The organism is Sporosarcina sp. SAFN-015 (assembly GCF_059415085.1).
On record NZ_JBPFDR010000010.1, the window covers coordinates 1 to 57,671 of the forward strand.

A 57,671-nucleotide genomic window follows, 5' to 3' on the forward strand; every position below is an offset into this window, starting at 1 on the left:
CAATCGCCGGTACAATACCGACAACTGGCTGCATAATAAGGTGTTTTTTAATTGTCTCAAAAAAGGTAGTCAGTGCCAAATTAAAAGGGTTCGAATCAATTGCGATCGATTGGCTCGGTATTGAAAATCCTGATGTCAGACATATTGTTCTACAGAACCCTGAAGCTTAAATTAGGCTTCAGGGTTTTGCTATCGTGAAAATGAATATGGTAAGATGGATGACGAATTTGATTTGTGGAGGGTATCCAATATGAGGCATGATGGAAGAACTGCAGATATGGGAAGGCCAGTATCAATTGAGACGGATTATTTAATCCATCCGGAAGGCTCGGTTTTAATTTCTGTAGGGAATACGAAGGTGATTTGCACGGCATCCATTGAGGAAAGAGTTCCACCGTTTTTAAGAGGAAGTGGACAAGGTTGGGTGACCGCGGAGTACTCGATGCTCCCTCGTGCTACCGGCCAGCGGACTCAACGGGAATCCTCACGCGGAAAAGTAGGCGGAAGGACAATGGAAATTCAGCGCTTGATTGGACGTGCTATGCGTGCAGTGATCGATCTGGGAGCGCTAGGAGAACGGACGATATGGATTGACTGTGATGTGATCCAAGCAGATGGCGGGACAAGGACAGCATCCATTACGGGTGCGTTTGTTGCCATGGGCATTGCTGTCTCTAAATTAACGAAAGAAAAGGGGCTAAGCCAATTTCCTATCAAAGACTATTTAGCCGCGATCAGTGTAGGGAAGACGGAAGAAGGCGTCTTGATTTTAGATCTTGATTATCCTGAGGACTCGGCAGCTGCTGTCGATATGAACGTCGTTATGACAGGCGCTGGAGAATTTGTTGAATTACAAGGGACTGGTGAAGAAGCGACATTCACACGGCAGGAAATGAATGATCTAGTCGAGCTCGCAGAAACAGGTATCCAACGATTGATCTGTGTTCAGAAGGAGGCACTTGGAGAAATCGGTACGCTTATTGGCGGAAAGGATGGCGAAGAACAATGAAGAAAATATTGATTGCAACGAACAATAAAGGGAAAGCAAAAGATTTTGAAACACTTTTTGGTCCTTTCGGTTTCGAAGTGCAAACATTGAATGATCTTGATCAAGACATTGATGTAGAAGAGACTGGCGTTACATTTGAGGAAAATGCGATTTTAAAGGCTGAAACGGTTTCGAAGCTGTTAGGTATTATGGTCATTGCTGATGATAGTGGGTTGGAAATCGATAGTCTTCATGGAGCTCCGGGCGTCTATTCTGCGCGTTACGCGGGCGAGCCAAAGAATGATGAGGCTAATATCGATAAAGTGCTGTCCGAGCTTCTGGGAGTGCCAGAGGAAGAGCGTACGGCTCGTTTCCGTTGTGTCCTTGCCGTTGCAGGACCTAGTGTGGAAACTGTAACATTTTCGGGTAGCTGTGAAGGAATGATTCTTGAGGAGAGAAGAGGAACGAACGGTTTCGGCTATGACCCGATATTTTATTCTCCTGAGAAGGGACAGGCGATGGCAGAATTGTCTCCGGAGGAAAAAGGCCAAATTTCACATCGTGGTGCAGCCCTTAGACAGTTGAAGGAGCGTTTGCCGGAGCTGCTAGATTCGTTAGGGGAAAACCAATGAAAATCGTCGTCTTGAGCGATTCGCATGGCGATAAGGAAACGGTGAAGGCCGTTTCCGCGTTGCGTGCGGATGCTATTTTTCATTGTGGAGACAGTGAACTATCATGGGATGATCCGATTTTGCAAAACCTGCATATCGTAAAAGGAAACTGTGACAGAGATCATCGTTTTCCGGATTCAATTGTAGTTGAAGTCGGTGACAAGAAAATTTGGATGGTCCATGGGCATAAGCATGATTGCAAACGGACAATGCTGCCTTTGTATTATGAAGCTCAGGAGCTAGGGGTAGATATTGTTCTTTTTGGCCATTCACATTCGTATGGCGCCGAGTTAAGTGAAGGAATATTATTTGTTAATCCAGGAAGCACATTGCTCCCAAGAGCGGGTAAACAACCAACTTTTGCAGAGATTGAATGGAACAATGGCTTCTGGATTTCCTTCAAAAACATGGATATGGAAACAGTAATTACAGTTGAAATGAAAAATATCGCAAATTAGCGTTGACTTTTCCAGCGAGCCTGCCTATAATAAAACTTGTCGTTAGGCAATCAACAGTTGCCAAACAACATGTCTCAGTAGCTCAGTTGGATAGAGCAACAGCCTTCTAAGCTGTGGGTCGGGGGTTCGAATCCCTCCTGGGACGTATTAAGTTAAATCGAACGCAATTAGAAATAAGAAACGTCCGCAAACTCTGTTTTAACAGTGTTTGCGGACGTTTCTTATTTTTTATAGAAACACTTTAAAGCGATACAAATGTGGAATATGTAGTGAACCCTAATTGGGGTCACTCTTTTAAAAGTGTCTGCCATTTGGATTCAGTTCACAATACAGGCGTTCGTTGTTCAACGATGAATTTAGTTTGAAATCAAGGTATTTTTCTTGTGCTGTTATCATTTGAGATGTAAAGTGAAGAAACGCACACAGGTAATTTATTTCCCAAACAACTTGACTAATCAAACGACAATATAGGAGGAGAAAACTTATGTATACAATTCCAGGACATCATCATATTTCGATGATTACGAAAAACGCTAGCCAAAACAATCACTTTTATAAAGACATTCTTGGTTTACGTCGTGTGAAAATGACCGTCAATCAAGATGAGCCGTCAATGTATCACTTATTTTACGGAGATAAAACAGGGAGCCCAGGCACAGAATTATCATTTTTTGAAATCCCGGTCGTCGGGCGCACCCATCGAGGGACAAATGCCATTACGCGAATTGGGTTGCTTGTCCCTTCGGAGGATAGCTTAACTTATTGGAAATCCCGTTTTGAGAAGTTCGGCGTTTCGCATGATGAAATTACAACATACGCAAACCGTCCTGCTTTGCCTTTTGAGGATTCCGAAGGCTTGCGTATGGTACTTCTCGTATCCAAAGGGGGAAAAGTCGAGCACTGGAAAACTTGGGAAAAGTCGATTGTACCAGTAGAGCATCAAATTCAAGGAATGGGTTCAGTAGAAATAACCGTCCGTAAGCTCGATAAATTAGCTCGAACGCTAACTGAAGTATTTGGTTATACTGAAGTGTCACGTACGGAAGAAGAGATGATATTCCAATCGGTGAAAGGTGAAGTGTTCGGCGAAATCGTTGTGAAATATTTAGATGGTCCAGCCGAAAAGCCGGGACGTGGAAGCATTCATCATTTAGCGATCCGAGTTAAAGACGAAGAAGAACTCGCACACTGGGATGAGCAAGTCCGCGCTCGAGGCTTCCATTCATCCGGCGTCGTGGATCGTTTCTATTTTAAAAGCTTATATTTCCGCGAGTCGAACGGCATTTTATTTGAAATTGCAACAGATGGACCGGGATTTACAATTGACGGAGATATCGAAACGTTAGGTGAGAAATTAGATCTACCGCCGTTTTTAGAATCGCGTCGTAGAGAAATAGAAGAGAAACTACAACCTATTGAGGAAAACTAATTATGGAACAATCTCGTATTGAGGTGTTATAGACCATCTTTAGTTTGTTGAGTGCTGATTAATAAATATCTATAAAATAAAGGTTGATTGAAGACGAAAGATGGGTAGAAATATAAGGAATTACTAAATTACCGTAAAGTAACATGTTAATTTGTCGAAAATAAAGGCAGGGAGGTGGTGTATAACCCGTCCCTGCCTGTTATTTGTAATCAAACATAGCCTATTTACGAGCCATTGTACGTAGTCATTAATAGAAGGAGTAATACAAATGGAAAGTTTTATAAGAGGAATTCCGAATGATATGTATGAATTCATGTTAAATCATAGTCCAGATCCTATATTTCTAATAGGTGAAAAAGGAAAAATGTTTTATGTGAATGCTGCAGCTACGGACTTGTTTGGCTATTCATCTTCTGAATGGAAGAACATCAACTTACGAAATATTATTGACCCGGAATTCTTGGGTGAAGCAGCTCTCTTTTTTTCGAAAACATTGAATGGAGAATATTGCTCTTATACTGTAAATGCTCACGACAAAAAGGGGAAGCAACTTCATTTGCAAGTTAAAAATATACCTTTGTTTACGAATGCGCGGCAACCGAAAAATGTAATGATTTTAGTTAATGATTTTACCGAACTCGTGGAAACGAAAGATGCATTGCAAAAAACAACACAGCAATTAGGTTTCTTTTATGAGTCTTCCGCAGAAGCAATGGATATTATCGACCTTGATGGCAATGTCTTGCAGGTTAACAAAGCCTTTGAGGAAATGTATGGATGGAAAGAGGAAGAAATAGTAGGGAAACCGATGCCGACAATCCCACCCGAACGGATGGGACAAGTAAAAAGAGATCGTGCCCTTGTCTTGAAAGGTTTAAGCATTAAAGGGTTGGAAGTGGATTGTTATAAAAAGGATGGCACATTAATACCCGTCAGTATTACACTTTCTCCCCTTCATGATGACCAAGGAAGAGTTATCGCATTTTCTGGCATTTCACGTGATATTTCGGAAAGAAAAAGATACGAAGAAGCATTAATACGCAGTGAAGAAAAATATCGCTTAATTGCCGAAAACATGACGGATCTAGTTACAATTTTAGATGCAAACGGAGTCATCATCTATGCATCGCCTTCCACTACCCGGGTTTTAGGATTTCCATTGGAATACTATGAGCGGAAAAATGCCTTCAATATTATCCATCCAGAAGATTTACCAGAGGTCAAAAAGTTGTTCTTATCTATATTCCGTTCAAAGGGCTCTGCTGATATGGAGTTTAGGTATGAACATAAAACGAAAGAATGGATATGGCTTGAGGCGAAAGGATCTTATTTTGTAGATGAAGAAAAGGGTGAGGGATTTGTACTGGTAGTCTCCCGCGTCATCGAAGAAAAAAGGATAATGCGTGAGAAGTTAATGCAAATGGCATTCCACGACGAATTGACGGGATTGCCAAATCGGAGACTATTCCAAGAAATCATGCGCCAAACATTGAAAGAAGCTAAACGGAATAAAGAAACATGCGCCTTGTTATATATGGATATTGATGAATTTAAATGGGTGAATGATCATCTTGGCCATTCAATAGGTGACAAGTTGTTGAAACAGTTTTCTAAAAAAGTTAAGCTATCACTTCGTGAAAGTGATGTATTTGCCCGTCAAGGCGGAGATGAATTTCTAATCCTTCTTCCTAATACCGATGAAAATGAAGCGATAACGATTGGAGCACGTATTTTAGATAGTTTGCAGGAACTATGGCAAATCGGAGAACACTCATTTACGACGACTTCAAGTATCGGCATCGCTGCATACCCAAAAGACGGCGTTTCAATCGATGAATTAATTCGAAATGCAGACAGGGCATTGTATAAAGCAAAAGAAAACGGTCGGAACACATATAGAACGTACTCTAATTAAAAATGAGTTGACAAAAAAGTTGTATGAACGACTTTGTTGTCAACTTTTTAATACATACTTATATAAACTGAAGTGAATAATTCATTTCCGGTTGGAAAATGCTATATGTTATAGTGAATGGATGAAAGAAGGTGAATCCAGTGAGACATAGATATGGAAGGCTCATTAAAAAGGATAACATCGTCGTGTTTCCTGGTGCCTTGGAACGGCTGATCGAAAAAGGGTTGGATGCAGTTGAAGATACCGACTACGCGGAAGCTGTTGAAGCGTTCGGACAGGCGTACCATTTTGACCCGGACAATACCCGATTATTAGCGCCATACGCAGTTTCATTGTACGAAACAAAAAACTTCCCATTGGCGAAAGAAGTGGCAACAAAACTACTACATAGCGGAACTACGGATTATCTTGATGCCATGGAGTTATATTTGGCGATCAGCATTCAACTTCAAGATTATGAAGAAGTCGAAATGACAATCGAAACTCTTCTAGATGAAGGAATCGTCCCACCAGACACGTTGAAGAAGTTCAACTATTTACGGGATCTAAATAAAAGACTTTCTTATAGATATATTCGTGAGGTAAGTGAACCCCAGAAACATGACTTGTTCACCTTGGATGAATTCGTGCAAGAAACAACTGAAACACAGCAGAAAATGCTTGCTGTTTTTGAAAATAGCGAGTTAGATCAGACTATCAAAAAACTCCTCGCACAAATTGTCGAAACGGAAAGCTTGCATCCGATCGTCAAAACATATGCACTCGTTCTTCTACGTGATTCAGGATATGAAAAAGAAGTGACCGTCCAGAAATTTGGATATTCAAAAAATGTCATCCCTGCAGATCTCGAACTTCCGAGTCAAGATGAACGTTCCATTAATGTAGTGAATCAGATAGGAGAGCTATTTGAAAAGGACCCATCTCGGATGCAAATGGCGATTGACGCTAGTCTGCGTTATGGAATTATTGCCTATCCTTTTTGTTGGGATGGATTTACGACTTTTGAAGTTGCTGATGCATATACAGAATACATAGAAAGCATGTTCACTGGTGAGCCGGTTACTAACACGGAATTGAATTCATTGATCAAATCTGTCGATGAACAGACAGATAGGTGATATGCATTAAATCTGTTGAAAGATCGAAAGTCTATGATATACTGTAAGGGTTGTAAATAGCGTATAAACGTGAGAAAATATATTGGTCATTATGATTCGGAGGTATTAACATGTCTGTTAAATGGGAAAAAGAAGAAGGAAATAAAGGGACGCTTACAGTTGAAGTTCCTGCTGAAACAGTAGACGCAGCACTTGACGAAGCATTCAAGAAAGTTGTAAAGAAAGTTCAAGCGCCTGGCTTCCGTAAAGGGAAAATGCCACGCAAAATGTTCGAAAGAATGTATGGCGTAGAAGCACTTTATAACGATGCTCTAGATATCATCCTTCCAGAAGCGTATTCCAACGCTCTTGACGAAGCTGACGTAGAGCCGATCGCTCAACCTGAAATCGAAATCGATGAAATGGAAAAAGGCAAAGCTTTAGTCTTCAAAGCGCATGTTACATTGAAGCCAGAAGTGAAACTTGGCGACTATAAAGGTCTTGAAGTGACACGTCAGGAAACTGAAGTGACAGACGAAGAAATCGAACAGCAATTAAAAGATCGCCAAACAGCATTAGCTGAAATGGTTGTAAAGGAAGACGGCGCTGTTGAAAACGGCGATACTGTTAACCTCGACTTCGAAGGATTCGTTGATGGCGAAGCGTTCGAAGGCGGTAAAGCTGAAGGATACGATCTTGAAATCGGTTCTGGTTCATTCATTCCAGGTTTCGAAGAGCAAGTCGTCGGTATGAAACAAGGCGAAGAAAAAGACGTTGAAGTCAATTTCCCTGAAGAGTACCATGCAACAGAATTGGCTGGAAAACCTGCAGTATTTAAAGTGAAAGTACATGAAATCAAATCGAAGGAAGTTCCAGAGCTTGATGATGAGCTTGCAAAGGAAATCGATGAAAGCGTCGAAAGCCTTGAAGAACTTCGCACAAAAATGAAAGAACAGACTGAACAAGATAAAAAAGGCGCATCTGAAACAGCAATGCGTGACGATCTTGTAGAAGCTGCAGCAAGAAATGCTGAAATTGATATCCCAGAAGTAATGATCGATTCCGAAGTGGACCGTATGATGGATGAGTTTGGACAACGTCTACAAATGCAAGGCATGAACCTTGACTTGTACTTCCAGTTCTCAGGTCAAGATGAAGCTGCATTGCGCGCACAAATGAGAGACGATGCTCTAAGCCGTGTCCGCGTTTCCTTGACGCTTGAAGCAATCGGCGCTGCTGAAGGTATTGAAGTGACTGAAGAGGAAATCAATGCTGAGCTTGAAAAAATGTCTGAACAATTTGGTATGGAAGTTGACCAAATTAAACAAACACTAGGCGGAACAAGAGTACTTGAAAACGACTTGCGTTTCAACAAGACAGTTGAATTCCTAGTTGAAAATGCAAAAGTCACTGAATAATGGGTAACGAAAAATACAAGGTGCGGTTTTCCGTGCCTTGTTTTTCATAGGCGAGGATTTTTTGGGAAGCCTAGTAAGGCAGTTCTAAATAGTTGATAAAAACGGGGGAATCTTGTAAGATTGTCACTTGAATAGGGGTGAGCTTGATGTTCAAATTTAATGATGAAAAAGATAATTTAAGTTGTTCTTTTTGTGGTAAAACCCAAGACCAAGTACGAAAACTCGTTGCCGGTCAGGGTGTTTATATTTGTGATGAGTGTGTTGAACTTTGTGCGGAAATCGTCGAGGAGGAAGTGGGCCTTGATGAACACTTCGAGCTGAAAGATGTTCCGAAACCACGTGAAATCCAAGGCATTTTAGATGAATATATTATCGGTCAAGATCGAGCTAAGAAATCATTGGCTGTTGCAGTTTACAACCACTACAAACGTATTAATACAAATAGCAAGGTTGACGATGTGGAAATCGCAAAATCAAATATCGTCTTAATTGGGCCTACTGGTAGCGGTAAAACGTTGTTGGCGCAAACATTGGCGCGTATTCTCGATGTTCCTTTCGCTATCGCAGACGCAACTTCATTGACAGAAGCAGGTTATGTCGGTGAAGACGTTGAAAATATTTTATTGAAATTGATCCAAGCGGCAGATTTTGATATTGAACGTGCTGAAAAAGGAATCATCTATATTGACGAAATCGATAAAGTTGCCCGTAAGTCGGAAAACGCATCGATTACTCGTGATGTATCGGGTGAAGGTGTACAGCAAGCCCTCTTGAAAATACTAGAAGGCACGGTTGCAAGCGTTCCACCACAAGGCGGTCGTAAGCATCCGCACCAAGAATTCTTGCAAATCGATACGACCAATATCCTGTTCATCGTTGGTGGAGCGTTCGATGGTATGGAAGAAATTATAAAACGCCGTACTGGGCAAAAAGTGATTGGTTTTGGCACGAATGCAGATGAGGAATCCAAAGAGGAAGCATCCTTGCTTTCAAAACTGATTCCAGAAGATCTACAGCGTTTTGGACTGATTCCAGAGTTCATCGGCCGTCTACCAGTGATTGCAACATTAGAGCAGTTGGACGAAGCAACTCTTTATCAAATCCTGACGGTTCCGAAAAATGCAATCGTTAAACAGTACCAGAAGATGGTTGAATTGGATGGCGTTGCATTGCGCTTTGACGAGGATGCTCTTATGGAGATTGCCAAGGAAGCGATTGAACGGAAGACGGGCGCTCGTGGATTGCGTTCCATTATCGAAAACATCATGTTGGATATTATGTATGAACTTCCTTCACTTGATGAAGTGACAGAATGTATCATTACGAAAGATTCCGTCCTGAAAAAGTCAAGTCCGATCCTTTATCGAGAAGATGGAACACAGTTAGATCTCGATCAAGAGAAGAATACGGCCTGAAAATTGGAGGAATAAAGCTGACTCCGACGGAGCGATACATTCGCTCATCGGTTGTCGGCTTTTTCCACCTTATATGATTTGTACATAATGGATATACATAACTTATGGAGGTGACTTCCGCATGCCAAATCAAAAAAAGCTGAACGTGCCTTTATTGCCTTTACGCGGGATGTTGGTTTACCCGACGATGGTTTTACATATTGACGTCGGGAGAGAGCGCTCCGTATTCGCGGTAGAACATGCAATTGCAAACGGTAATTACATCATGCTCGCTTCACAGAAAGATACGGGCGTGGAAAATCCGGAAGCTGATGACTTATACAAAATTGGTCTTTTGGCTTATGTTAAGTCATTGACTGAATTGAACAATGGAACATACCGTCTCTATATTGAAGGCATTGAAAGGGCGGAATGGTCCAATTATGAAGAGGCGGATCTCTACCCCGTCGTTGATGTGAATAGTATTCCTGATGATACAGAAGTGGATGCGGAATGTATCGCCCTAATGCGAATCTTATTACCTTATTTTGAGAACTACACCAATTATTCAGCAAAGGTGTCACAAGAGACATTCGATTCCATTGCTACAATTGAAGAGCCGGGCAGATTTGCAGATATGATCGCTTCTCATCTGCCACTAAAATTATCTGCAAAACAAGAAATCCTTGAAATTACCGACGTTAAAAAACGATTGGAATTTCTAATCAATAAATTGCATGATGAACAAGCTATCCTTGCGTTGGAACGTAAAATTAACACACGCGTGAAAGAAGCGATGGAGCGGACGCAGAAGGAATTTTATCTCCGTGAGCAGATGAAAGCTATACAGAAAGAACTTGGCGACAAAGATGGAAAAAGTATTGAAGTCGTGGAGCTCACAAAAAAAATTGAAGAAGCGGGCATGCCCGAAAATGTGAAACAAATAGCATTCAGGGAGTTGGATCGCTATGAAAAGGCTCATTCCGCCTCTGCTGAAAGTGGAGTGATCCGGAATTATATCGATTGGCTTATCGCTTTACCGTGGTCTGATGCATCGAAGGATCAATTGGATATTAAAAGATCTGAGGAAATATTGAACCGCGACCATGAAGGACTTGATTCAGTCAAGGAACGTATTTTGGAGTACCTTGCCGTCCGTCAAATGACGAAATCATTGCGTGGGCCGATTCTATGTCTTGATGGTCCGCCAGGAGTAGGGAAAACTTCGCTCGCCCGTTCAATTGCGGAATCATTAGGCCGTAAATTTGTACGGATTTCACTTGGCGGCGTACGTGATGAATCTGAAATAAGAGGGCATCGTCGTACATATGTCGGTGCTATGCCGGGACGAATTATTCAAGGTATGAAAAAAGCTGGAAAGATTAATCCTGTTTTCCTGCTCGATGAAATTGATAAGATGTCCAATGACTTCAGAGGAGACCCGTCATCGGCCATGCTGGAAGTTTTGGATCCTGAACAAAATTCGACGTTCAGCGATCATTATATTGAAGAACCCTATGATCTGTCGAATGTATTATTCATCGCAACTTCCAACGATTTAAGTTCCATTCCTGGACCTTTGCGGGACCGCATGGAAATCATTTCGATTCCTGGATATACTGAACTCGAAAAGCGGTCTATTGCGAAAAACCATCTTATTCCGAAACAGTTGAAAGAGCACGGATTAACAAAATCACAGGTTCGTTTTAGTGACGATGCAATCCGTAATATCGTCCGTTATTATACACGTGAAGCCGGCGTCCGAGGGTTGGAGAGGGAGATAGCGAGGATTTGCAGACGAGCAGCAAAGCAGATCGTTACCGGAGAAAAGAAAAGTATTACAGTCAGCGTAAAAACTCTTGATGCATTGTTAGGCAAGAAGAGACATACTTATGGACAAGCAGAAAAGAAAAATCAGGTCGGTGTTGCAACTGGTTTGGCATATACGACAGTCGGTGGGGATACACTTCAAATCGAGGTTTCATTATCTCCCGGCAAAGGTAAACTCATATTGACGGGTAAGTTGGGCGATGTCATGAAAGAGTCCGCGCAAACAGCGTTGTCATATGTCAGATCAAAAGCTGTGAATTTTCATATTAATCCTAATTTCCACGAATCAAATGATATCCATATTCACGTTCCGGAAGGCGCTGTCCCGAAAGATGGGCCATCTGCAGGCGTGACTATTGCGACCGCCCTCGTTTCGGCGTTAACAAAACGTCCGATTAAGAGGGAAGTTGGTATGACAGGTGAAATAACGCTTCGTGGCAGAGTATTACCGATCGGTGGCGTGAAGGAAAAGTCATTAAGTGCACATCGTGCAGGCTTGACCACAATTATCTTGCCTATTGCAAATGAAAGAGACATTGAAGATATACCGGAAAGTGTGCGTAATGAACTTACATTTAAGCTTGTCTCAGATGCTGAGGAAGTATTGGCGTACGCATTGGAGGAGGCTTCCGAATGAAAGTCAATCAAGTTGAAATGATTATGAGTGCAGTAAAACCTGAGCAGTACCCGGATGATGGATTCCCCGAATTTGCATTGGCAGGCCGTTCGAATGTAGGGAAATCTTCGTTCATCAATAAAATGATTGGACGGAAAAGCTTGGCCCGTACATCATCGAAGCCCGGGAAGACCCAAACCTTGAATTTTTATAAGATTGAAGAAAAATTATTTTTCGTCGACGTTCCCGGTTATGGGTATGCAAAAGTGTCCAAATCGGAACGGGAAGCTTGGGGTAAGATGATTGAAAGATATTTAACGGGACGTGAACAACTTCGCGCTGTTGTCCTTATCGTTGATCTTCGTCATCCGCCAAGCGTAGATGATTGTATTATGTATGACTTCTTAGGTCATTACGATATTCCTACAATCGTCATTGCGACGAAAGCCGATAAAATTCCGAGAGGCAAATGGGAAAAACATAAAAAAATCGTTAGAAATGAATTGAATATGCGTGCTGGAGATCCTTTGGTCCTTTTTTCTTCAGAAAAAGGGATCGGAATGGATGAGGCGTGGCGTGAAATAGAAAATAGAATGTAATGGTAATCCGGATGAATTCTACGTTCATCCGGATTTTTCTTCAAAAGCGGAGGCGGCCAGCTTAGATGCGACAGGCATAAGGCGGACCTGCGAAACGGCGCTTTATGCCGTACAGCAGGGCTGACTTATGACCCCGAGCATCTGGCCGGCGGAGCTAGATGTTAAAGCGGAACCTTATTACATTAGAATTATTACAAAAATAGGGAACGAGCCGTTGTTATTTCAAGAGTTAGTCACAAAATTGTCCGTTATAAAAAGTATGATATGTTATAATCGTATATGGTAAATAGAACGGGAGAGGTGTGAACACCTTATGTATACTATCGTGGTCGGTGTCAACCACCGAACAGCTCCAGTGGAAATCAGGGAGAAATTATCTTTTGTAGAAGCTGATCTGCCGAAGGCTATGGAAGCATTGCAAAAAGAGAAGAGTATTTTGGAAAACGTCATCATATCTACGTGCAATCGTACTGAAATATATGCAGTGGCGGATCAAATTCATACTGGCCGTTATTATGTAAAACGGTTTTTAGCGGATTGGTTTGACATGGAGCTTGAGGAATTATCCCCCCATTTGCTCATTTATGAAAATGATGCAGCGATTGAACATTTAATGCGTGTATCTGCAGGCATCGATTCAATGGTGCTTGGAGAAACGCAAATTTTAGGACAAGTACGCAACAGCTTCCTGGAAGGGCAGAATATTGGAACGACAGGAACAGTGTTCAATGAATTGTTCAAAAAGTCGATAACGCTTGCGAAAAAGGCCCATTCAGAAACTGCTATCGCGGATAATGCTGTTTCTGTATCTTATGCAGCAGTCGAGCTTGGTAAAAAAATCTTTGGTTCATTGAACGATAAACATATTGCCATCCTCGGTGCAGGGAAGATGGGTGAATTGGCCATTAAGAACTTGCACGGCAGTGGAGCAGGAAAAGTGACAGTCATCAATCGTACTTTGTCGAAAGCGGAAGAAATGGCGAAGCAATTCGGAGGCGTGGCAAAGCCGATGCAGGAATTGCAATGCACTCTATTGGAAGCGGATGTATTAATTAGTTCTACGGGCGCAACCGATTTTGTCATTGATTTCGAACTGATGCAATATGTCGAGAAGCTTCGTAAAGGAAAGCCGATCTTCATGGTCGATATCGCGGTTCCTCGCGACTTGGACCCTAGAATTGGCGACTTGCCGAATGTTTTCCTTTACGACATTGATGACTTGCAAGGAATCGTCGAAGCGAACTTGGCGGAGCGTAAACGCGCAGCGGAAGAAATCGGTTTGATGATTGAAGCAGAAGTTGTCGACTTCAAGGAATGGATTGCGACGCTTGGTGTTGTGCCGCTCATTTCTGCATTACGTGAAAAAGCACTCACTATCCAAGCGGAAACAATGGCAAGTATTGAAAATAAAATGCCGAATTTGACGGAACGCGAAAAGAAATTATTGAACAAACATACGAAATCAATCGTCAATCAAATGCTGAAGGACCCGATCTTGCAAGCTAAAGAGCTGGCGCTGGATGAAAAAGCGTCGGAAAAATTGACCTTGTTCAAGCAAATATTTGGATTGGCCGATGACGTGGAAGAGGAAGTCGTCCATGCAAAAACTCAATCCATTATCAAATCGCCTAACTTAGCCGAGGCGTAATTTATTTGATTAGATACATGCGAAAGGCAGAGGTTGCGTCATGACCGAAATGACTATGGCGAGATTTCATGAAGTAATCGTCGTCCTGTATGCGGTGAGCCTCGTATTTTACTTCATTGATTATTTGAACAGTAATAAAATCGCCCATCGCAGTGCATTATGGATTTTATCGGTCGTCTATGTGATGCAAAGCGGATACCTCATTGCGCGGGTGATCGATACACAGCGATTCCCCGTCCTTTCCCTGTATGAAGGGATCTATTTCTACGCTTGGCTGCTTATATCGTTATCGATAATCCTCCAAGTGTTTTCAAAGGTCGGGTTCGCTGTTTTCTTTTTAAATGTTATTGGATTTATATTTATGACAATTCATACATTCACGCCGACACAGATTGATAAATCGCCGGTCGGGGAATCGCTCATATCTGAATTGCTTTTCATTCATATCACTTTTGCGATTCTTTCGTATGCGGCATTCGCGATGTCTTTTGTTTTCGCAATCCTTTATTTGCTCGTCTATAAAGTGTTGAAAAAGAAAAAGTGGACAAAGCAATTTGGACGGCTCCCATCACTTCAGCAATCGCTATCAGGGATGAAAGCTTCTATTTACACGGGAATCCCGGTATTGTTCATTAGTCTTGTGTTGGGGATTCAGTGGGCAACAGTCGCGTTGGATGACTGGATGATCACCGACATGAAGATTATCGGGTCTTTCCTCGTTATTATCCTTTATAGTTTAGTATTGTTTTTACAAAGAAGAGGTAGACTGACAGCGAACGATTTTGCTTGGGCGAACGTCTTCGCTTTTCTTTTTGTTATCGTCAACTTTTTTCTTGGAAGCAGATTATCGCAATTCCATTTTTGGATTTGACGTTTTAAGAGTACTTCAATAGGAGGAAGATCATATTGAGAAAAATCATCGTAGGATCGAGAAGGAGCAAGCTCGCTCTAACACAAACAAATTGGTTTATCGACCAAATGAAAGCAGCGGGTGCTCCTTTTGAATTTGAAGTGAAGGAAATTGTGACAAAAGGGGATAAGATCCTCGATGTAATGCTCTCAAAGGTGGGAGGCAAAGGCTTATTCGTCAAGGAGATCGAGCAAGCGCTATTCGATAAAGAAATTGACTTCGCTGTTCATAGCATGAAAGATATGCCAGCTATTTTGCCTGAAGGGCTGACAATCGGATGTATTCCTCCGCGGGTTGATGCTCGTGATGCATTCATCTCAAAAGGTCATGTGAAATTCATGGACTTGCCGGTAGGGGCAGTCGTAGGAACTTCAAGCTTACGCCGTAGCTCACAGCTGCTCATGCTTCGTCCCGATCTTGAAATAAAATGGATACGTGGCAATATCGATACACGATTGAAGAAAATGCAAGATGGAGAATATGATGCGATTTTGTTAGCTGCCGCAGGCTTAAAGCGGATGGGGTGGAGCGACGACGTCGTTACTGAATATATGTCGATCGAAGACTGTATTCCGGCTGTCGGCCAAGGAGCGCTTGCAATTGAATGTAGAAGTGATGATGAAGAACTGCTTGCCGAACTGAAAAAAGTTTCCGACGATAAAACATGGCTTGAAGTCGATGCAGAACGAACTTTCCTATCCGAAATGGACGGCTCTTGCCAAGTTCCGATTGCAGGATTTGCGGTTTACGATGGTGATGAAGTGGAACTAACAGGGTTTATCGCTTCGCCGGACGCAAAGCAAGTCTTCAAAAAGACAGTTCGCGGTTCAAATCCGATCGAGGTAGGCAAATCTGTCGCATCCACTCTACGTGCTGAAGGTGCTGCAGAAGTGATTGAGAAAGTGAAGGCGGAAATGGATGCCTGAATTGCCTTTGAAAGGTGAATCTGTAATTTTCACAGGAACACCGAAATCACTTGAGATTTTCGATCTTGTTAAGGAATACGGAGGCATTCCATACTCCTTGCCGCTTATTCAAGTGAATGAAATTGAAGATAGAACAGATGAATATGAACTGAAAAGATGTGCAGAGTTTGATTGGTTAATATTCACCAGCCAAAGTGCTGTGACAGCATTCCATTCAAAAATGAAACGATTCCATGTGACATCTCAACATATTCCATCCAAAATTGCTGCTGTTGGTACACAGACTGCTGCGGCATTAGAAAAGATTGGCTTTACGGTGGAATTTATCCCGTCCATTTTTAGTGCCGACGTCTTCGTAAAGCAATTCAAGCCTACGGTAAACAGAAAGCTGCGAGTGCTGTTTTTAAAAGGAAACTTAGCGGGCAGCATCATCCGTGAAGAACTGCCTTTTCAAGTTGAAGAATGGACAGTCTATGAAACAATTGCCAAATTGGATTCGGTAGATTCAATTATTGAGATATTGGAAACCGGGGACAACAACACTGTCTTATTCGCCAGCCCGTCAGCGGTGCATGTCTATCATGAACGCATCGTTCCTGTTGTCGGTTGGAAAGGGTATGCAATAGGAGCGATCGGACATGTCACAGAAAAAGCTTTGCTTGACGCAGGGGCAGTAGTGGATGTAAAGCCTGAAATTTATACTCTAAAGGAACTCGTCAAGGTTTTGGCGAAACGAAAGGAAGATATCCAATGACTCAACTACAATTTCGACGTAATCGTCGACTGCGCACTTCAGCTGCAATGCGTTCGATGGTAAGGGAAACAATTTTGCATAAAGAGGATTTTATTTATCCGATATTCGTCATAGAAGGCGAACATGTGAAAAACGAAATTAGCTCGATGCCGGGTATTTACCAATTGTCACTTGATCGTTTAATGGAGGAAGTGGATGAAGTCGTTTCATTAGGCATCCCTTCTGTCATCCTGTTCGGTATTCCTGCAGAGAAAGATGCGACGGGCACGGGGGCGTTTGATGATGAAGGCATTGTACAGCGTGCGACGCGCCTCATCAAAGAGAAGCATCCATCGCTCGTTGTAATTGCCGACACTTGCCTTTGTGAGTATACGGATCATGGGCATTGTGGAGTCGTTCATGGATCCGACGTATTGAATGATCCATCGCTTGAACTGCTGGCTAAAACTGCGGTCAGCCAAGCAAAAGCGGGAGCTGACATTATTGCCCCTTCCAATATGATGGATGGATTTGTCATCGCCATTAGGGAAGCGCTTGACAAAGCTGGCTTCGAAAATGTGCCGATCATGTCATATGCTGTCAAATATTCTTCAGCTTACTACGGACCGTTTCGTGATGCTGCTGACTCAGCTCCGCAATTCGGCGATCGCAAAACGTATCAAATGGACCCTGCCAACCGGATGGAAGCACTTCGCGAGGCGGAGTCTGATGTTATGGAAGGCGCGGATTTCTTAATTGTCAAACCTGCTTTGTCCTATTTAGATATTATGCGTGATGTGAAAAACAACGTCCTTCTTCCTGTCGTCGCTTACAATGTGAGCGGTGAGTATTCGATGGTGAAGGCAGCTGCACAAAATGGCTGGATCAATGAAAAAGAGATTGTATTGGAAACATTGACAAGTATGAAACGCGCAGGTGCGGATCTTATTATGACATACCATGCAAAAGACGCAGCGCGTTGGCTGGAGGGAAAATAAATGGGGAAAAGTTATGAAAAGTCTAAGAAAGCGTTCGCAGAAGCAGTAAAGTTAATGCCAGGTGGCGTGAACTCTCCTGTCCGGGCTTTCAAATCAGTCAATATGGATCCGATATTCATGGAAAGCGGAAAAGGACCGATCATTAAAGATATCGATGGCAATGAGTATATCGACTATGTCCTTTCTTGGGGTCCGTTGATTTTGGGACATGCTGATCCAGATGTCGTTGAAAGCATCAAGAAAGTGGCTGAGACAGGTACAAGCTTCGGAGCACCGACATTACTGGAAAATGAACTTGCGAAAATTGTTATTGACCGTGTCCCTTCCATTGAGGTTGTCCGTATGGTTTCTTCAGGAACGGAAGCGACAATGAGCGCATTGCGTTTAGCTCGCGGATATACAGGTCGTAATAAGATTTTGAAATTTGAAGGCTGTTACCATGGCCATGGCGATTCACTTCTCATTAAAGCTGGTTCCGGCGTCGCTACACTAGGTTTGCCGGATAGCCCGGGAGTACCTGAGGGGATTGCAAAGAACACGATTACAGTGGCGTACAATGATATGGATGGCGTTCGTGCCGCATTCGACCAATTTGGGGACGATTTAGCGGGCGTCATCGTTGAGCCGGTTGCAGGGAACATGGGAGTTGTCCCACCGGAGCCGGGCTTCCTTGAAGGATTGCGTGAAATCACCGAGCAGAATGGCACATTGCTTATCTTCGACGAAGTGATGACTGGTTTCCGTGTCGATTACAATTGTGCGCAAGGCTATTTCGGAATCACTCCTGACCTAACTTGCCTTGGCAAAGTGATCGGCGGTGGACTTCCTGTCGGAGCATATGGTGGGAAGCGTGAAATCATGGAAAATATCGCACCTGCAGGAACTGTGTATCAAGCAGGGACATTATCTGGAAATCCGATGGCGATGACAGCTGGCATCGAAACATTGAAAAAATTGACGCCTGCTTCATATGACCATTTCAAGAAGCTAGGCGATCAGTTGGAGGCTGGCTTCCGTGAAGCGGCGACGAAATACAATATCCCACATACTGTGAACCGTGCCGGCTCTATGATCGGCTTCTTCTTTACGAATGAAAAAGTATACAACTATGACCAAGCGAAAACGTCCGACTTGGAGTTGTTTGCAGAATACTTCCGTCTAATGGCAGAAGAAGGCATTTTCCTTCCGCCATCCCAGTTTGAAGGTATGTTCTTATCTGCAACCCACACGGAAGAGCATATCGAACAAACTGTTCAAGCATTCCATAAAGTGTTCGCCCAATTGGCGCGATAATCCTACACCACCTATTGTCGATCGACAATAGGTGGTTTTTTATTCTACCTACCCCTCTTGATGCATATAATGGCAAGTGAATGAAACCGGGGAGGGAAATGGAATGAAAAAGCTGCAATGGAATATGGAAGAAGTCTTTTATTTTCCTGAAAGCGTCGGAGTGCCAAAGGATGCACGTTTAGTTAAAGTGAAAGCAGGATTTACAGAAAAACGATCTGAAGATGCGGTCCGCCTTTCTGGAATTTATCATATCGCCGCCAAGGTCGATTTTGGCGAGGGAGAGCGGAGTGAGACACTTCCAGCAGACGCGGTCTTTGTGGATGATGTAGAGCTCGATGGGGAAACGGGTTATTTTGAATACGCTGTGCCTTTATATATCGATTTGCCTCCTGAAGTTGAACATCCATTGCATATTGAAGCGACAAATGTCAAAACAACATTTGACGGACAAGGTGCCTTCACAGTCGCTTGGAATGTAAACTGTACGTATGGAGAGGATTCGACCGCAAAAGCTGCAAGCGATGAGCCAGCGGCAAAAACTAGTAATGAAACTGCCTCCAACGAGACTTCCAATGTACAGACTGCCAACAACAAGTCTTCATCGGAAGCGAATAATGAAGCAGAATCCGTAGAAGAGAAGACGGATGCTGTAGCAGTTAAAGAAACGCCAAAGGAAAAAGTCGCAGCAGGAATGTCGGAGCAGGAACAAGCTGTTCAAGTTTCCGAACCTCGACCAGCCGCAGCTGTACAAAGTCGAACAAAAGCTGTGCCTGTACAAGAGCGGCAGACAGCTGCAATGCATGACAGCAGCTCGTGGAATGACCTTGATGATATGCTGTCATACATCGCAACGTTGCCGGATGAATGGACGACGACAAGATTCCGCTCAAATGATATCTTTGTAAAGGAGGAAAGTTAAACCTATAAGCGCGCATAATAGGAGGAAATCACCCGTCGTAGGGACGATTAAAACCCTAATGAGCTGAAAAACGGCAATAGGGATGATGATGCCTTTGCAATAAAATCTTGTCTTCCGTAGCCACGGGGGCAATAAATAAGGATTGTATCCCTTTCTCATAAATACCTTCCTTTCATATTTACTTGACGAAATCTCCTCTAATCGAATATAATACTCATAACTATATAATGATGCTTTGATCGGGAAAGTACGTGAGTTTCATTTATCCAAGAGAGGGCGCCGTCGGTGGGAGGGCCTATAAATGAATTTACAGAAAGTCACCCAGGAGCAGTTTCCGTGAATTTTGAGTAGCGGAAGCCGGTTTGAAACCGTTATTTATTATTGAGGCGCAAACATTTTTTTAGTTTGCGTGAATAAAGGTGGTACCACGGATAACTCCTTCGTCCTTTTTGACGAACGGAGTTTTTTTGTATTCACTTTTACAAGCAGCACGTGCAAGTAAAGAGGAGGAGTTCATATGTCAACAGAAAACTTGTCAATGCCAACGAAATATGAGCCGCAGTCAATTGAAGCGGGCCGTTACGAATGGTGGCTGAAAGGTAAATACTTTGAAGCACAGCCTGAAAGCGGGAAAGAACCGTACACAATCGTCATTCCACCGCCGAATGTTACAGGTAAGCTCCATTTAGGGCATGCTTGGGATACTACGCTGCAAGATATTCTTATCCGCATGAAGCGGATGCAAGGCTATGATGCTTTATGGCTTCCAGGAATGGACCATGCGGGTATTGCGACACAAGCGAAGGTAGAAGAAAAACTTCGTGAAGAAGGAAAATTCCGTTACGACCTTGGACGTGAAAAGTTCCTAGAGGAAACGTGGAAATGGAAAGATGAATATGCTGGTCATATACGTGCGCAATGGTCGAAATTAGGTCTCGCGCTTGATTTTTCAAGGGAACGCTTCACGTTAGATGAAGGATTGTCAAAAGCTGTCCGCGAAGTCTTCGTAAAACTTTACGAAAAAGGTTTTATTTATCGCGGTGAGTATATTATCAACTGGGACCCGGCAACGAAAACTGCACTTTCGGATATTGAAGTTATCCATAAGGATGTTCAGGGTGCATTCTATCATATGCGCTATCCACTCGCTGACGGAACGGGCAGTATCGAAATTGCAACGACGCGTCCTGAAACAATGCTTGGAGATACTGCGGTAGCAGTTCATCCGGAAGACGACCGTTATAAGCATTTAATCGGCAAAACGGTTACATTACCGATTGTCGGACGGGAGATTCCGATTGTTGCTGATGATTATGTCGACATGGAATTTGGAAGCGGCGCAGTAAAAATTACGCCGGCACATGACCCGAATGACTTTGAAATCGGAAATCGCCATAACTTGCCTCGCGTTCTTGTCATGAATGAAGACGGCAGCATGAACCAACTTGCAGGCAAATATGAAGGGATGGATCGCTTCGAATGCCGAAAAGCAATCGTCAAAGATTTACAGGATATCGACGTTTTATTCAAAATCGAAGATCACTTGCATTCTGTCGGGCATTCTGAACGTAGCGGAGCTGTCGTTGAACCATATTTGTCAACACAATGGTTCGTTAAAATGGCGCCGCTAGCAGAAGAAGCGATTAAACTTCAGCAATCCGAAGGAAAAGTCAACTTCGTTCCGGAACGTTTTGAAAAGACATATTTGAGCTGGATGGAAAATATCCATGATTGGTGTATTTCCCGTCAACTTTGGTGGGGACATCGTATTCCTGCTTGGTACCACAAAGAAACCGGCGAAGTGTATGTCGGTCATGAAGCTCCTCAAGATATCGAGAATTGGAACCAAGAAGAAGATGTACTCGATACATGGTTCTCATCCGCATTATGGCCATTTTCGACAATGGGCTGGCCAGATTTGGATAATGAAGAGTTCAAACGCTATTATCCGACTGATGCACTCGTAACGGGTTATGATATCATTTTCTTCTGGGTATCCCGGATGATTTTCCAAGGTATCGAATTCACTGGTCAACGTCCATTCAAAGATGTATTGATCCACGGTCTCGTCCGTGCAGAAGATGGACGGAAGATGTCGAAATCACTTGGCAATGGAATCGATCCGATGGAAGTGATCGATAAATACGGAGCGGACGCATTGCGCTATTTCCTAGCGACAGGTTCGTCACCAGGCCAAGATTTACGCTACTCAACTGAAAAAGTTGAAGCAATCTGGAACTTTGCAAATAAAATTTGGAATGCTTCACGTTTCGCTTTGATGAATATGGACGGCATGAAGTATGAAGAAATCGATCTTACAGGTGAAAAATCCGTTGCAGATGCATGGATTCTGACACGATTGAATGAAACGATTGAACAAGTAACGAAGCTTGCGGAGAAATACGAATTCGGCGAAGTCGGCCGTGCGCTTTACAATTTCATCTGGGATGACTTCTGTGACTGGTATATCGAAATGGCGAAATTGCCGTTGTACGGTGAAGACGAAACTGCAAAGAAAACAACTCGTTCCGTTCTTGCATACGTCCTCGATAACACGATGCGTCTCTTACATCCGTTAATGCCGTTCATTACGGAGGAAATCTGGCAGAACCTTCCTCACGAAGGGGAGTCGATTACGGTAGCTGCTTGGCCAGTAGCTGATCCTGCGTTGACGGATACGGCAAAAGCATCCGATATGAAGCTGCTCGTTGACCTTATTCACGCAGTACGTAATATTCGTGCTGAAGTGAATACGCCAATGAGCAAAAAAGTACCTCTTTATATCGCTGCGAAAGACGAAACGACTGTATCCGTTTTGGAAGCGAACCGTAGCTATATCGAACGTTTCTGCAATCCGGAAACACTGGAGATTGGAGTCGGTATTTCAGCGCCGGGCAAATCGATGTCAGCTGTCATTACGGGAGCAGAATTGTTCTTGCCACTTGAAGGGTTGCTGAATCTTGATGAAGAGATTGAGCGATTGAAGAAAGAACTGGCGAAGTGGGAAAGCGAAGTGAAACGTGTTCAAGGCAAACTTTCCAATGAGCGATTCATTTCAAAAGCGCCTGAAGCGGTTGTAGCAGAAGAGCGCGCAAAAGAGCAGGATTATTTAGAGAAGAAAGCTGCAGTCGAACGCCGTATTGAAGAATTAAAAGAGATTTAAAAAGGAAAAAGAGTTGGTCCTCCAGTAGTGGAGTTGACCATCTCTTTTTTAGTTTGTTCAAAAAAGCGACTAGTAAAGTACGGCGAGTGATCATAAACGTGCGTGAGTGATTATAAATGTGCGTGAGTGATCATAAATCCATGCGGGTGATCATAAACGCGCGTGAGTGATCAAAAATCCGTGCAAGTGATCAAAAATCCGTGCGAGTGATCATAAATGTGCGTGAGTGATCAAAAATCCGTGCGAGTGATCATAAATGTGCGTGAGTGATCATATATCCGTGCGAGTGATCATAAACGCGCGTGAGTGATCAAAAATCCGTGCGAGTGATCATAAATGTGCGTGAGTGATCATAAATCCGTGCGAGTGATCATAAACGCGCGTGAGTGATCAAAATCCGTGCGAGTGATCATAAATCCGCGTGAGTGATCATAAATGTGCGTGAGTGATCATAAATCCGCGTGAGTGATCATAAACTCTCCAATTTCCTCTTCACATACTCCAGCAATTTCTCCGCAACTGAAAAATCATGGGTGATATACAGCGATCTCGCGCCGACTGGGTCTTCAATTTCATTCAACATCCAACCACCGTCCGGCAATAACAGGAAATCGATGCCGATATAATCGCTTTTTAATGCCTTGGCAATTCTCCGGACTTCATTTTCTTGCCAGGACGAAAGTGTGTATTTCTCCACAGTCCCGCCAAGGGTAAAATTCGACTTGAAAGAGTCATTTCCAATTCGTTTGACAGCTCCTAACACTTCCTTACCGAGCATGAAAACACGGACGTCCGTGGAATCCGATTCGATATATGGCTGCACAATTGTCCGTCTTCCTTCGAATTGAGCGAAAAACTCTATTGCCTCATTCTGTGTATGACAAAGAAAAACTTCGCGGCCCCCATGTCCATCAATTGTTTTCAACACAAAAGGGGCAGGGGGTATGTCTAATAAGGAATTTGCCCTTTTTGTTGGAACTGCAGGAACCCCTAACAACGAAGCTAGTTCATAAGTCTTCAGCTTATCGTTTGCAATTTTGTTCACTTCCCCCCGGTTGATCACTCGGAATCCCGCAGACTCCCATTTTCTCGAAAGCTCTGGATCTCGGTCGCGGAATAAAATAAAATCCGCATCATCGTCCGGTTCTTCCTCATCTACTAACAACGTCAATGCAATATCCATCCTTGAAGCATGAATCATCAAATCATCAATGAACCCGCGATTCCGTTCCGCTTCCTTTAACGAGTAATAAACATACCCTTTCATGCAAGTTTACCTAAAATGTATTCGATCATCTTGTCTGCTACGTTGATGCCCGTCACGTTATAAATATTGCGGATATGCGCTGCGGCATTCACTTCGCAGACAAGTGGTGCTTCATTTTCTCCAAACAATAGATCGACACCTGCAAATTCGGCACCGACCGCATCTGCCGCGCATATCGCCAGTGCCTCCTGTTCTGGAGTCAGGTCAATCATACTAGCCACTCCGCCGTTTGTAATATTTGCTCGGAAATCCGTCTCGGATAAACGATACATCGCCGCGACAATTTCACCGCCAACAATATTTACTCGGATATCCCTTCCTCTACTCGTCGCAATGAACTGCTGAAATACATAATCGACTCCACGCAATTCATCTACTTTCGAAAAGAACTGCTCTTCTGTTTCAATCAAATACACTTTCATGCCGAATGATCCGTGGCCTTCTTTGATAATCATAGGCAAGCCTAGTTTTTCAAGAACCATTTCATAATAGCCCGATCCTTCAATCGTAAAATTCGGATATACTTTCGGTGCGATAATCGTTTCGGGCATTGGAATATCATTCTTTGCCAGTTGTATGTATTGCTTCGCTTTATTATCACATGTCTCAATTACTTCAGGGTCATTAAAGACAGGGATACCAGCATTTTTCAAAAATGTGGCCAGCAGGATATCTTTGTCCAGAAAGACGACAAAATCAGGTCGGACTTTCAACTTTTCATTAAGGGCCATAAGCACTTCATAGTTCTTTTTCAGGGTAGCATTGACGCCTGCCCGTTCAGCAGCGTCTCGTAAAAGGTCCGCCTGATCGCGAAATTTATCACTCGTTAAACTCCCGTTATAGATTACCCAACAATTTTTCATTTCGTTCCCTCCGGCCGTGATATACTATTTCTAAGCTGATTTTACCATAAGGGGCGAGTGAATTGATTCCAAAATTTGATGAATATAAAGAGCGATTTGACATCATTAGTGATGATGAAATAAAACCGGGGCTTGATAGCATTCGTAAAGCACTTCAAAAGGTTGGGAATCCAGAAAAGTGTCTACCTGTCATTCATGTGGCGGGAACAAACGGAAAAGGCTCCACTATTGCTTTCATGGAATCCATCTTAAAAGAGCATGGATTTTCGACAGGGGTCTTCTCGTCACCTGCGTTGGTAGATGTGCATGACCAAATTCGTATAAATGGGCTCCCGATCAGTTCGGAAGAGATGGATAAGACGTTTCTCAAAATGAAAGAGTCGGATCTAAGCGGAACGTTGACTGATTTTGAATTGTTGACAGTTGCGGCTTTCCTTACTTTTGAACGGTTAGCTCCTGATTATGTCTTGCTCGAATGCGGGATGGGGGGCAGTTTCGACAGCACGAATGTCGTTTCGCCGCTCGTATCAGTTATTACATCAATCGCCCTTGACCATATCGGTTTTCTTGGAGGAACGATTGAGGAGATAACTGAGCATAAGGCAGGGATTATTAAAGAGAATACGTCAGTAGTCGTTGGTCCGCTTCCAAAAGAGGCTATGATCGTCGTTCGAATGAAAGCGAAGGAGACGAACAGTAAAGTTATCGCATACGGAGAAGATTTCATAACGAAAGATGAGGAGTTTATCGGGGAATCAATTCGGGTACCTATTCGTGAACGTAGGATGAAAGGACCGCATCAAGCTGTCAATGCTGGAGTAGCAATAGAGGCGCTGCTGCAAGTAGGACTAAAAGTGGATGTTGAACTTCTTGCAAAAGGCGTGTCGCTGGCTACTCTGCCATACCGATTCCAAGAAATTGCCGAAGGGGTTTTTATCGATGGAGCGCACAACCCTGCTGCTGCCAAAATGCTTGTCGAGACGATAAAATCCGAATTTCCTGGAGAGAAAGTCGACTTTGTCATCGGCATGTTGAAAACAAAAGATATTAAGAAAACGATAGATGAGTTGATTCCTGTTGCGGCTTCCTTCACTTTCGTCACGTTTCCTCATCCGCAAGCTGCCACTGTAGAGGAATTACTATCCAGTTGTCAGTATAATAGAAAAAGGGTGACAAAACATTTGGATGATACTATAATACTAAGAAAGGGAAATGATAGGAAGAGAATAGTCGCAGGGTCACTTTATTTGGTTAGTAGTCTTTTGAACTAGTTTCTTCAATAAGACATGATTACTTCAATTTGGACAACACCATATCATTTCGCATGTTTTCATATATTTTATAAGGGGTGCATGAACGGTGTCTGAAAAAAAGTGGTCTACAATCTTACTTTTAATTACATGGTTGCTCATCGTTCCACCCGGAATTGGTTATTTCCTTCTAACTCGGATGCCTGAAAGCATCAATGTTGCCCACTTGATGCTTTTTATTATTTTTGGTTTATTAACTGCGCTATTCCCCATCAAAAGGAATGGACAACCTGTCACTTTAGTCATGTGGGTTACATTACCTGCTTTCCTCATGTATGGAATTGCAATTGAAATGGTCGTTATGCAGTTATCAATTCTCGCAAGCCTTTTTGTTACAAAAAGGTACCAAAAGCAATCACATCGATTTTTTCTGAATTCCATCATGATGTTCATTTTATCAATTGTCGCTGCGGGCGCATTTTACGTAGTAGGTGGCACAATTGGTTCAATGGACTTTTGGCCACTTCTAATTGGTGTGTCAATATATAGGCTTGTCCATACAACTACAAATATTGGCTTATTGAATACATATTTTATGATAAAGGGAGCGAAAAGTCCTTATACGAAAAAAGATATGCTTTTTGAGTATTCGACGCTCATTCTCATTTTGCCATTGGCTTTAACATTTTATTTAATGTTGAACATGGTCGGCAACGCTTCTTTTTTACTACTAGGTTTTCCTTTTTTTATGACAATCATGATTATCCGCTTGTATGGACGTTCTGAAAAGATAAATGAATATATTAAAATAGCTGGCAAAATCGGAAGTGAACTTTCTGTCATGACGGCCGAAGAAGCGGTGACAACACAGTTCATTACGAAGACGAGTGAATTATTCAAAGCAGATTATGTATTACTTTTCACGAATCATGATCAATGGCTCGAACTGGAGAAATGGTATGAAAGAAGGCATTTTGTCGATCGGCCAAACCAAACTGTCCAAATCGGGGAAGGAATTGCAGGGATGGTGTTGGAGAAAAAGGAACCGGTCATCTATTCGAAGAGAAAAGACTGGGAGCAATATGCGACAACTTCGGTTCTGGAGGATTTGGAGAGTGTTCTTTGCATACCATTGGCGCATAACGACAAAACGAACGGCGTTCTTCTATTAGGATCTACTAGGAAAGGTGCTTTTGGCGATTACCAACTGAAGATTTTAGATTTGCTCGGTTCTTATTATATTGTTTCTCTAGAGAAGGCTAGATATGTACAAGAAGCATTGCAACGAAGTGAAAGATGCGCATTGACGAAGCTGTACAATTATCGGTATTTGGAAGAAAAGCTTCACTTTGAAATGGAACGGATGCGTATGGGAGATATCGATGACTTATCGGTCGTCATGCTTGATATTGATCATTTCAAAAAAGTGAACGACACATACGGCCATCAAAGCGGCAACGATATTTTGTATGGATTTGCAAGATTATTGGAAAAGAATTTACCGGAACGAGGAACGATTGGTCGGTATGGCGGAGAAGAGTTTGTCTATATTTTACCCGGCTTTTCAAAAGCCGAAGCAGCCGATTTTGCAGAACAACTTAGATTGCTTATTAGAAAACATGCATTTACTATCATCCCCGATTTGGGCGATGATAAATATCCGGTAAAAGTATCGATTACATCTAGTGTCGGTGTTGCAAATGCGCCAACGGATACGGACGAAGCGATGAATTTATTGCGCAACGCCGATCGTGCATTATACATTGGTGCGAAGCAAGCTGGTAGAGACCGAGTGGCCGAATATGTAAAATGACGAAGGGAGAGGGATGAGAATTGATAGTTACGGCTAGACAAAAAAAGGCTGTATATATTATGTGGCTCCTTGTTGTTCCTTTAATGTTTTACATTGCCCTCAACTACTTTCCGGCGAAATCACTTAATTACGTAGAAATTGTCATTTATTCGGCTATCCTTATTGCGACATTAATGACTTCGATTTCATTGGATAAAGTAAGTATGACGTTGGAGAGATGGGTTATCTTCTCTTTGTTTTTCCAATATGGCATTGTCGCCGAAATGATGTTTATGCAAATTACAAGTTTTATATTGCTATACACAATGAAGTCTTCGACACCGAAAGCGTTCAGGTTTGGATTTAATTCTATTAATTTTGCAATTGTTTCTGTAATAAGTAGCGCGATATTTTATGCTATTGGAGGTTCACTTCAAGAAATGTCATTAGGGACATTTCTACTGGCAGGCTTCATTTATGCTTCTGCCTATTCATTGGTTAATAGTCTTGTCATTTATACGTTTTTCAGATGGATGAAGATAACTACAGCAGGAATGAAGAAAGTTGTATTGTGGGATTATGTTTCTTCGATTCTGCTTTTACCTTTCGCCATTACGTTTTGTCTACTTTTACAACAATTTGGCAGTGAAGCATTTTTACTCATAGGTGTACCGTTTATTATTGTTTTACTTGTTTCAAGCAAGTATATGAAATCAGATAAATTGAATGAAGTACTATCATCATCAACGGTTATCGGTCATCAGCTGGCTGATAGCTTGCGATTCGATGATGTTATGGTTACATTCATTGACAAAATTAATGACGTAATACCTTATGATAACGCATACATCGTCGATTTAAGGATGGGTGAAAATCTTGTCATGCTTTCCCATAAAGAAGGGAAGCTTCAAAGTGAAGTGCCAAATAAGTTTTCTTTTCCTCAAAAGATTTCTGAGGGGGATGGAATGGACTTAAATGTGACAAGGATATTTTTGAATAAAAAAAACATCGGCTCACTGAAAGGATATTCATTTGACGAATCAGTGGAAAGTGTTATGACTGCACCCATTAAGAGAAATCAAAAGACAGAAGCTTTCCTGATCTTAACATCGCAACAAAGGTACGCATTCGAAGATGTACATGTAAAGATGGCGGATCTGTTAACAGGCTATTTTGCAACCGCAGTGGATAAGGCAAGATATTATGAAAAAACAGTGGAAAAAAGTGTGAGATGCGGTTTGACAGGTCTTTATAATTTCCGTTACTTGGAGTCCAAGCTGGATGAGGAGATGATACGCTATCATATTGGGGAGATTTCTACGTTGTCTACGATCATTTTAGATATCGATCATTTCAAATCAATCAATGATACATATGGACACCAAAGTGGAAATGATCTGCTCTGCGCATTCGCAGCACTATTGAGGAGTTGCCAAACACCCGAAATGACCTTAGCTAGGTATGGCGGCGAAGAATTTGTAATCGTCATGCCAAATTATAAAAAAGAAGACGCAGTGGAATTTGCAGAGATGATTCGAAAAAAGATGGAAGAGTCTAGCTTTGAAATTATCCCGGACCTCTTGGAAGACAGGAAACCTGCAATCGTTCAAATGACAATCAGTGTTGGTGTAGCAACATTGCCGATGGATGCAAAAGATGGTAAGGAATTGCTGCGGAACGCCGACCGGGCGCTTTATATTGGCGGGAAACAAGCAGGACGCAATCGGGTAGGGGTGTATGAAGAAGAATATGTTGGCATATTGAATTGAGACTGGCAGATGCCGGTCTTTTTCTATGATATTTTTACTATTGAAAGAGACTAGTTGATTAGTTTAAAAGGATTTTGTATGCTGTAAGTAATGGATACATAATAAGGGAGGCGATGTTTCAGATGAAAAGCCATAAAAGAAACGAAAAAGGGATGACCCTCGTTGAAATCTTGGCTGCTCTAGTCATCTTAGGCATCGTCTTTATTGGGTTTATGACGATATTTCCGCAGATGACGAATTTTAATCAGAAGACTGGGACCAAGCTGAGTGCAATGAACGAGGCAAGGGTGCTTCTAGATAACTATAGAAACTCATCATATTCTCTAAGTGATTTCACTTCGGAAAATGGTTATATCGATAAAAATGAGACCTGGATTCGAACTGAAAAAAGTGAATTTGGAGAAGTAGAGTATAGAGTTAAAAAACAAGCTGCATTGCCAGCTGGGGATGCTGAAGGCGAGTTGAGTCTGCATGAAGTCAATATATCGATTCAAAAAGATGGCAAAGTTATCAGTGAGACTTTCGGCTATGTTGAAGTCAGTAAATGAAAAACATAACAATAGTTCACGACAATCAGGAATGACGCTAGTAGAGGTATTGGCCGTACTTCTATTGACCGCACTTGTCATAATGTTAATTTGGACAACAGTACTTACAAGCATGAAATACAATATAACGGAAACTAAAAAGTTAAGAATGCAACAGGAGGCTAATTATATAATTACGAATCTTCAACAGATTCACCGGAAATGTGATACATATAAGTTGGAGGAGAGAGATGGGGAAATTTGGATGACAGATTGTATGGGAGCTGTCAATCAATCAGATAAGAAAATCGTTTCGGAATTTGAATTTAAAATTAGTGGATTGCCAACGGAACAAGAAATTGAAGCGAAAACAACAGATTCCTCTTTGAATGTGGATCTAGTAGTTGCTGATCCGGTTAATAACAAATTAGAAGTAAGTGTCTCAACCGTCATCTCTAGATATAAAGTGGAGAAGGAGGAGTGAAAAAATGCGAAGAAGTCACAACGAACAGGGATACGCATTATTAATAGTCCTCTTTTTAGTCGTCTTCATTATGGCTGTTTCAGCTGTCTTTATTAGAGGTTCACTTGGAAATGCAAAACAAGAATTCAAAGTGGATGATAGCCAACTTACAGTAATGGCTGCAGAAGCGGGTGTAGACTATTATAAGACTTATGTTTCAAATTTATACTTTTCCATTATACCTGACTTGGAAACATTTGTTCAAAATGATATTAAAAAACAACTTGAGAATCCCAATAATAAAGCTAAGGTAGTTGATTATAATTTAACTAGAAAAAATACCACTAGCGAGCTGGAACGAATATTTAAAGAGAAAGAGAAAATTCTTGAATTAACCTTAGAGAAGAATATTACGCTATATAATTTCAAATTAAAAACCACTTCTGTGAAAAGGTATCCCGAAAGGCACACAGTAACGGTATCTGGAACTTCAGTGGGAATGGGAAAAGGTACTGAGAAGAAGATTTCATTTGAACAATCATTTACTATACCTGATTTCAGTGGAGCATCGAATTCAAGTGGAGATGGGATGTCGTCCCCTCCCAATATGCATAAACTTTATCCTGATAATGTAAATGCCGCGGGTTGTAAAAGCAGCAAGGGCGGAGAGTTGAAAGATACCAAGTGTTTAGGATCAAAGAATGGCGACTATAAAGAAATATCCAATTCAACTGTTTACTTTGAAGACGGATTCGTAAACAATAGCGGAAATTTGGCAGTGCAAAATTCAATAATTTTTAGTAAAGATGGTTTTGACGTCAAAAACTTTAATCAACTAACTGGATCAGATCTATATATTGATTACTCTTTCAAGGCGAAAAATATGAATGGAATCAAGAATACTACAATGAGAGTAAACGGAGCTGTAAATATAACAAGTAATATGGACATGGAAGGTTCAACTATAATAATTAGGGGATCGGGACGTTTCAATGGGCACTTGAATATTTCTAAAAACTCATTAGTGTGTGTGGCTGGTTCACTAACAGTCGATAAACACTTAGATATTGATGCAGGAAGTAAGTTAGTTCACTATGCTAGCGTAGCATATGGTAAAAAAGTAGGCACAGGAGAAATAATTCAGTTAAATAGTGAACAAGAAGTTTGGGAAAAGTGTAAATCGGAAAATGGTAAATCGATATCTTGGCATAAACCCACTATTGAAGATGTGATATATGAGTAAAGGGGGTTCGGAGAAGTGTTCCAATTAAACAAAAAAACATTAACTATTGGTATTTCTTCTATAGTGGTTTTGATTTTTATGTCAAGTGTCGCCTTAGCTTCTGATTTTCGATTTGGTAAGCAATTTGAAAATCACACATACGTAGGGCCATTCAACATATCTGACAAAAAAAACGAGCAAGCCAAATCCAAATTAGTATCCGACTTTTCAGAGCTTCAATCCAAGCTAGAAGTGAACTTAATTTACCAAGACATCCAATTTTCACTTCCACCTGAAACAATCTCATTCAATATCGACATGTCCTTAGCTAATGCAAATTCAGGAGAAGACAATCCGATTATCGCAAGTGTCTCCCATGATGGATTGAAAACAGTTCTCAGTCAAGAGCTACCAAGCATCCAGTTCTCGGAAGATGCAGTCAAGTCGGTTGCTGCAGGAGTTGAAAAGGAGCTCCAAACAGGGATCATGCCTAGAAATGTTCATATTACTGACTATCTAGCGAATGAAATTCCAAATGAAGTAGTCGCATCAGCAGAATATAACATTGACATGATATCTCCGGCTTTATCTAAAGCAATCAATGCCCTCAATGGAGTGATCATTCAGCCATATGCATCGTTTTCAATGATGGAGCTGTTAACAAGTGAAGAAGTTGGACCACTTACGGATGAGGAAATGACATTACTTTCTTCTATACTTTACACTGCCGTTTTACAGACGAATTTTGAGATTGATGAACGTAATATTAGTGCGTCCTTATCTTCAAACATCCAACAAGGTTTTGAAGCCGCTATGAACCAGACATTAGGACTTGATTTTCAATTTACAAACCCTAACAAGACGGAATTCACTATGCACACAGCTTGGTCTGCTGGGGCAATCCGTCTATCGATCGAAGGCATGCCGCTCTATTACAAATATGAACCTAGTACGACTAATATTGAAACGTATAAACCAAGAATTGTTCGGCAATATAGTTCATTCGTTGATGATGGACAAGTTACTGTTTCTCAGGATGGAAAAGAGGGCATTGAAGCAATCGTTAAACGGACACTTTCTATCGACGGTCAAATTGTTGACACTGAAGACATTTCCGAAGATTTTTATGCACCAATTAATCGAATCGAAATCCATCCATTATCAAAAGGGAATACTTCGGTGACTGATAGTACAGATAGCGAAAATACCACTCTTCCGCAAAACGGTGAAGCTGCTGCTGCGGACGTGGAACCTGGAAATATCAACAGTGAAGAAATAGAATCAAGTGACTCAAATAACTCCAACAATATTAACGGCTCTCAAAACTCAGACACTGAAGATGGGACTGTCCATGAAGAGTCGACTGAAGAAGAGATTAATTACGATAAAAGCGGTCTTCCGATATCAGGGAAATGATATACGTCAAGAAGTGAAAGAGGGATAAAAATGACGACAACACGGAAACGTTTAGGCGATTTGCTCGTTGAATCAGGACTCATTACGGACTTCCAGCTTCAAACTGCATTGGAAGAAAAGCCAAGAGATCAAAAACTCGGAGATGCTCTTCTTCAGAGAGGCTATATTACGGAACAGCAATTGATCGAGGTGCTCGAATTTCAACTGGGGATTCCGCACGTCAATCTTTTCAGGTATCCGTTCGATCCAAAGCTGTTCAATATAGTACCGAAAGAATTTGCTAAGCGAAATTTACTTGTCCCGTTAAAGGCGGAGGGGGACAGGCTATTTGTAGCGATGTCCGACCCTATGGATTATTTGGCTGTCGATGACTTGCGTTTGTCAACAGGCTTTCACATCGAAACAGCGATTGCCTCAAAAGACGATATTTTACGGACGATATCGAAGTATTATGAAGATGAATTGCTGGAAGACTTTTTCATCGAGCAACCTGAGGAAACGAGAGAGCAGCAAGATGAATTGACGGATCTTGATTCGCCGATTGTCCGTCTTGTCAATCAGTTATTGTCTTCTGCAATTACGCAGAAGGCGAGTGATATACATATTGACCCACAGGAACATCAAGTCGTCATTAGGTTCCGAGTAGATGGGATGCTAAAGACCGAACGATATTTGCCGAAACATATGCAGGCGATGCTTACAGCACGGATTAAAATTATGTCGAGCCTTGATATTACAGAGCACCGTGTTCCGCAAGATGGAAGGATTAAGGCAACAATCGACTTCCGTCCGATCGATCTAAGGGTATCGACATTGCCCACAGTATTTGGCGAGAAAGTCGTTATGCGTATTTTGGATTTGAGCAGCTCGCTGAATGACCTTACGAAGTTAGGTTTTAGTCCAACGAATTTAGAGCGGTTCTTGAAGGAAATTGAACGTCCGAACGGGATTGTGTTAATTTCCGGTCCAACCGGTTCAGGGAAATCTTCCACTTTATACGCGGCACTTAATAGATTGAATCAAGAAGAAGTGAATATTATCACCGTTGAAGATCCGGTAGAATATCAACTCGAAGGCATCAATCAAATCCAAGTTAATCCTGCAGTCGGTTTAACTTTCGCAAATGGATTGCGATCGATTTTACGACAAGATCCGGACATTGTTATGGTCGGTGAAATTCGTGACCGTGAAACGGTGGAAATTGCAATTCGAGCATCATTGACAGGTCACCTCGTCCTTAGCACAATCCATACGAATGACTCGATCGCTTCAATCACGAGATTGATCGACATGGGCGTTGAACCGTTCCTTGTAACAGCTTCAGTAAATGCAATTATCGCGCAACGGCTAATTCGCCGTGTTTGTCGGGATTGCGGCAGGGAAATGCCAGCATCGAACCGTGAAAAAGAGATATTCGCAAAACGCGGCAAAGAGATTGAAACGGTTGTCCGTGGACCTGGTTGTGCAGCTTGCAATATGACTGGATATCGTGGGCGTGTCGCCATTCATGAAGTGCTTATTATAAATGATGAAATGCGGGAAGTAATTAATAACCATGGAACTCCGGCAATGCTGCGAGAAATTGCTATGCGGAATCATACTATATTTTTGATCGACGATGGATTGGATAAAGTGAAACGGGGCATTACGACGACAGAAGAAGTGTTGCGTGTTTCGCTTCTGGAATAGGGGTATAGAAATGAATGAAAAAATAAATTCAATATTAAAAAAGGCATTTGAACTACAAGCGTCCGATATTCATTTGACGGTTGGCGTGCCTCCTGTCTTCAGGATCCATGGGGAGTTAAAGCGTTATGGTGATATATCAGTAGATGATTCTTTTACCGATGAAGCGGCTAAAACGACGATACCAGAAAAGTTATTCAAGACATTTCTTGAAAAAGGACAAATTGATTATTCGTATACATTGAAAGATCTCGTCCGCTTTCGTGTGAATGCGTTTCAACAACGCGGTTCGATTTCGTTGGCGTTCAGGACAATTCCGACTATCGTTCCTTCAATCGATGAATTGCAAGTGCCCGGATCTTTAAAGACACTCGCTGAAACTACCCAAGGACTTATATTAGTGACAGGACCAACAGGTTCTGGAAAGTCCACGACGCTTGCTGCAATGATCCGTTATATGAATGAAACGATGCGTAAACATATTATCACTCTTGAAGACCCGATCGAGTATGTACATTCCCATCAAGCATCTATCATTGACCAACGAGAAGTTGGCTTTGACACAAGTTCATTTGCTGACGGATTACGAGCTTCTTTACGTCAGGATCCCGACGTTATCCTTGTCGGGGAGATGAGGGATTTGGAGACGATTTCAACCGCCATCACTGCTGCTGAAACTGGGCATCTAGTTCTTGCGACGCTCCATACTTGGAGTGCGGCCTCCACAATTGATCGGATCATCGACGTTTTCCCGCACGGCCAGCAATCCCAAATACGTGTTCAGTTGGCTGGCGTTTTGACAGCAGTCTTATCGCAACGTCTCTTTCAAACAGTAGACCGGAAAGGTAGGAGAGTCGCTACTGAGTTAATGATCAACAACTCTGCGATTTCGAACTTAATCCGTTCGGAAAAAGTACATCAAATTCCGAATATCATTCAGACGAACCGTTCAATGGGGATGCATATGATGGAAACTTCGGTCAGACAGCTGCTTGACCGTGGACTTATTTCATACGAGACAGCACTGCCATATATTGAAGGTGATGATTAACGATGGCTCGTTTCAAATATGATGGTCGAGATGCCAAATCCAAAAGAACCGGCGTTGTTGTCGCAGTGAATAAGCGGGAAGCTGCATTGAAGTTAAAGAACCAAGGAATCCGTGTCACTAATTTGACCGAGCAAGCCGAAACGGTTCTTACAAAAGAAATCCATCTCGGAAAACCGATCAAGCGAACGCAGTTCATTATGTTTCTCCGCCAATTTTCGACATTGCTTCGAGCGGGCGTCACGATAGTAGAATCGATCCGCATTCTTTCTTTGCAAGTCGAATCGAAGCCTTTCCAAAAGATTTTAGTTTCTATTGGAGATGACCTTCGTAGTGGTGGAGCATTATCGGACACGTTGATGAAACACCCGAAGGCATTTGAACCATTGGTCATCAACATGATCAAAGCGGGGGAAATGTCAGGAACAGTCGACGATTCGTTAGACAGGCTTGCCGAGCATTATGAGAAAGCCCATATGACAAAGCAAAAAGTCATTTCTGCGATGTCCTATCCGATAGTCGTAGGTATTGTCGCAATTGGCGTTGTCATTTTCCTATTAACTTTTGTCGTCCCGATGTTCGTCGACCTTTTCGATAGCGTCGGTGGAGAACTCCCTTGGCTGACGCAGTTTGTTTTGAAGGCAAGTAATTTCATGGTCAGTTACTGGTATGTTTTTATCCTATTGGTGGCTGCGATCATTGTTGGTATATTGATGATGCGTAGCAATAAGGAAGGGAAGTATATACTAGATTCATTTTTATTACGAATTCCGATTTTCGGTGACCTTATGAAAAAGTCAGCGCTATCTACACTGACGAGAACGCTCAGTTCATTATTTGCTAGTTCCGTGCCAATCTTACAGGCATTGTCGATGACGGAGAAAATAGTTGAAAACGAAGTCATTTCGCGGGTTGTCGGTGAATCAAGACAATCATTGGAAAGAGGCGGCTCGTTGACGGAACCGATGGCGGGTCATTGGGCATTCCCTCCGTTAATTCCACATATGATTGCAATCGGAGAACAAACTGGATCACTTGATGCGATGCTCGGTAAAGTAGCCGATTTCTATGAAAAAGAAGTCGATGCCTCAACGGATCGGCTTAAAGCATTAATTGAGCCCTTAATGATAGTTCTTTTAGCAGGTTTGGTCGGGACGATAGTGCTTTCGATCCTATTGCCGATGTTTAGCCTGTTTACAGAAATAGATAATATGTAACGAATTTTGTCGAAAAATGAAAAGTTATATAAATAGGTAGGTTGATAGTTTCATTTCTACTAGTAGTTTGGTATTCTTAATTTGAAAATGAAAATAAGGTAGAATAGGGAGGAATCATGATGAAAAAGTTTTTACAAAAACGTTTGAAAAATGAAAAAGGGCTAACGCTTGTCGAGTTATTAGCGGTAATTGTGATTTTGGGTATTATTGCAGCGATTGCTGTGCCTTCGATTGGAAGCATAATTGAAAACTCAAGAATCAAGGCCGTTAAAGCAGATGCTTTAAATGCAATTTCTGCTGCGGAACTATACTTTGTGGAAAATGACAAAGCAACAGATGTAACCTTAGAAGTCTTGAAAAATGATGGATATATGTCTGATTTAGGTAAATTAAACGCGACTGATGGAAAAGTGTTTAAGAGAACAGAACAGAAGAAAACAAATATCACCGCTTCAGGAAATTATGCCGATGGAGCTGATAAGACTGTTTCATTCACTACAGCAACTGTACAAGAAATTAATGACAGCGGTAATTCAAAGGTAGTACCTAAAAAATAAAGTTATTTGGGAGTAGTAATAATGCCACTATTCAACCGCCGCAAACAGCCGGCAACACTTACAATTGAAGATGATGCCGTCCGGTTTGTCCGGTTGAAGTCGACTGACCCGCTTGTCGTCGATTGTGCGGAGGAAGTTGTGCTTCCTCCTAACACGGTCGTCGAGGGGAAGATTGTTGATACGGAGACGCTTGTGGTCATTTTGGAAGGGCATTTGAAGGAATGGGGCATCGCGAAGCGTGATGTCCAATTCCTTGCGCCCGATACATATGTGATGATTCGTAAAGTGCCTTATCCGGATGATGTTGAGCCGGATGAATTAAAGGGGCATTTTTTCATTGAAATCGGTTCAACGATTTATTTGCCGTTTGATGATCCGGTTTTTGATGTCGTCCCTTGCACGTTGAATGATGAGAGCAAAGAAGCGATTTTGATTGCCTCAAAGGAAAGTATTTTGGATCAGTACGAAAACGTCTTTAAGGCAGTGAAACTCAATCCTGTCGTTGCTGATATCGGCCCGCTCGCACTGTATCGGCTTGCGTACAAAGTGTATCAATTTTCAGGGCATGAGCATGTGTTGATCGCCGATATGCATGATGGTGTATTAACTGTCTCGATCTTCCATAAGCATTACCCACTTTTCATGCGACCTGTCGATCTGTCACAATCAGCTGATCTTTCAATCGTTGCGGATGTTCACGCAGATCCTCATTCCATTACGCCGACAACGATTGTGATGGAACTTGAAAAGTTGATGAATTTTTATCGATATAATTTACATAACGGAAATGCTTCCATCACCCACTTGCTCGTCAATGGCGAATATAGAGATATGGAAGATTTATTGTCCACCATACGCGAGCGGTTTTCAATCCAAGCGGAACGTTTGCTGAAAAGACCGTTGGAGCTTCAAGATGGACGACAATTGCCCGCAACCTTCAACCGGACGATCGGTTTGGCATTGAAAGAGGTGTAGTACATGCTCGTTGATATTAATTTATTGCCCGAAAAGGAAAGGGAGCGATCGACGCTCCTTATTGCTGCACTCATTGTTATAGGTGCGGCTATTCTTTTTTGGGCTGTTCTTTTTATCCTCTCCCTTTCTTTGTCGAAAGAGGCTGCTCGGACGGAAATGCAAATCACCGCCTTGCATGCAAGCCAAGAAGCGATTCGGGAGGATATTCAGCCTTCCACAAATGCAGATGATTGGGAAAAACTTGCATCGACTGTAGAATGGGCGGAGGCGAATCGGTTCGATACTTTACCTTTATTGCGTGAAATGATCGCTTTATTGCCACAACGAGGTTTCTTTGTTTCATTCGAATTTACAGCACCTCATAAATCAACAGTCATCGTCCAATTCGACAATAAATCCGACGCCGCCTATTATTTGACGAGAATCAAATCTTCGACAGTCGTCTCTTCGGCTACGATGGAATCGTTAGTCGCCGAAAGTCTGGATGAGGAAACAGATTTGGCGACGCTTCCACGCTTTGAAGCGACGTATCATATTGAATACAAAGATGAACGTGGTGCTGTCGTTGAAGTTGAAGGAACAGAAGAAGTTGAAGCTACAGATGAAACAGTTGAGCAGGAGGGTGACTCCGATGAGTAATATGACAAAACGTCAAAAGGAGACGGGACTGCTTATTTTGGCGATCGTATTTCTAATCGTCCTCGCTGCTTATTCGTATTTTCAAATCTATGCTCCTGCGAAAGATTCGGCTGAACGTGCTGAGCAGACGTTGGCGAATGAAAGAGATATCCTTTTTGCATTACAGCGACAAGAGGCTCAGCAAAGTCAATCCAGACTATCGAGCTCTCGTCCTTTGCAGGAAAAGCTGCCTGTAAAGCCCCTTGAGGATCTAATTCTTCTTCAAGTACAAAAGGCGGAAGTGAAATCGGAAGCATTAGTGAATGAAGTGAATTTTTCACTTGAAGAAACGATTATGGAAAATCCTCCTGAACTTGTTGAGAATGTACAAGCTGTCGTTGCGGAAGTGCATTTACAGGCGGATGAATACATGCAGATCGATCGATTCATCGAAGAAATTGAAAAGATGGAGCGAATATTCATTATCAATCGTATTGAATTCACGGCGCCTGAGGAAGTGAGAACGTTCGAACAGGAGAGCGGCTTGATGGATCTCCTAATTACTTTCCATGCGTTTTTCCGGTCCGATTTGGGCAATCTTGAAAATGAAGCTCCCAAAGTGGACGCGCCGGTGCCGGCTGGCAAACAGGATCCGACACCAATTAATCAAATGCCTGGATTGGGTGATCATGAATGAGTATTGTGTGGGTAATTTTATTTTTCTTATACGGCACCATCTTCGGTTCCTTCTTTAACGTCGTCGGCCTTCGTGTGCCGAAAAAGGAATCGATTGTTTCGCCGCCATCCCATTGCACTGCATGCAATCGGAAGCTGCGCACGCTCGATTTGATACCGATTTTCTCCTATATTGCTTTGCGCGGAAAATGTAAGGGATGCGGACAGAAAATTAGCCCGATGTATCCTTTAATGGAATTCCTAACAGGTGCTTTATTTGCATTTTCGTATTACCATATCGGTTTTACATATGAATTGGTTATCGCTTTGCTTTTCGTTTCATTGCTCGTTATCATTACTGTTTCAGATATAGCGTATATGATTATTCCGGACAAAGTGCTACTGCCGTTTGCCATCGCTTTTTTAATCCTTCGATGGATCATTCCAACGTCGCCTTGGTGGGATAGCTTGTTAGGAGCCGCTGTCGGTTTTGTCGTGCTCTTTCTCATTGCTGTCTTGTCGAAAGGCGGAATGGGCGGAGGAGATATTAAATTATTCTTTGTCATCGGTCTTGTGCTCGGTACGATAAATACACTTTTAACATTGTTCCTCGCCTCTCTGATCGGCTCTGTCGTCGGCATATACGTGCTGAAGAAAACCGGGAAAGGCAAGAAGACACCTGTTGCCTTCGGACCATCCATTGCAGCGGCAGCAGTCCTTTCGTATTTCTTCGGAGCAGACTTTGTCGAATGGTATCAGCAATTATTCATTTAAGTCGATAAATTTTTTAGGACAAGGCGACATACGTCTTGTTCTTTTTCATGTCGAGTTTGATACGGTTACTAAAAACGGGGTGGACTGGCATGAATTTCAGAAAGAAATATTCGAAAGTGACAGTTGCGATGGCGATGCTCCATGGTGTATTAATCGGCATTGCTGCAGTAGTGATAGTAGGTTTAATTATTGTCGGAACGAATGGGATAGGGAAGGAAAAAGCGATCGAACAAGAGACAGTTGCGGCAGACCCGCCGACTTCGGGTGAAACAACACCAGCATCCGGCCCGGCCATATCTGGGGATGAAGCCCCTCTCAAACTGTTCGCTAAACAGCATGGTGTGTTTTCATCCGTGCAATCAGCGAAAGATTTCATTGCGCAAGATGTAAGTCTTGCAAAAGCAGCTGTTTTACAAATCGAGGGACAGTTCTATGTGTGGAGTGAGGTCGGCATTCAGGAAGATGAAATTGAAGTGAGCGATTATGAAATGACGTTTAGAAAGCCATTTTTCGTTGATGCATCGTCATGCTCGAACGTGGGCGCTGGAAAATTAAGAAGCGTTTTATCTGAAACCGAATTATCCAAAATTAAAGTTTTGACAACTGCTGCAGAAGGAGAAGTGGAAGATGAAAAGACAGCTGAATTCCGCAAAAATATATTGGGTCTAACAGCGTTCACTTCGGATTTACGTATTGTCCGACTTCATCTGATTTCGAACTATTCCAATAAGGATGGCTGCGCGAAAATTAATTTTTAAAGCCGGAATTCGAGGGGAAATCAAGTTATTGCTGATTTATGAAAATTTCCATTACGCATCTTCTACAGTATGATATAGATAGAATAAGGAGGTTGCATATATGGAATTCATGACGGAAGTACCGATTATTTTAGCTTCTGGCTCTCCAAGAAGGCAGGAGCTGCTTAGGAACATTGGCATACCTTTCGAAACGATGCCGAGCAATGTCGAAGAAGTAGTGGAGTGGACGGAAGGGGATTTTGAAGAGTACGTCCAGAAGCTTGCGGTGAAAAAGGGAGCAGCCGTTTCGAAAGAAAAACCGGATGCAGTCGTCATTGCGGCGGACACGATTGTTGTTTTTGAAGGGGAGGTCTACCCGAAACCATCTTCGAAAGAACAAGCCGAAAGCTTTCTAAGGAAGTTTTCCGGTAACACCCATTCGGTTTTCACGGGTGTGAGTATTATTGGAAACGGATTGTCGAAAGTATTTTCGGTGGAGACAAAAGTAACATTCAAGAAACTAGATGAACAGCTGCTTCAGGCATATGTCGATTCAGGCGACCCGATGGACAAGGCAGGCGGATACGGCATCCAAACAGCGGGTGCGCTTCTTGTCGATAAAATTGAAGGGGACTATTTGAATGTTGTAGGATTGCCTTTATCAAAACTCGTCGAGACATTGCGCAATGAAGGCATCATCCTGTTGAAGGAAGGTGAATGATTCTTTGACAGTCGATGTGAAGAAGCAAATGATGATCCGGGATGTACATATCGCGGATAGACCTCGAGAAAGGCTTATTCGCCAAGGTGCTGGAAGTTTGTCGAATCAGGAGCTCATGGCTATCCTGCTTAGGACAGGCACGAAGGAAGAGTCCGTCTTGATGCTTGCCAATAGGATTTTGAAGTCATTTGACAAGATTCAAGACTTTAAAGATGCGACTGTGGAAGAGATGACGGCCATTAAAGGCATCGGAGAAGCGAAGGCTGTCCAAATTCTTGCTGCAGTGGAGCTTGGGAAGAGGATTTATCGCAAACATTCGGAGGGGCGCTATGTCATTAAATCGCCGGAAGATGCCGCTGCGTATTTGATGACGGACATGTCTTCCCTTGTTCAGGAGCATTTCGTCGTTCTTTTTTTGAATGTAAAAAATGAAGTGCTTCATAAACAGACGATTTTTATCGGTAGCTTAAATTCATCAATCGTCCATCCTAGGGAGATTTTCCGTGAAGCAGTGAAACGATCCGCTGCCTCAATAATTTGTGCACATAATCATCCAAGTGGCAATCCAACACCATCACCGGAGGATATCGAGGTTACAGATAGGCTTGTTGAAGCAGGCGCCATTATTGGAATCGAGCTGCTGGACCATCTTATCATTGGCGATCATCGTTTCATAAGTCTTAAGGAAAAGGGATATATGAGTTAGCAATTAACTCCTAAACTGGTAAAGGATTTATTTGCACAAATAAGTGAGAAAGTGCCCCTAACCCTATAGCATAAAGGGAATTCAATTGCTTAGCATGTTTGTATTTGATAGGAAGGCATTAGCATCAAAATACTTACTATTGCTATTGACACTGTGAATTTGTTCTCCAATCCGTTATAATGTGGTGTATGATTTCAAGAAGACCATTTTATGCGGTCGAATAGAAAGGAAGAACAAATTTGTTTGGATTAGGATCAAGAGATGTCGGGATCGACCTCGGCACAGCAAATACATTGGTATTCATTAAAGGAAAAGGGATCGTTCTTAGAGAGCCATCCGTCGTAGCGAAAAACACAGTGACGAATGAAATCGTGGCAGTCGGTTCAGCGGCTAAAAATATGATTGGACGTACACCGGGTTCTATCGTGGCGACTCGACCAATGAAAGATGGAGTTATTGCGGATTTTGAAATTACAACAGCAATGATTGAGCATTATATGAAAGAAGCGACAAAAGCTGCGGGAAGTGCTTGGAAGAAGCCTAACGTCATGGTATGTGTTCCTTTCGGCATTACATCTGTCGAACAGCGCGCAGTTATCGATGCGGCAAGACAAGCCGGTGCCAAAGATGCGTTTACAATTGAAGAGCCCTTTGCAGCTGCTATCGGTGCTAATTTACCAGTTTGGGAACCTACTGGCAGCATGGTCGTCGATATAGGTGGCGGTACGACGGAAGTTGCAGTCATTTCTCTTGGAGGAATTGTTACGAGCGAATCGATTCGTGTCGGCGGTGACTCGATGGATGGCGCGATCATCAGTTATATCCGTAAAGTGTATAATTTGACAATCGGTGAACGTACTGCGGAAGCTATCAAAATTGAAATCGGTTCAGCGAAAGTATCTGCTAAGCCTGAAAAGATGGAAATTAGAGGCCGTGACTTGTTAACTGGCCTGCCAAAAACATTGGAAATCTCTTCAGATGAAATCGTTGAAGCCCTTCGTGAATCCATTTCACAAATTATTGAAGGCGTTAAGAAAACATTGGAAGCTACACCACCTGAACTTTCTGCGGACGTTATGGAACGAGGAATTGTCTTGACAGGCGGCGGAGCGCTTCTTGAAAACTTGGACAAGGTTATTTCTGATGAAACGAATATGCCTGTTTTCATTGCTGAAGATCCGCTTGATTGCGTAGCGATTGGGACAGGGAAAGCACTCGATAATTTCGAAGTGATTAAAAAGATGCAAGCTAGGTAATGAGGGAGGATTTGGGCAATGCCGCGATTTTTTTCGAATAAACGGTTGATTTTGCTGCTTGTGGGCGTCATTGTCCTCGTGGCATTGATTTCATTCTCCCTAAAAGACAGGCAGAATGCCACCCTTCCAGAGCAAATAGTGAAAGACGTCGTCGGTTTCGGGCAATCTCTTTTCTCGAAACCGGCACATTATATTACGGGCACATTAGATAAAATCGATGGCATTTTGAATACATATGAAGAAAACAAGCATTTAAAAGCGCGATTAAAAGAATATGCCTCTACACAAGCAGAGCTGGCGGATGTGAAGGCGGATAATAAAAAACTCCGTGAAATTGTGGACAAGAAGGAAAGTCTTAGAGATTATGATCCTATTCAAGCGACTGTCATTTCGAGAAATCCCGACCAATGGGAAGAAAAAATCATTATCGATAAAGGTACTGCTGCAGGCGTCGAGTTGAATAGGGCTGTCATAACCTCAAACGGCCTCGTCGGAAAAGTTGTGCTTGTCACTGCTTTCACATCAACAGTGGAATTATTATCGACTGAAAACAGCAATTTCCGGGTTGCTGCAGTTATTCCAGGCGATGAAGCGATTTTCGGTTTGATAGAAGGATATGACCCTTCTCGCGGCGAATTGATAATGAAACGTATCGATTCGAATTTTGACGTCAAGGAAGGTCAAAAGGTTGAATCATCCGGATTAGGCGGAATCTTCCCGAAAGGCTTGCTCATCGGGGAAGTGACGGAAGTGTCAACGGATGATTTTGGATTGACGAAGTTAGCCTATATTCGTCCGGCCGCAGATTTCTCCATGTTGGATCATGTAATGGTCGTACAGAGGTCAACCGGAGTTACGAGTGGTACAGATGGTATAGTCCCTGGGGAGGACGAAAAGGGGGATGATGAATCATGATTAGGTTCATAATCCCTCTTATTGCTGTCATATTATTTTTCCTCGAACCAGTATTCAGTCTTTTCTCACCTGTATCGATCGCAGATGTATCTTACACTCTCGTGCCTCGTTTCGTTATCGTCTATCTGATTTTCATCACCGTCTACTATGGACGGAGGCGTGCAATCCTCTATGGAATCGTACTTGGACTCTTGTATGATATGTATCACATTGATATTATTGGTATATATACTTTTTTATATCCGGTAATCTGCTATCTTGCCGCTTTGATCATCCGGCAAATCCATCGCCACATCCTTACCGTCATGCTTTTATCAATGGTGATGATTGCGCTGCTTGAACTGCTGTCGTTCTTCTTTGCCAGCCTGATTGCATTGACGGCAATCGGCTTCGAAGAATTCATCGTCATCCGACTCATGCCGACAATAATTGCTAATTCTATTTTCGTAGCGATGTTCGGATATTTATTCAAAAGGTTGTTCGATGAAAGAGGACTGCAAAAAGCCGGAATATAATCAAGAAAACTGTGAGGGACGCAAATGACGAAACAGCACTATGTAACAATAAAAGGGACAAAAGACGGGCTTGTCCTCCGACTTGACGACAAATGCGCTTATTCGGACATGATTGCAGAACTCCGCAATAAAGTCAGCGAAAATAGTCTCGAAGGGCTTGCTGAAGTGAAGGTGCATACCGGTAATCGTTATTGTAATGAAGAAGAGTTAAAGGAAATTATGAATGTCGTTCACGAATCGCCGCATTTACGAGTTTCCAAGATTCAAAGCGAAGTCATTACAATAGAGGAATGCAACCGTAAAGTATTGGAGAATCAATCGGAGACCTATATCGGCATCGTCCGCTCAGGTCAGGTCGTTAAAGCTGATGGAGATCTTGTTGTAATCGGCGATGTCAATCCGAACGGCCGTGTCGAGGCCGGGGGAAGCATTTACGTATTAGGAAGATTAAAAGGAATCGCTCATGCGGGTGCTACTGGCAATGAAGAAGCAGTAATCGCGGCTTCGTGGCTTGAGGCGACGCATTTGATGATAGCGGATAGACTGGAAACAATGACTGACGAGCTGACAATTTTGTCAGAACAACCGGAGATGGAATGCGCATACATACATCCTAACGGTTTCATTGCCATCGACCGTTTACAGGAGCTTCGGATTCTCCGACCTAATCTGTCGACATTCAAAGGAGGGAGCTAGTGTGGGTGAAGCAATCGTTATAACGTCTGGAAAAGGTGGAGTCGGTAAAACGACGACATCTGCAAATCTTGGGACAGCATTGGCTCTACAAGGGAAAAAAGTGTGTCTCGTTGACACGGATATCGGCCTCCGCAATCTGGACGTCATCCTCGGTCTTGAAAACCGTATCATATACGATCTCGTCGATGTCATCCAAGGCCGATGCAAAATCCATCAAGCGCTCGTCAAGGACAAGCGTTTTGAAGATGGGCTCTTTTTGCTTCCGGCTGCTCAGACAACTGATAAAAATGCAATTGAACCTGAACAAATTAAAGAATTAATCAACGAATTAAAACGTGACTATGATTATATTTTGATAGACTGTCCTGCAGGTATTGAGCAAGGATATAAAAATGCGGTTGCCGGTGCAGACCGTGCCATCGTTGTTACAACACCGGAAATTTCAGCAGTGAGGGATGCAGACCGTATTATTGGTCTGTTGGAGCAAGAGGACATTGAACCTCCGAAGCTGATCATCAATCGGATTAAAAGCCGTCTAGTCAATAGCGGCGATGCTTTGGACGTCAATGAAATCACTACTCATTTATCAATCGATCTGCTTGGGATCGTCCTCGATGACGAAAAAGTCATTTCCTCATCGAATAAAGGAGAGCCAGTCGTAATGGATCCATCAAACCCGGCAGCGATCGGTTACAGGAACATTGCCCGTCGGATCCTAGGCGAATCCGTACCGCTCATGTCTTTAGACGAAGGTAAACCTGGATTTTTCGGGAAGTTGAAATCATTATTTGCTAAGTAAACGGGAACCCTTGATAACAAGGGTTCTTTTTTTGCGTTCTATAATAAACAGTTTCCTTGGACATTTGCCCATAATATTCATAGTACACCCGTCATATACTGAGAAAAAAGGTGGTGTGGCGGGGTGAAATGGAAAACAAAATGGGTCATTGCAACCATAGTAGCGATTGGCGTATTCAGCTTTGCCAAGTTAGAAGAAATCGGAATCATCAACAAGCCTGTAACCCAATATATAACGACAGGCAAAGATTTTCTCGTCATGAAAAAGTGGGTCGCCTCTATCATAGGAAATCCAGAAGAGGATGCAATTACAGTATCCGCCGAATCTGTAGAGGAGCTTCCATTCGCAGCTTACGAATCGATGCAGCCGTATAAGGATGGTGTAATCGCTTCCTATGCTCATCCGATGCCTATTACAGCACAAGGGGACGGGCTCATCGTATTCACTGGATTTACCCGGCAATCAGGTAAGACAATTACGGTGTTATACGATGATGGAGACGAAGTGACATATGGATTTGTCGGATCGATTTCGAAGCTTCCTTACTCGACTGTAAAAAAGGGGGACACGCTTGCCCTTATGAACGAAGAAGCAATCTATTTGAAAGTGAAGCGGGAAGGAGTCGTATTGGAGGCTGAAGTTTTGGCTACTTATTTCTCGGAAGACACGAAATGAAGCTTCGTCTCCATCCTATATTGGCACCTTTTTTCATCTTGCTGATGATTACAGGGGGATTAGCGTTTTACGCTCTCGTCTTCATTTCACTTCTTGTTCATGAAGGCGGCCATATTCTTTCTGCGAAATTAGTTGGCATGAAGGTCCGCTCGTGCACAATCATGCCGTATGGAGGAGAACTGAGGATACCTAATAGGCACTCTTACGGGAGAAGGCAAAGAGTGTTCGTTGCCATTGGGGGTCCTGTTGCCACATTCTTTCTCCTCCTGCTGTCGAAGCTATTTTCTTTTCCGGGGAATGAACAATTCCTTCGTATTCAAGTAGTGATCCTCTTGCTGAACTTATTGCCTATTTTACCTCTTGACGGTGGACAGGCTATTAGCGCAATGCTTGAAACAGATGAGAGAAAATATAAAGTGAGATCTGCATATCTCATTTTTTCCATATCGGTTTTAATAGCCGGCAGCCTTTTGCTTCTTCTTGGACTACCTGAAACGATCCTCTTTCTTACTCTTGCTCTATTTTTACTGATTCAAAATATATCTGCCTTCAAGTTTCGGAAATACGAACAGGCTTATGAGCAATTGAAAAGAAAACAGTTGACGCCATGAGTTGTGCATGGTAATATTTTAATGTTATTGTTTGTAGCGCACCTGTGCTACAACCGCACTGACAAGGTACAAGCATCCGTTAGGATCACCTTTGAAGGCGAGTCTGAGTCTATTGAGGAGGTGCAAGTATGTACGCAATCATTGAAACTGGTGGAAAACAAATCAAAGTCGAACAAGGCCAAGAAGTCTACATCGAAAAAGTAGTCGGCGAAGCTGAAGAAACTGTAACATTCGACAAAGTTCTATTCGTTGGTGGAGAAAACGTGAAAGTCGGCGCTCCATTCGTGGAAGGTGCAACGGTTACTGGTAAAATCGTTAAGCATGGCCGCGGCAAGAAAATCACGGTTTTCAAATACAAGCCGAAAAAGAACTACCACAAAAAGCAAGGTCATCGTCAGCCATACACAAAAGTTGTCATCGAAGGCATCAACGCGTAAGCCGACATGATCAAAATCAGTATTAATGAACAACCATCCGGCCGGATCAGCTCATTTGAGATGAAAGGCCATGCCGATTTCGCAGTACATGGAAAAGATCTTGTCTGTGCAGGCGCATCTGCGGTTTCATTCGGAGCCGTCAATGCTGTTATTGCACTCACTGGCATAACTCCTGACATCCAACAAGGATCAGATGGTGGTTATTTGAAAGTGGTTTTTCCGGAAACGGAAAAAGATAAGGAAATTCAATTGATTGTGAAGGCGATGATTGTTTCATTACAGACGATTGAACAAGATTACGGGCAACATATAAAACTTATTTTTAACCGATAGGAGGTGGCACTGATGTTACGTTTGGATCTCCAGTTTTTCGCATCGAAAAAAGGGGTAGGTTCTACAAAGAACGGTCGTGACTCCGAATCGAAACGTCTTGGCGCTAAACGTGCTGACGGACAATTCGTTTCTGGCGGCTCTATCCTTTATCGTCAACGCGGAACAAAAATTCACCCAGGTGAAAACGTTGGCCGCGGCGGGGACGATACACTTTTCGCAAAGGTTGACGGCGTAGTTCGCTTCGAGCGTTTTGGCCGCGACAAGAAAAAAGTGAGCGTATACCCTGTAGCTCAAGAAGCTTAATGTTATGACTAACATTGAAAGGACTGCATTTTACGTGCAGTCCTTTTTTATTTTGATTTTTATCTGCTATTAATGCCAATCCATTATCGCCAAAGTACATAACACCAACAAATTAATCCATATCTTTGACGGATTTTGTGAAAGGGATGCTATACTGTAGTATATGATATCTTTGGCGGTGAGAAAATGGAATCGGAAGACTTGACGATTGGGAAAGCGCTGAAATTTGCACGCCATGATTTTTTAAATGATTTGCAACTAATGTTATTATATATGGATCTCGGGAAAATGCCTGAAGCCCGAAATACGCTATTAGAAACGACAGAACGCATGCGGCACCTATCCATGTTGGAAAAGCTTCGCCTGCCGAAGACGGAAATTTGGATTAGCACATTTGAATGGAGGCATACGGCTTTCTCGAAAAAGTTGCAATGCGACATTATTGCAGGAGACCGGACGGCGAATGATGAAGTGATTGCCGATTATTTGGAACGGTTAATTGGCATCGTAGGAGAATCAGTCGATCCGATGGATGAATACATCGTCCATATCATAGTAAAAGCTACCGAAGAACAATGGTCGCTTCAATTGACCATCGAAGGGACCCTCTCATTTACCGAATCGCCCAATTTACCAAATACGGACGATGGGTTTGAAGTGAGTGGAGTTTTGCAAGATAAGCAATGGACGTTCACATTAAGTGGACGATAGGAGGAAAAAACATGTTTGTCGATCACGTTAAAGTATATGTCAAAGGCGGCGACGGCGGCGATGGAATGGTTGCATTCCGCCGCGAGAAGTACGTAGCCTACGGAGGTCCTGCTGGTGGGGACGGAGGAAAAGGCGGGGACGTCGTTTTCATCGTAGATGAAGGATTACGGACGCTAATGGATTTTCGCTATCAGCGACACTTCAAAGCCCCACGTGGAGAGCACGGAGGCAGTAAAAACAAGCACGGTAAAGGCGGAGAGAACATGGTAGTTAAAGTTCCTCCAGGTACGATCGTCAAGGATTTGGAAACTGGTCATATCATCGCTGATCTCGTGGAACATGGCCAGACAGCTGTCATCGCGAAAGGCGGACGAGGCGGACGAGGGAATTCGCGTTTCGCTACACCGCAAAATCCTGCACCTGAGTTATCGGAAAAAGGAGAACCGGGCGTCGAACGGGAAATTACACTTGAATTAAAAGTGCTCGCAGATGCTGGCCTCGTTGGTTTCCCGAGCGTAGGAAAGTCGACATTATTATCTGTCGTATCCGCAGCAAAACCGAAAATTGCCGACTACCATTTTACAACGCTTGTGCCGAATCTTGGAATGGTGGAGTTGGAAGGTGGAAGGACATTTGTTCTAGCCGATTTACCAGGTCTTATCGAAGGAGCACATGAAGGCGTCGGTCTCGGTCATCAGTTCTTGCGGCATATTGAACGGACAAGAGTCATCATCCACGTCGTCGATATGTCTGGAATAGAAGGGCGGGATCCGTACGAAGATTACATTACAATCAACGAAGAACTGGAGAAATACAATCTTCGCTTAATGGAGCGTCCTCAAGTCATCGTTGCAAATAAAATGGACATGCCGGAAGCTGAAGAAAACTTAAAACTGTTCAAAGAGAAGCTGGGCGAAACAGATGCAAAGATTTTCCCTATTTCTGCGATTACACGTGTAGGGTTGGATCAGCTGCTATTTACAGTTGCCGACTTGCTTGAAACGACGCCGGAGTTCCCGATGCATGAAATCGAAGAAGAGGATGAAAATCGTTCAGTTCTTTATAAGCACGAAGCTGAAACCGCTGACTTCAAGATTACGCGAGATGATGATGGAGCATATGTCCTATCAGGATATACTCTCGAACGTCTATTCAAGATGACCGACTTCAATTTCGATCAATCTGTCCGTAAATTTGCACGTCAAATGCGTGGAATGGGTGTAGACGATGCTCTTCGCGAGCGAGGTGCGAAAGACGGGGATACAGTTAGAATCCTCGACTTCGAATTCGAATTCCTCGAATAAGATATTATCGAGGATGAGTAATGAATTGTTGCAAGGAGGCATTCAATGAGGCCATTGGGGGAAGGGCAGTTTTATCTAGTAAGGGAAGATGTACTTACGGAATCGATGCTTAAGATGTTAGAGGCGAAAAGGCTTCTAGCGAGCGGGGAGGAAAGGACAATCCAGGAAGCGACGAAGCGGGTCGGATTGTCCCGCAGTGCTTATTATAAATATAAGGATACTGTCTTCCCATTCGAATCGATCGCTCGTGAACGAGTGTTGACAATTTTTATTCAACTCGAGGACCGGAAAGGATCGCTTGCGACGATTCTTCGGATCATTTCGGAGGCGAAATGTAATGTGCTGACCATTCACCAGACAATCCCGGTGCAAGGTCGTGCTAATATAACGTTGTCACTTGATGTAACCGAGATGCAGATCAAAATGGAGGAATTTATGCAAAAGTTGAAAGCGCCTAACTTCATAGATTCCGTCCATTTGATCAGCTCGGGAGCTCTTTAATGCGCCTATAGCTCGGTAATGATAAAAGCGGAGGGCGTTTATCGGGGATAGCACCCAAAGGCGAACAACAAAGATAGAAAAATAAAGTGGAGCAACTAGATGGAGGATCTGAGATGAGCGAACAAGATTACAAGCCAACGGTCGCCTATTTGGGGCCTGAAGCATCATTTACTCATGTTGCGGCAACTCACCTTTTTGGAACGGAAGGCTTGGTGCCCCAACCGACGATACCTGATTGTATAGAAGCTGTAACGGAAGGTCATGTCGCGTACGCGATAGTGCCGCTTGAAAACGCGTTGGAAGGCTCGGTGCCAATGACGATTGATTATTTATTCCATGGTAGCGAATTGTATATCAATGCGGAAATTTCGATTCCGATTGAACAGCATCTGATGGTGAATAAGAAGCAGAAGGATCATTTAGAGAAGCTCGAATCGGTCCATTCTCATCCACATGCACTTGCACAATGCCATAAGTATTTGCAATATCATTACCGCCGTACGCCTTTGATTCAGACAACATCGACAGCTGCGGCTGCAAAATATATTTCCGAAAATCCGGAGCTTCGTATCGCCGCAATCGGAAATCGTTTGGCTTCTGAAAAGTACGGCCTACATATCGCTGAAGAAAATATACACGATTTTCATTTCAACCATACACGGTTTGTCGTCTTATCATTGAGAAAAGGCCATTTGGAAGTACCGGGTCATTCGAAAGAGCCGAAAACGACATTAATGATAAAGTTACCCGAAGACGATCGTTCAGGAGTGCTTCATCAAATATTATCAGTGTTTGCATGGCGGAAGCTAAATTTAAGCAAAATCGAATCACGGCCCATGAAAACTGGGTTAGGAAATTATTTTTTCATCATCGACGTATTGGAAAGTGAAGAGCACCCGATGATGAGAGGTGCCCTTGAGGAACTTGCGGCGCTTAATTGCACGGTTCAATCATTCGGTTCGTATTTTCCATATGAACATAGACCTTCAAGCTAACTTTTATTAGCTTGGAGGTTTTTTCATTTAAAAGGCTAGAAAGCCTACGAACATCAATTTTTCAAATGAATAATCGGGACAATTCCACAATATACATACTAAGAGAGAGGGCGTCTTTCTTAAATTTGCGTCACATAGACGGGCGTTCGTTCATACGATGGATTGATGGAAGGGGGATTTTGTTAGTGGATGTCCATATTGTTGTAAAAGGGGATACGTTGTGGAAAATTGCACGACAGTACGGTATCCCTTTTGAAGATTTGAAAAGGGTGAATGCCCATTTGGCAAATCCGGATTATATCGTTCCGGGAATGAAGATTTTTTTGCCAAAGAAGAAAACTGCACCTCTGCCGAGTGAGAAAGGCAAGGAAAAAATGCCTGAGAAGGTTAAGCCTCAACAAGTAAAGCCTCAGCAAGTAAAGCCATCTACGCCTCCTGCAATGGAAAAGCCGACTAAGCCGAAGGAACCGGTTCCATTGCCGAAGGTTGAACCTGAATTTGAAATGCCGAAGCCGCCATCTGTGCCGAGACAGCCTATGCCGAGCTTGCCTGTTCAGCCACCGCCTGTAATGACACCACCTGCAGAGACTGTGCAGCCATTACCGTCCATACCGCCTGCCGTTCCTACACCGCCAATGGCAATGCCACAATTTTTCCAGCCGATTATGCCTGTTCCTTGCGGATGGATGCCTATTTACGATGCGGATTGTGTACCGATGCCGTTTCCAAGCTTCACTCAACAAATGCCGGCGCCTATGCCAACGCCAGCCATGCCGCCGCAATCTATGCCTTCACAAGTAATGCCGGCGAAGGAAATGCCGACAACACCAGCAAAATTAGGAGTGAAACCACCTTCGATTGAAAGTGCCGAAGAAATGGATGAGTTTGAAGAATCACCAATTTATCCGGGAAGAGGTCCTGGAGTTTCTCCGCCTTATCCTGTCAGAGGCTGGGAGTTGATGGAGTCACCGACGATTCCGCTTGAATCACCGGAACATATGGTTTACTGTCCGCCGGAGCAAGGATATGTGCCTCAAATGGTATCACCCGAGTATCAAAATCCTAGCGAGATGATGATGCAGCCTCAGCAACCATTCTTTTTCGGTTATCCATGTCCTCCGATGCCTGTTCATCACTGTGGTTGCCCTCACCATGGATTCTATGGATTTGGTCCGAGTGAGATGCAACCGAATTATATGATGCCGATGCAAGTGAGCCCGATGCAAGTGAGCCCGATGCAAATGAATCCGACGCAAATGAATCCAATGCAAATGAATCCAATGCACATGAACCCGATGCAAATGAATCCAATGCATATGCAGCCTTTCAATCCTATGGATAATTACGGATGCGGCTGCTGACCGGCGTATGGCGCTGGAAAAGAATATCCGTAAAGTAAAGAAAAATGTCTGGAAAATGGTGGAAGGGGAATCCGCCTATTCGTTAAAAAGATATACAACGCGTTCAACGGCGGTGAAAGTCGAGTATGTACACCGACAGTTGCATGCGATCCGTTTTCCTCATATTGTTCCAATCCTTCCAACGGAGGATCCGTTATTCATTATGCAGCCATGGATTGAAGGGACGAAACCCGTCAACTTCAGGCGACGTAGTGATCGAACCGATTCCTTAATAGCCCTTCAAGCATTGCATCGAACAAAAGAGCAGATTGATTGGGATGCCTCCCCTTATCTGCATAGATATCAGCTCTTGGAAAAATGGCAAGAAAGACTTGATCGCTTTATTGAAAATCGTGATGCTTTCGGGAAATTTTTAAGGAAACAAGCGGTTGATGAGATAATCATGTATGGGGAAGAAGCTCTTCCCATTTTGAAGAAGAACTATCGGAAGCTTTCGGGCTATACGTTGCTTCACGGGGATGTCGTCCATCACAATATTCTTCGTGATGGAAACGGTTTAATTCGCTTCATCGATTTCGACCTTGCATGTACAGGACCACCTGGAACCGAATTGGCACTTTGGATGCACCGTGTCTTGCCGAATGTTTGCTACAATTTGGAGTTCCTATTGGCAGAGCAGATGTCTTTAAAAGATCTCGATAACGCATCTAAATCGATGCTGCTTTATCCGAATGAGATGTTAAGGGAATGGTTGCATCTTTTAAATATGCCGGAAGCGAAACAAGAAAATATTTCTAGAAAGCTCATCCCCTTTACGGAGTATGCCCTCTCTTCATGGCCGAAGTTATGGTATGATGTAGAACGGAACATGAAGTAGGAGGATGCATAATGGCTGGCCATTCAAAGTGGAAAAATATCCAAAACCGTAAAGGCGCGCAAGACGCGAAACGAGGCAAAATCTTTCAAAAGATGTCGAGGGAACTCTATGTCGCTGCAAAAACGGGTGGAGGAGATCCCGACATGAATCCCGCACTCCGTCTTGCAATCGAGAAATCAAAAGGCTTAAACGTGCCGAATGATGTCATTAAAAGAGCTATCGATAAAGCGACTGGCGCAGGTGCGGATGAAAACTATGAGGAAGTCGTCTATGAAGGATATGGACCTGGAGGGGTAGCTGTTCTTGTTTATTGTTTAACTGAGAACAGAAACCGCACAGGGCCGAATATCCGTGTAGCTTTCAATAAAAATGGCGGAAACTTGGGAGAAAGCGGATCGGTCGGCTATTTATTCAACCGAAAAGGACGCCTATTTGTCGAGCGTACTGCTGACACCGGTGAGGAAGCAATCATGCTTGCAGCTTTGGAGGCGGGTGCTGAAGACATTGAGTCGACAGAAGATGGCTTTGAAATTATTACAGAACCGTCCAGCTTCATGGAAGTAAAAGAAGCTTTGGAAGCTGAAGGAATAGAATTTATTTCAGCGGAGATTGAAATGATTCCGACGATCTATACGGGATTGCAAGGTGATCATGCCGACCAATTTGAAAAGATGATTGAAGCATTAGAAGACGATGATGATGTGCAAAATATTTATCATAATGCAAGTCAATGAATGAGCCGCCTCTTCAGCGGCTTTTTTTATTGTCCAGCACCGGGTGGCAGCAGCTCGGGTCGCTTCAGGCGTGAAGCAAAAGGCAAAAAGCGCCTTTTGTCCAAGCCCTCCATCGAAAGCCGTAACGAAGAACGGCTTTTGCGAGTAAAAGCGAAGCGTTACGAGCACATCTTTGCCCTGCTGTCGCAGCTGAACGCCACCCTCCGCTTTTCTATGTAGAAAACCCGTTCGTATGCTATAATAGTTTCGATACTTTAGGGGGAGAATGGCTTGTACGATTATATAAAAGGAATAATTACCCGGGTGACACCCGAATACATAACGGTTGAACAAGGCGGCATCGGTTGGCAGATCATGACGCCTAATCCATATGCCTTCCATCAAACGGAAGAAGTGCAGCAAGTATTCACTTATTTACATGTGCGTGAAGACATGCAGTGGTTGCTCGGGTTCAAATCGATAGAACAGCGTGAATTGTTCAAGAAGCTTATCACTGTTTCTGGAATCGGTCCGAAAGGTGCTCTAGCCATTTTGGCAAGCGGCATACCTTCTCAAGTCATCGGTGCAATCGAAAGGGAAGACGAATCATTCCTCGTCCAGTTTCCAGGCGTCGGAAAAAAGACGGCACGTCAAATAATCCTTGACTTGAAAGGGAAGCTCGGGGATCTATTCACGGAAATTGAAATGCCGGATACGGACGTGACACTGCTTTCATTAGCAGAAAACGGCGCGTTGGAAGAGGCAATCCTTGCTTTGCAGGCGCTAGGCTATTCACAACGTGAACTGGCAAAAGTGAAGACTGAGATGCAAAAGGAAGACCTGGATACAGAAGGCTATATGAAGTTGGCACTACGCCTATTATTGAAACAAAAATAATAAATCGGAATAGAAAGGAGGAGCGGTATGTATGGAACGGGTCATTTCAAGTGAACAATCCAATTATGACGACAGCTTCGAACAATCTTTGCGACCTCAAACGTTGCATCAATATATTGGACAAGAGACTGTAAAAGATAATTTGAGTATTTTCATCGAAGCGGCAAAAGGCAGGAGTGAAAGCTTGGATCACGTCCTTTTGTACGGTCCGCCAGGGCTTGGGAAAACGACGCTTGCAACTGTCATAGCAAACGAAATGGGCGTCAATGTAAAAATGACGAGCGGGCCGGCGATTGAAAGGCCTGGCGATCTCGCAGCGGTCGTTTCATCATTGGAACCGGGCGATGTTCTATTCATCGATGAAATCCACCGATTGAACCGGTCAATCGAGGAAGTGCTTTATCCAGCAATGGAAGACTTTTGTCTCGACATCGTTGTGGGGAAAGGGCCATCCGCCAAATCAATACGTCTCGATCTCCCGCCG

General features: G+C 42.9%; 58 protein-coding genes, 1 tRNA gene and 2 other annotated features (1 of these 61 running past the window's edge). Of the genes, 56 read left to right on the top strand and 3 right to left on the bottom strand.

Annotation, left to right across the window (positions count from 1 at the left end; genetic code table 11):
* Positions 1-250 precede the first annotated feature (250 nt).
* The 18 genes from rph to ACR65H_RS15805 all read left to right on the top strand — a co-directional run bounded on the left by rph (position 251) and on the right by ACR65H_RS15805 (position 19,842).
* Complete coding sequence (gene rph / locus ACR65H_RS15720) at positions 251-1,009, top strand: ribonuclease PH (protein ID WP_440501527.1); 759 nt, start codon at positions 251-253, stop codon at positions 1,007-1,009.
* Positions 1,006-1,620: an XTP/dITP diphosphatase gene (locus ACR65H_RS15725; RefSeq protein ID WP_440501529.1), complete on the top strand. Its 615-nt coding sequence runs from the start codon at positions 1,006-1,008 to the stop codon at positions 1,618-1,620. Before rph ends, ACR65H_RS15725 begins: the two co-directional genes overlap by 4 nt.
* Positions 1,617-2,117, top strand: a complete 501-nt coding sequence (locus tag ACR65H_RS15730) for a metallophosphoesterase (protein WP_440501531.1) — start codon at positions 1,617-1,619, stop codon at positions 2,115-2,117. Before ACR65H_RS15725 ends, ACR65H_RS15730 begins: the two co-directional genes overlap by 4 nt.
* Positions 2,118-2,188: 71 nt before the next feature.
* Positions 2,189-2,262: transfer RNA gene (locus tag ACR65H_RS15735), tRNA-Arg, on the top strand.
* 339 nt (positions 2,263-2,601) lie between these two features.
* Positions 2,602-3,546, top strand: a complete 945-nt coding sequence (locus tag ACR65H_RS15740) for a ring-cleaving dioxygenase (RefSeq protein WP_440501532.1) — start codon at positions 2,602-2,604, stop codon at positions 3,544-3,546.
* 268 nt (positions 3,547-3,814) lie between these two features.
* The gene (locus ACR65H_RS15745) at positions 3,815-5,461 is read left to right on the top strand and encodes a sensor domain-containing protein (RefSeq protein ID WP_440501534.1); all 1,647 of its coding nucleotides are present in this window, start codon (positions 3,815-3,817) and stop codon (positions 5,459-5,461) included.
* A gap of 140 nt (positions 5,462-5,601) precedes the next feature.
* Positions 5,602-6,579, top strand: coding sequence for a DUF3196 family protein (locus ACR65H_RS15750; RefSeq protein ID WP_440501535.1), 978 nt, complete (start codon positions 5,602-5,604; stop codon positions 6,577-6,579).
* Between the two features lie 110 nt (positions 6,580-6,689).
* Positions 6,690-7,976, top strand: a complete 1,287-nt coding sequence (gene tig / locus ACR65H_RS15755; RefSeq protein ID WP_440501537.1) for a trigger factor — start codon at positions 6,690-6,692, stop codon at positions 7,974-7,976.
* 146 nt (positions 7,977-8,122) lie between these two features.
* Positions 8,123-9,391 carry an ATP-dependent protease ATP-binding subunit ClpX gene (gene clpX / locus ACR65H_RS15760; RefSeq protein ID WP_440501539.1) on the top strand — a complete coding sequence of 423 codons (1,269 nt, stop codon included), beginning with the start codon at positions 8,123-8,125 and terminating at the stop codon, positions 9,389-9,391.
* A gap of 121 nt (positions 9,392-9,512) precedes the next feature.
* Entirely contained in the window at positions 9,513-11,837 is a 2,325-nt protein-coding gene (gene lon, locus ACR65H_RS15765) for an endopeptidase La (protein ID WP_440501540.1), read from the top strand.
* Complete coding sequence (gene yihA / locus ACR65H_RS15770; RefSeq protein WP_440501542.1) at positions 11,834-12,415, top strand: ribosome biogenesis GTP-binding protein YihA/YsxC; 582 nt, start codon at positions 11,834-11,836, stop codon at positions 12,413-12,415. The genes lon and yihA overlap by 4 nt, the downstream gene beginning before the upstream one ends.
* 313 nt (positions 12,416-12,728) lie before the next feature.
* Positions 12,729-14,063 carry a glutamyl-tRNA reductase gene (gene hemA, locus ACR65H_RS15775; protein ID WP_440501544.1) on the top strand — a complete coding sequence of 445 codons (1,335 nt, stop codon included), beginning with the start codon at positions 12,729-12,731 and terminating at the stop codon, positions 14,061-14,063.
* 40 nt (positions 14,064-14,103) lie between these two features.
* The gene (gene ccsA, locus ACR65H_RS15780) at positions 14,104-14,934 is read left to right on the top strand and encodes a cytochrome c biogenesis protein CcsA (protein WP_440501545.1); all 831 of its coding nucleotides are present in this window, start codon (positions 14,104-14,106) and stop codon (positions 14,932-14,934) included.
* Between the two features lie 35 nt (positions 14,935-14,969).
* Positions 14,970-15,899, top strand: a complete 930-nt coding sequence (gene hemC / locus ACR65H_RS15785) for a hydroxymethylbilane synthase (protein WP_440501546.1) — start codon at positions 14,970-14,972, stop codon at positions 15,897-15,899.
* On the top strand, positions 15,892-16,653 hold the full coding sequence (locus ACR65H_RS15790; RefSeq protein WP_440501547.1) for a uroporphyrinogen-III synthase: 762 nt from the start codon (positions 15,892-15,894) through the stop codon (positions 16,651-16,653). Before hemC ends, ACR65H_RS15790 begins: the two co-directional genes overlap by 8 nt.
* Positions 16,650-17,630, top strand: coding sequence for a porphobilinogen synthase (gene hemB / locus ACR65H_RS15795; protein ID WP_440501549.1), 981 nt, complete (start codon positions 16,650-16,652; stop codon positions 17,628-17,630). The genes ACR65H_RS15790 and hemB overlap by 4 nt, the downstream gene beginning before the upstream one ends.
* Complete coding sequence (gene hemL / locus ACR65H_RS15800) at positions 17,631-18,923, top strand: glutamate-1-semialdehyde 2,1-aminomutase (RefSeq protein WP_440501550.1); 1,293 nt, start codon at positions 17,631-17,633, stop codon at positions 18,921-18,923. It begins immediately after the preceding gene.
* A gap of 103 nt (positions 18,924-19,026) precedes the next feature.
* On the top strand, positions 19,027-19,842 hold the full coding sequence (locus ACR65H_RS15805; protein WP_440501551.1) for a hypothetical protein: 816 nt from the start codon (positions 19,027-19,029) through the stop codon (positions 19,840-19,842).
* Here ACR65H_RS15805 and ACR65H_RS15810 read toward each other — a convergent pair.
* Positions 19,810-20,001, bottom strand: coding sequence for a YszA family small membrane protein (locus ACR65H_RS15810; RefSeq protein ID WP_495164285.1), 192 nt, complete (start codon positions 19,999-20,001; stop codon positions 19,810-19,812). The two genes, ACR65H_RS15805 and ACR65H_RS15810, sit on opposite strands and share 33 nt — an antisense overlap.
* Before the next feature lie 67 nt (positions 20,002-20,068).
* Positions 20,069-20,293, top strand: a binding site (T-box leader).
* A gap of 66 nt (positions 20,294-20,359) precedes the next feature.
* Here ACR65H_RS15810 and ACR65H_RS15815 point away from each other — a divergent pair.
* Positions 20,360-23,005, top strand: a complete 2,646-nt coding sequence (locus tag ACR65H_RS15815) for a valine--tRNA ligase (RefSeq protein ID WP_440501552.1) — start codon at positions 20,360-20,362, stop codon at positions 23,003-23,005.
* 469 nt (positions 23,006-23,474) lie between these two features.
* Here ACR65H_RS15815 and ACR65H_RS15820 read toward each other — a convergent pair whose 3' ends face one another.
* Both ACR65H_RS15820 and ACR65H_RS15825 read right to left on the bottom strand, forming a co-directional pair.
* Positions 23,475-24,272 carry an ATP-grasp domain-containing protein gene (locus tag ACR65H_RS15820; RefSeq protein WP_440501554.1) on the bottom strand — a complete coding sequence of 266 codons (798 nt, stop codon included), beginning with the start codon at positions 24,270-24,272 and terminating at the stop codon, positions 23,475-23,477.
* Positions 24,269-25,135 carry an ATP-grasp domain-containing protein gene (locus ACR65H_RS15825; RefSeq protein WP_440501556.1) on the bottom strand — a complete coding sequence of 289 codons (867 nt, stop codon included), beginning with the start codon at positions 25,133-25,135 and terminating at the stop codon, positions 24,269-24,271. The genes ACR65H_RS15820 and ACR65H_RS15825 overlap by 4 nt, the downstream gene beginning before the upstream one ends.
* A gap of 62 nt (positions 25,136-25,197) precedes the next feature.
* Between ACR65H_RS15825 and ACR65H_RS15830 the strand changes: the two genes are divergently transcribed.
* The 37 genes from ACR65H_RS15830 to ruvB all read left to right on the top strand — a co-directional run.
* Positions 25,198-26,406, top strand: a complete 1,209-nt coding sequence (locus ACR65H_RS15830) for a bifunctional folylpolyglutamate synthase/dihydrofolate synthase (protein WP_440501558.1) — start codon at positions 25,198-25,200, stop codon at positions 26,404-26,406.
* 88 nt (positions 26,407-26,494) lie between these two features.
* The gene (locus ACR65H_RS15835; protein ID WP_440501560.1) at positions 26,495-28,198 is read left to right on the top strand and encodes a sensor domain-containing diguanylate cyclase; all 1,704 of its coding nucleotides are present in this window, start codon (positions 26,495-26,497) and stop codon (positions 28,196-28,198) included.
* A gap of 20 nt (positions 28,199-28,218) precedes the next feature.
* Entirely contained in the window at positions 28,219-29,946 is a 1,728-nt protein-coding gene (locus ACR65H_RS15840) for a GGDEF domain-containing protein (RefSeq protein WP_440501562.1), read from the top strand.
* Positions 29,947-30,068: 122 nt separating this feature from the next.
* Complete coding sequence (locus tag ACR65H_RS15845; protein ID WP_440501564.1) at positions 30,069-30,494, top strand: type II secretion system protein; 426 nt, start codon at positions 30,069-30,071, stop codon at positions 30,492-30,494.
* Positions 30,475-30,957, top strand: coding sequence for a prepilin-type N-terminal cleavage/methylation domain-containing protein (locus tag ACR65H_RS15850; RefSeq protein WP_440501565.1), 483 nt, complete (start codon positions 30,475-30,477; stop codon positions 30,955-30,957). Before ACR65H_RS15845 ends, ACR65H_RS15850 begins: the two co-directional genes overlap by 20 nt.
* A 4-nt stretch (positions 30,958-30,961) precedes the next feature.
* Positions 30,962-32,179: a hypothetical protein gene (locus ACR65H_RS15855; protein ID WP_440501567.1), complete on the top strand. Its 1,218-nt coding sequence runs from the start codon at positions 30,962-30,964 to the stop codon at positions 32,177-32,179.
* A 15-nt stretch (positions 32,180-32,194) separates the two neighbouring features.
* On the top strand, positions 32,195-33,574 hold the full coding sequence (locus tag ACR65H_RS15860; protein WP_440501569.1) for a VanW family protein: 1,380 nt from the start codon (positions 32,195-32,197) through the stop codon (positions 33,572-33,574).
* A gap of 30 nt (positions 33,575-33,604) precedes the next feature.
* On the top strand, positions 33,605-35,263 hold the full coding sequence (locus tag ACR65H_RS15865) for a GspE/PulE family protein (RefSeq protein ID WP_440501570.1): 1,659 nt from the start codon (positions 33,605-33,607) through the stop codon (positions 35,261-35,263).
* Positions 35,264-35,273: 10 nt separating this feature from the next.
* Entirely contained in the window at positions 35,274-36,311 is a 1,038-nt protein-coding gene (locus tag ACR65H_RS15870) for a type IV pilus twitching motility protein PilT (RefSeq protein WP_440501571.1), read from the top strand.
* Positions 36,312-36,313: 2 nt separating this feature from the next.
* Complete coding sequence (locus tag ACR65H_RS15875; protein ID WP_440501573.1) at positions 36,314-37,525, top strand: type II secretion system F family protein; 1,212 nt, start codon at positions 36,314-36,316, stop codon at positions 37,523-37,525.
* Between the two features lie 119 nt (positions 37,526-37,644).
* The gene (locus ACR65H_RS15880; RefSeq protein WP_440501575.1) at positions 37,645-38,082 is read left to right on the top strand and encodes a competence type IV pilus major pilin ComGC; all 438 of its coding nucleotides are present in this window, start codon (positions 37,645-37,647) and stop codon (positions 38,080-38,082) included.
* A gap of 21 nt (positions 38,083-38,103) precedes the next feature.
* Positions 38,104-39,057 carry a type IV pilus biogenesis protein PilM gene (pilM, locus tag ACR65H_RS15885; RefSeq protein WP_440501577.1) on the top strand — a complete coding sequence of 318 codons (954 nt, stop codon included), beginning with the start codon at positions 38,104-38,106 and terminating at the stop codon, positions 39,055-39,057.
* Positions 39,058-39,060: 3 nt separating this feature from the next.
* A complete protein-coding gene (locus ACR65H_RS15890; RefSeq protein WP_440501578.1) occupies positions 39,061-39,696 on the top strand; it encodes a PilN domain-containing protein in 636 nt (211 codons plus the stop codon).
* Entirely contained in the window at positions 39,689-40,372 is a 684-nt protein-coding gene (locus ACR65H_RS15895; protein ID WP_440501579.1) for a pilus assembly protein PilO, read from the top strand. The genes ACR65H_RS15890 and ACR65H_RS15895 overlap by 8 nt, the downstream gene beginning before the upstream one ends.
* Positions 40,369-41,124, top strand: a complete 756-nt coding sequence (locus tag ACR65H_RS15900) for a prepilin peptidase (RefSeq protein ID WP_440501581.1) — start codon at positions 40,369-40,371, stop codon at positions 41,122-41,124. The genes ACR65H_RS15895 and ACR65H_RS15900 overlap by 4 nt, the downstream gene beginning before the upstream one ends.
* Before the next feature lie 89 nt (positions 41,125-41,213).
* The gene (locus tag ACR65H_RS15905) at positions 41,214-41,882 is read left to right on the top strand and encodes a hypothetical protein (protein ID WP_440501582.1); all 669 of its coding nucleotides are present in this window, start codon (positions 41,214-41,216) and stop codon (positions 41,880-41,882) included.
* Between the two features lie 100 nt (positions 41,883-41,982).
* On the top strand, positions 41,983-42,582 hold the full coding sequence (locus tag ACR65H_RS15910) for a Maf family protein (RefSeq protein WP_440501584.1): 600 nt from the start codon (positions 41,983-41,985) through the stop codon (positions 42,580-42,582).
* A 28-nt stretch (positions 42,583-42,610) separates the two neighbouring features.
* Positions 42,611-43,288, top strand: coding sequence for a RadC family protein (gene radC / locus ACR65H_RS15915; protein WP_440501768.1), 678 nt, complete (start codon positions 42,611-42,613; stop codon positions 43,286-43,288).
* Between the two features lie 239 nt (positions 43,289-43,527).
* On the top strand, positions 43,528-44,544 hold the full coding sequence (locus ACR65H_RS15920; protein WP_440501586.1) for a rod shape-determining protein: 1,017 nt from the start codon (positions 43,528-43,530) through the stop codon (positions 44,542-44,544).
* 18 nt (positions 44,545-44,562) lie between these two features.
* Positions 44,563-45,459: a rod shape-determining protein MreC gene (gene mreC / locus ACR65H_RS15925; protein ID WP_440501587.1), complete on the top strand. Its 897-nt coding sequence runs from the start codon at positions 44,563-44,565 to the stop codon at positions 45,457-45,459.
* On the top strand, positions 45,456-45,974 hold the full coding sequence (mreD, locus tag ACR65H_RS15930; RefSeq protein ID WP_440501588.1) for a rod shape-determining protein MreD: 519 nt from the start codon (positions 45,456-45,458) through the stop codon (positions 45,972-45,974). Before mreC ends, mreD begins: the two co-directional genes overlap by 4 nt.
* Positions 45,975-45,998: 24 nt before the next feature.
* Positions 45,999-46,670 (top strand): septum site-determining protein MinC, encoded by a 672-nt coding sequence (gene minC / locus ACR65H_RS15935; RefSeq protein ID WP_440501589.1) that lies wholly within the window; start codon positions 45,999-46,001, stop codon positions 46,668-46,670.
* 1 nt (position 46,671) lies between these two features.
* A complete protein-coding gene (gene minD, locus ACR65H_RS15940; protein WP_440501590.1) occupies positions 46,672-47,469 on the top strand; it encodes a septum site-determining protein MinD in 798 nt (265 codons plus the stop codon).
* 123 nt (positions 47,470-47,592) lie between these two features.
* The gene (locus ACR65H_RS15945; protein WP_440501591.1) at positions 47,593-48,144 is read left to right on the top strand and encodes a peptidoglycan DD-metalloendopeptidase family protein; all 552 of its coding nucleotides are present in this window, start codon (positions 47,593-47,595) and stop codon (positions 48,142-48,144) included.
* Positions 48,141-48,755, top strand: coding sequence for a M50 family metallopeptidase (locus ACR65H_RS15950; protein ID WP_440501593.1), 615 nt, complete (start codon positions 48,141-48,143; stop codon positions 48,753-48,755). Before ACR65H_RS15945 ends, ACR65H_RS15950 begins: the two co-directional genes overlap by 4 nt.
* Positions 48,756-48,796: 41 nt before the next feature.
* Positions 48,797-48,870 (top strand) — a sequence feature (ribosomal protein L21 leader region).
* A 13-nt stretch (positions 48,871-48,883) separates the two neighbouring features.
* On the top strand, positions 48,884-49,192 hold the full coding sequence (rplU, locus tag ACR65H_RS15955; RefSeq protein ID WP_440501595.1) for a 50S ribosomal protein L21: 309 nt from the start codon (positions 48,884-48,886) through the stop codon (positions 49,190-49,192).
* 6 nt (positions 49,193-49,198) lie between these two features.
* A complete protein-coding gene (locus tag ACR65H_RS15960; RefSeq protein ID WP_440501596.1) occupies positions 49,199-49,525 on the top strand; it encodes a ribosomal-processing cysteine protease Prp in 327 nt (108 codons plus the stop codon).
* A gap of 12 nt (positions 49,526-49,537) precedes the next feature.
* Positions 49,538-49,828, top strand: a complete 291-nt coding sequence (gene rpmA / locus ACR65H_RS15965; RefSeq protein WP_041075331.1) for a 50S ribosomal protein L27 — start codon at positions 49,538-49,540, stop codon at positions 49,826-49,828.
* A gap of 186 nt (positions 49,829-50,014) precedes the next feature.
* Entirely contained in the window at positions 50,015-50,539 is a 525-nt protein-coding gene (locus ACR65H_RS15970; protein WP_440501598.1) for a Spo0B domain-containing protein, read from the top strand.
* 11 nt (positions 50,540-50,550) lie between these two features.
* On the top strand, positions 50,551-51,843 hold the full coding sequence (gene obgE, locus ACR65H_RS15975; protein WP_440501600.1) for a GTPase ObgE: 1,293 nt from the start codon (positions 50,551-50,553) through the stop codon (positions 51,841-51,843).
* A 45-nt stretch (positions 51,844-51,888) separates the two neighbouring features.
* The gene (locus ACR65H_RS15980; protein WP_440501602.1) at positions 51,889-52,344 is read left to right on the top strand and encodes an ACT domain-containing protein; all 456 of its coding nucleotides are present in this window, start codon (positions 51,889-51,891) and stop codon (positions 52,342-52,344) included.
* A 113-nt stretch (positions 52,345-52,457) separates the two neighbouring features.
* Positions 52,458-53,339 (top strand): prephenate dehydratase, encoded by an 882-nt coding sequence (pheA, locus tag ACR65H_RS15985; protein ID WP_440501604.1) that lies wholly within the window; start codon positions 52,458-52,460, stop codon positions 53,337-53,339.
* Positions 53,340-53,524: 185 nt separating this feature from the next.
* Complete coding sequence (locus ACR65H_RS15990) at positions 53,525-54,700, top strand: LysM peptidoglycan-binding domain-containing protein (RefSeq protein ID WP_440501606.1); 1,176 nt, start codon at positions 53,525-53,527, stop codon at positions 54,698-54,700.
* Positions 54,701-54,707: 7 nt separating this feature from the next.
* On the top strand, positions 54,708-55,577 hold the full coding sequence (locus tag ACR65H_RS15995; protein ID WP_440501608.1) for a phosphotransferase: 870 nt from the start codon (positions 54,708-54,710) through the stop codon (positions 55,575-55,577).
* An 11-nt stretch (positions 55,578-55,588) separates the two neighbouring features.
* A complete protein-coding gene (locus tag ACR65H_RS16000) occupies positions 55,589-56,311 on the top strand; it encodes a YebC/PmpR family DNA-binding transcriptional regulator (RefSeq protein WP_440501609.1) in 723 nt (240 codons plus the stop codon).
* 270 nt (positions 56,312-56,581) lie between these two features.
* Positions 56,582-57,187: a Holliday junction branch migration protein RuvA gene (gene ruvA, locus ACR65H_RS16005; RefSeq protein ID WP_440501611.1), complete on the top strand. Its 606-nt coding sequence runs from the start codon at positions 56,582-56,584 to the stop codon at positions 57,185-57,187.
* Between the two features lie 31 nt (positions 57,188-57,218).
* Positions 57,219-57,671 carry the 5' end (the start) of a Holliday junction branch migration DNA helicase RuvB gene (gene ruvB, locus ACR65H_RS16010; protein WP_440501613.1) on the top strand. 552 nt of this gene lie beyond the right edge of the window, so 453 of the gene's 1,005 nt are visible here — the first part of the coding sequence; the start codon lies at positions 57,219-57,221; its stop codon lies off the right edge, out of view.

Bases quoted from the DNA above. Each gene is read 5' to 3' on its own strand.
- radC (WP_440501768.1), top strand. From the start codon at position 42,611: ATGATGATCCGGGATGTACATATCGCGGATAGACCTCGAGAAAGGCTT.
- clpX (WP_440501539.1), top strand. From the start codon at position 8,123: ATGTTCAAATTTAATGATGAAAAAGATAATTTAAGTTGTTCTTTTTGT.
- ACR65H_RS15870 (WP_440501571.1), top strand. From the start codon at position 35,274: ATGAATGAAAAAATAAATTCAATATTAAAAAAGGCATTTGAACTACAA.
- minC (WP_440501589.1), top strand. From the start codon at position 45,999: ATGACGAAACAGCACTATGTAACAATAAAAGGGACAAAAGACGGGCTT.
- ACR65H_RS15875 (WP_440501573.1), top strand. From the start codon at position 36,314: ATGGCTCGTTTCAAATATGATGGTCGAGATGCCAAATCCAAAAGAACC.
- ACR65H_RS15745 (WP_440501534.1), top strand. From the start codon at position 3,815: ATGGAAAGTTTTATAAGAGGAATTCCGAATGATATGTATGAATTCATG.
- mreD (WP_440501588.1), top strand. From the start codon at position 45,456: ATGATTAGGTTCATAATCCCTCTTATTGCTGTCATATTATTTTTCCTC.
- ACR65H_RS15790 (WP_440501547.1), top strand. From the start codon at position 15,892: ATGCCTGAATTGCCTTTGAAAGGTGAATCTGTAATTTTCACAGGAACA.
- ACR65H_RS15890 (WP_440501578.1), top strand. From the start codon at position 39,061: ATGCTCGTTGATATTAATTTATTGCCCGAAAAGGAAAGGGAGCGATCG.
- lon (WP_440501540.1), top strand. From the start codon at position 9,513: ATGCCAAATCAAAAAAAGCTGAACGTGCCTTTATTGCCTTTACGCGGG.
- ACR65H_RS15900 (WP_440501581.1), top strand. From the start codon at position 40,369: ATGAGTATTGTGTGGGTAATTTTATTTTTCTTATACGGCACCATCTTC.
- ACR65H_RS15880 (WP_440501575.1), top strand. From the start codon at position 37,645: ATGAAAAAGTTTTTACAAAAACGTTTGAAAAATGAAAAAGGGCTAACG.
- ACR65H_RS15740 (WP_440501532.1), top strand. From the start codon at position 2,602: ATGTATACAATTCCAGGACATCATCATATTTCGATGATTACGAAAAAC.
- ACR65H_RS15855 (WP_440501567.1), top strand. From the start codon at position 30,962: ATGCGAAGAAGTCACAACGAACAGGGATACGCATTATTAATAGTCCTC.
- rpmA (WP_041075331.1), top strand. From the start codon at position 49,538: ATGTTACGTTTGGATCTCCAGTTTTTCGCATCGAAAAAAGGGGTAGGT.
- hemL (WP_440501550.1), top strand. From the start codon at position 17,631: ATGGGGAAAAGTTATGAAAAGTCTAAGAAAGCGTTCGCAGAAGCAGTA.
- ACR65H_RS15725 (WP_440501529.1), top strand. From the start codon at position 1,006: ATGAAGAAAATATTGATTGCAACGAACAATAAAGGGAAAGCAAAAGAT.
- obgE (WP_440501600.1), top strand. From the start codon at position 50,551: ATGTTTGTCGATCACGTTAAAGTATATGTCAAAGGCGGCGACGGCGGC.
- tig (WP_440501537.1), top strand. From the start codon at position 6,690: ATGTCTGTTAAATGGGAAAAAGAAGAAGGAAATAAAGGGACGCTTACA.
- ACR65H_RS15805 (WP_440501551.1), top strand. From the start codon at position 19,027: ATGAAAAAGCTGCAATGGAATATGGAAGAAGTCTTTTATTTTCCTGAA.
- ACR65H_RS15825 (WP_440501556.1), bottom strand. From the start codon at position 25,135: ATGAAAAATTGTTGGGTAATCTATAACGGGAGTTTAACGAGTGATAAA.
- ACR65H_RS15730 (WP_440501531.1), top strand. From the start codon at position 1,617: ATGAAAATCGTCGTCTTGAGCGATTCGCATGGCGATAAGGAAACGGTG.
- pheA (WP_440501604.1), top strand. From the start codon at position 52,458: ATGAGCGAACAAGATTACAAGCCAACGGTCGCCTATTTGGGGCCTGAA.
- ACR65H_RS15895 (WP_440501579.1), top strand. From the start codon at position 39,689: ATGAGTAATATGACAAAACGTCAAAAGGAGACGGGACTGCTTATTTTG.
- mreC (WP_440501587.1), top strand. From the start codon at position 44,563: ATGCCGCGATTTTTTTCGAATAAACGGTTGATTTTGCTGCTTGTGGGC.
- ACR65H_RS15810 (WP_495164285.1), bottom strand. From the start codon at position 20,001: ATGAGAAAGGGATACAATCCTTATTTATTGCCCCCGTGGCTACGGAAG.
- ACR65H_RS16000 (WP_440501609.1), top strand. From the start codon at position 55,589: ATGGCTGGCCATTCAAAGTGGAAAAATATCCAAAACCGTAAAGGCGCG.
- rplU (WP_440501595.1), top strand. From the start codon at position 48,884: ATGTACGCAATCATTGAAACTGGTGGAAAACAAATCAAAGTCGAACAA.
- yihA (WP_440501542.1), top strand. From the start codon at position 11,834: ATGAAAGTCAATCAAGTTGAAATGATTATGAGTGCAGTAAAACCTGAG.
- ACR65H_RS15815 (WP_440501552.1), top strand. From the start codon at position 20,360: ATGTCAACAGAAAACTTGTCAATGCCAACGAAATATGAGCCGCAGTCA.
- ccsA (WP_440501545.1), top strand. From the start codon at position 14,104: ATGACCGAAATGACTATGGCGAGATTTCATGAAGTAATCGTCGTCCTG.
- ACR65H_RS15980 (WP_440501602.1), top strand. From the start codon at position 51,889: ATGAGGCCATTGGGGGAAGGGCAGTTTTATCTAGTAAGGGAAGATGTA.
- ACR65H_RS15910 (WP_440501584.1), top strand. From the start codon at position 41,983: ATGGAATTCATGACGGAAGTACCGATTATTTTAGCTTCTGGCTCTCCA.
- ACR65H_RS15865 (WP_440501570.1), top strand. From the start codon at position 33,605: ATGACGACAACACGGAAACGTTTAGGCGATTTGCTCGTTGAATCAGGA.
- ACR65H_RS15960 (WP_440501596.1), top strand. From the start codon at position 49,199: ATGATCAAAATCAGTATTAATGAACAACCATCCGGCCGGATCAGCTCA.
- hemB (WP_440501549.1), top strand. From the start codon at position 16,650: ATGACTCAACTACAATTTCGACGTAATCGTCGACTGCGCACTTCAGCT.
- ACR65H_RS15905 (WP_440501582.1), top strand. From the start codon at position 41,214: ATGAATTTCAGAAAGAAATATTCGAAAGTGACAGTTGCGATGGCGATG.
- ACR65H_RS15950 (WP_440501593.1), top strand. From the start codon at position 48,141: ATGAAGCTTCGTCTCCATCCTATATTGGCACCTTTTTTCATCTTGCTG.
- ACR65H_RS15820 (WP_440501554.1), bottom strand. From the start codon at position 24,272: ATGAAAGGGTATGTTTATTACTCGTTAAAGGAAGCGGAACGGAATCGC.
- ACR65H_RS15970 (WP_440501598.1), top strand. From the start codon at position 50,015: ATGGAATCGGAAGACTTGACGATTGGGAAAGCGCTGAAATTTGCACGC.
- ACR65H_RS15845 (WP_440501564.1), top strand. From the start codon at position 30,069: ATGAAAAGCCATAAAAGAAACGAAAAAGGGATGACCCTCGTTGAAATC.
- ACR65H_RS15995 (WP_440501608.1), top strand. From the start codon at position 54,708: ATGGCGCTGGAAAAGAATATCCGTAAAGTAAAGAAAAATGTCTGGAAA.
- pilM (WP_440501577.1), top strand. From the start codon at position 38,104: ATGCCACTATTCAACCGCCGCAAACAGCCGGCAACACTTACAATTGAA.
- rph (WP_440501527.1), top strand. From the start codon at position 251: ATGAGGCATGATGGAAGAACTGCAGATATGGGAAGGCCAGTATCAATT.
- ACR65H_RS15850 (WP_440501565.1), top strand. From the start codon at position 30,475: ATGTTGAAGTCAGTAAATGAAAAACATAACAATAGTTCACGACAATCA.
- hemA (WP_440501544.1), top strand. From the start codon at position 12,729: ATGTATACTATCGTGGTCGGTGTCAACCACCGAACAGCTCCAGTGGAA.